59 protein-coding genes and 3 pseudogenes (1 of these 62 cut by a window edge) are annotated in these 57,671 nt (G+C 38.8%); 40 read left to right on the top strand and 22 right to left on the bottom strand.

All coding sequences use genetic code 11. From position 1 onward, the window contains the following. The 5 genes from ACIQYG_RS11975 to sspL all read left to right on the top strand — a co-directional run. Window positions 1-565: the 3' end of a HAMP domain-containing sensor histidine kinase gene (locus tag ACIQYG_RS11975; protein WP_402838237.1), read on the top strand. The gene continues 710 nt to the left of window position 1, outside the view; 565 of the gene's 1,275 nt are visible here — the last part of the coding sequence; the start codon falls outside the window, past its left edge; its stop codon occupies window positions 563-565. After that, window positions 562-1,476 (top strand): response regulator, encoded by a 915-nt coding sequence (locus tag ACIQYG_RS11970; protein ID WP_402838235.1) that lies wholly within the window; start codon window positions 562-564, stop codon window positions 1,474-1,476. Before ACIQYG_RS11975 ends, ACIQYG_RS11970 begins: the two co-directional genes overlap by 4 nt. Before the next feature lie 408 nt (window positions 1,477-1,884). Continuing rightward, window positions 1,885-4,224, top strand: a complete 2,340-nt coding sequence (helD, locus tag ACIQYG_RS11965; RefSeq protein ID WP_402838234.1) for an RNA polymerase recycling motor HelD — start codon at window positions 1,885-1,887, stop codon at window positions 4,222-4,224. Window positions 4,225-4,349: 125 nt separating this feature from the next. Then, on the top strand, window positions 4,350-4,586 hold the full coding sequence (locus tag ACIQYG_RS11960; RefSeq protein ID WP_402838233.1) for a hypothetical protein: 237 nt from the start codon (window positions 4,350-4,352) through the stop codon (window positions 4,584-4,586). A 35-nt stretch (window positions 4,587-4,621) separates the two neighbouring features. Next, window positions 4,622-4,753 carry a small, acid-soluble spore protein L gene (gene sspL / locus ACIQYG_RS11955; RefSeq protein ID WP_034304091.1) on the top strand — a complete coding sequence of 44 codons (132 nt, stop codon included), beginning with the start codon at window positions 4,622-4,624 and terminating at the stop codon, window positions 4,751-4,753. A gap of 80 nt (window positions 4,754-4,833) precedes the next feature. Here sspL and ACIQYG_RS11950 read toward each other — a convergent pair whose 3' ends face one another. Genes ACIQYG_RS11950 through ACIQYG_RS11935 form a run of 4 tightly spaced genes read right to left on the bottom strand, consistent with a single transcriptional unit; the run spans window position 4,834 to window position 6,134 of the window. After that, entirely contained in the window at window positions 4,834-5,175 is a 342-nt protein-coding gene (locus ACIQYG_RS11950; RefSeq protein WP_402838231.1) for an EVE domain-containing protein, read from the bottom strand. After that, window positions 5,156-5,245, bottom strand: coding sequence for a hypothetical protein (locus ACIQYG_RS11945; protein ID WP_402838486.1), 90 nt, complete (start codon window positions 5,243-5,245; stop codon window positions 5,156-5,158). The genes ACIQYG_RS11950 and ACIQYG_RS11945 overlap by 20 nt, the downstream gene beginning before the upstream one ends. A 56-nt stretch (window positions 5,246-5,301) precedes the next feature. After that, window positions 5,302-5,694 carry a rhodanese-like domain-containing protein gene (locus ACIQYG_RS11940; protein WP_402838229.1) on the bottom strand — a complete coding sequence of 131 codons (393 nt, stop codon included), beginning with the start codon at window positions 5,692-5,694 and terminating at the stop codon, window positions 5,302-5,304. A gap of 20 nt (window positions 5,695-5,714) precedes the next feature. Continuing rightward, window positions 5,715-6,134, bottom strand: coding sequence for a MarR family winged helix-turn-helix transcriptional regulator (locus tag ACIQYG_RS11935; protein WP_402838227.1), 420 nt, complete (start codon window positions 6,132-6,134; stop codon window positions 5,715-5,717). A 257-nt stretch (window positions 6,135-6,391) separates the two neighbouring features. Between ACIQYG_RS11935 and ACIQYG_RS11930 the strand changes: the two genes are divergently transcribed. Then, entirely contained in the window at window positions 6,392-9,562 is a 3,171-nt protein-coding gene (locus ACIQYG_RS11930; RefSeq protein WP_402838225.1) for an ATP-binding cassette domain-containing protein, read from the top strand. A 393-nt stretch (window positions 9,563-9,955) separates the two neighbouring features. Here the strand turns inward: ACIQYG_RS11930 and ACIQYG_RS11925 are convergent, their stop codons facing one another. Both ACIQYG_RS11925 and ACIQYG_RS11920 read right to left on the bottom strand, forming a co-directional pair. Continuing rightward, window positions 9,956-11,215 carry an ATP-binding protein gene (locus ACIQYG_RS11925; RefSeq protein WP_402838223.1) on the bottom strand — a complete coding sequence of 420 codons (1,260 nt, stop codon included), beginning with the start codon at window positions 11,213-11,215 and terminating at the stop codon, window positions 9,956-9,958. Between the two features lie 433 nt (window positions 11,216-11,648). Further along, the gene (locus tag ACIQYG_RS11920; protein ID WP_402838222.1) at window positions 11,649-13,178 is read right to left on the bottom strand and encodes a serine hydrolase domain-containing protein; all 1,530 of its coding nucleotides are present in this window, start codon (window positions 13,176-13,178) and stop codon (window positions 11,649-11,651) included. 558 nt (window positions 13,179-13,736) lie between these two features. Here ACIQYG_RS11920 and ACIQYG_RS11915 point away from each other — a divergent pair. From ACIQYG_RS11915 to ACIQYG_RS11905, 3 genes are all read left to right on the top strand, one after another. Then, a complete protein-coding gene (locus ACIQYG_RS11915) occupies window positions 13,737-14,195 on the top strand; it encodes an SRPBCC family protein (protein WP_402838220.1) in 459 nt (152 codons plus the stop codon). 115 nt (window positions 14,196-14,310) lie between these two features. Continuing rightward, window positions 14,311-14,463: a hypothetical protein gene (locus ACIQYG_RS11910; RefSeq protein WP_402838219.1), complete on the top strand. Its 153-nt coding sequence runs from the start codon at window positions 14,311-14,313 to the stop codon at window positions 14,461-14,463. Between the two features lie 485 nt (window positions 14,464-14,948). Then, entirely contained in the window at window positions 14,949-15,293 is a 345-nt protein-coding gene (locus ACIQYG_RS11905; protein WP_402838217.1) for a tRNA-Val4, read from the top strand. Between the two features lie 551 nt (window positions 15,294-15,844). On the opposite strand, the gene ACIQYG_RS11900 is transcribed toward ACIQYG_RS11905, so the two are convergent. Both ACIQYG_RS11900 and ACIQYG_RS11895 read right to left on the bottom strand, forming a co-directional pair. Continuing rightward, window positions 15,845-16,828 (bottom strand): ornithine cyclodeaminase family protein, encoded by a 984-nt coding sequence (locus ACIQYG_RS11900; RefSeq protein WP_402838216.1) that lies wholly within the window; start codon window positions 16,826-16,828, stop codon window positions 15,845-15,847. Window positions 16,829-16,862: 34 nt separating this feature from the next. Next, the gene (locus ACIQYG_RS11895; RefSeq protein ID WP_402838214.1) at window positions 16,863-18,161 is read right to left on the bottom strand and encodes an MFS transporter; all 1,299 of its coding nucleotides are present in this window, start codon (window positions 18,159-18,161) and stop codon (window positions 16,863-16,865) included. A gap of 164 nt (window positions 18,162-18,325) precedes the next feature. On the opposite strand from ACIQYG_RS11895, the gene ACIQYG_RS11890 reads away from it, so the two are divergent. The 9 genes from ACIQYG_RS11890 to ACIQYG_RS11850 all read left to right on the top strand — a co-directional run bounded on the left by ACIQYG_RS11890 (window position 18,326) and on the right by ACIQYG_RS11850 (window position 28,381). Next, window positions 18,326-18,838, top strand: coding sequence for a helix-turn-helix domain-containing protein (locus ACIQYG_RS11890; RefSeq protein ID WP_252278432.1), 513 nt, complete (start codon window positions 18,326-18,328; stop codon window positions 18,836-18,838). 229 nt (window positions 18,839-19,067) lie between these two features. Then, entirely contained in the window at window positions 19,068-19,817 is a 750-nt protein-coding gene (locus ACIQYG_RS11885) for a methionine ABC transporter ATP-binding protein (protein ID WP_402838211.1), read from the top strand. Next, on the top strand, window positions 19,810-20,472 hold the full coding sequence (locus ACIQYG_RS11880; RefSeq protein WP_402838209.1) for a methionine ABC transporter permease: 663 nt from the start codon (window positions 19,810-19,812) through the stop codon (window positions 20,470-20,472). The genes ACIQYG_RS11885 and ACIQYG_RS11880 overlap by 8 nt, the downstream gene beginning before the upstream one ends. An 18-nt stretch (window positions 20,473-20,490) precedes the next feature. After that, the gene (locus ACIQYG_RS11875; RefSeq protein WP_402838207.1) at window positions 20,491-21,318 is read left to right on the top strand and encodes a MetQ/NlpA family ABC transporter substrate-binding protein; all 828 of its coding nucleotides are present in this window, start codon (window positions 20,491-20,493) and stop codon (window positions 21,316-21,318) included. Between the two features lie 242 nt (window positions 21,319-21,560). Continuing rightward, window positions 21,561-23,342: a T7SS effector LXG polymorphic toxin gene (locus ACIQYG_RS11870; RefSeq protein WP_402838205.1), complete on the top strand. Its 1,782-nt coding sequence runs from the start codon at window positions 21,561-21,563 to the stop codon at window positions 23,340-23,342. A gap of 12 nt (window positions 23,343-23,354) precedes the next feature. Next, on the top strand, window positions 23,355-23,810 hold the full coding sequence (locus tag ACIQYG_RS11865; RefSeq protein ID WP_402838202.1) for an SMI1/KNR4 family protein: 456 nt from the start codon (window positions 23,355-23,357) through the stop codon (window positions 23,808-23,810). A 328-nt stretch (window positions 23,811-24,138) separates the two neighbouring features. Then, window positions 24,139-24,588 (top strand): SMI1/KNR4 family protein, encoded by a 450-nt coding sequence (locus ACIQYG_RS11860; RefSeq protein ID WP_402838200.1) that lies wholly within the window; start codon window positions 24,139-24,141, stop codon window positions 24,586-24,588. A gap of 125 nt (window positions 24,589-24,713) precedes the next feature. Next, window positions 24,714-25,268, top strand: a complete 555-nt coding sequence (locus tag ACIQYG_RS11855) for a hypothetical protein (protein WP_402838198.1) — start codon at window positions 24,714-24,716, stop codon at window positions 25,266-25,268. Window positions 25,269-25,570: 302 nt separating this feature from the next. Next, window positions 25,571-28,381 carry a DEAD/DEAH box helicase gene (locus ACIQYG_RS11850; protein ID WP_402838196.1) on the top strand — a complete coding sequence of 937 codons (2,811 nt, stop codon included), beginning with the start codon at window positions 25,571-25,573 and terminating at the stop codon, window positions 28,379-28,381. Window positions 28,382-28,399: 18 nt separating this feature from the next. Here the strand turns inward: ACIQYG_RS11850 and ACIQYG_RS11845 are convergent, their stop codons facing one another. Beyond that, window positions 28,400-28,801 (bottom strand): (deoxy)nucleoside triphosphate pyrophosphohydrolase, encoded by a 402-nt coding sequence (locus tag ACIQYG_RS11845; RefSeq protein WP_402838195.1) that lies wholly within the window; start codon window positions 28,799-28,801, stop codon window positions 28,400-28,402. A gap of 119 nt (window positions 28,802-28,920) precedes the next feature. On the opposite strand from ACIQYG_RS11845, the gene ACIQYG_RS11840 reads away from it, so the two are divergent. Further along, on the top strand, window positions 28,921-29,247 hold the full coding sequence (locus ACIQYG_RS11840; protein WP_402838193.1) for a phosphoribosyl-ATP pyrophosphohydrolase: 327 nt from the start codon (window positions 28,921-28,923) through the stop codon (window positions 29,245-29,247). Continuing rightward, entirely contained in the window at window positions 29,240-31,657 is a 2,418-nt protein-coding gene (locus tag ACIQYG_RS11835; RefSeq protein WP_402838191.1) for a DEAD/DEAH box helicase family protein, read from the top strand. Before ACIQYG_RS11840 ends, ACIQYG_RS11835 begins: the two co-directional genes overlap by 8 nt. A 379-nt stretch (window positions 31,658-32,036) precedes the next feature. Here ACIQYG_RS11835 and ACIQYG_RS11830 read toward each other — a convergent pair whose 3' ends face one another. The 5 genes and pseudogenes from ACIQYG_RS11830 to ACIQYG_RS11810 form a co-directional block, all read right to left on the bottom strand. After that, window positions 32,037-32,555 (bottom strand): ATP-binding protein, encoded by a 519-nt coding sequence (locus ACIQYG_RS11830; RefSeq protein WP_402838189.1) that lies wholly within the window; start codon window positions 32,553-32,555, stop codon window positions 32,037-32,039. 2 nt (window positions 32,556-32,557) lie between these two features. Beyond that, window positions 32,558-32,944, bottom strand: a complete 387-nt coding sequence (locus ACIQYG_RS11825; RefSeq protein WP_402838187.1) for an ASCH domain-containing protein — start codon at window positions 32,942-32,944, stop codon at window positions 32,558-32,560. Then, window positions 32,922-33,968, bottom strand: a complete 1,047-nt coding sequence (locus tag ACIQYG_RS11820) for a GNAT family N-acetyltransferase (protein ID WP_402838185.1) — start codon at window positions 33,966-33,968, stop codon at window positions 32,922-32,924. The genes ACIQYG_RS11825 and ACIQYG_RS11820 overlap by 23 nt, the downstream gene beginning before the upstream one ends. Window positions 33,969-34,234: 266 nt before the next feature. Further along, a pseudogene (locus tag ACIQYG_RS11815) lies at window positions 34,235-34,999 on the bottom strand (aldo/keto reductase). Window positions 35,000-35,146: 147 nt separating this feature from the next. After that, complete coding sequence (locus ACIQYG_RS11810) at window positions 35,147-37,105, bottom strand: oxidoreductase (protein WP_402838184.1); 1,959 nt, start codon at window positions 37,103-37,105, stop codon at window positions 35,147-35,149. A 334-nt stretch (window positions 37,106-37,439) separates the two neighbouring features. On the opposite strand from ACIQYG_RS11810, the gene ACIQYG_RS11805 reads away from it, so the two are divergent. The 4 genes from ACIQYG_RS11805 (at window position 37,440) to ACIQYG_RS11790 (ending at window position 41,374) form a co-directional block, all read left to right on the top strand. Continuing rightward, complete coding sequence (locus ACIQYG_RS11805; RefSeq protein ID WP_402838182.1) at window positions 37,440-39,197, top strand: sigma-54 interaction domain-containing protein; 1,758 nt, start codon at window positions 37,440-37,442, stop codon at window positions 39,195-39,197. A gap of 101 nt (window positions 39,198-39,298) precedes the next feature. After that, window positions 39,299-39,439, top strand: a complete 141-nt coding sequence (locus ACIQYG_RS11800; protein ID WP_214793556.1) for a hypothetical protein — start codon at window positions 39,299-39,301, stop codon at window positions 39,437-39,439. Then, a complete protein-coding gene (locus ACIQYG_RS11795) occupies window positions 39,440-41,041 on the top strand; it encodes a sodium:solute symporter family protein (protein WP_402838181.1) in 1,602 nt (533 codons plus the stop codon). Window positions 41,042-41,170: 129 nt separating this feature from the next. Further along, window positions 41,171-41,374: a hypothetical protein gene (locus ACIQYG_RS11790; protein WP_402838179.1), complete on the top strand. Its 204-nt coding sequence runs from the start codon at window positions 41,171-41,173 to the stop codon at window positions 41,372-41,374. Window positions 41,375-41,428: 54 nt separating this feature from the next. Here ACIQYG_RS11790 and ACIQYG_RS11785 read toward each other — a convergent pair whose 3' ends face one another. Both ACIQYG_RS11785 and ACIQYG_RS11780 read right to left on the bottom strand, forming a co-directional pair. Next, the gene (locus ACIQYG_RS11785; protein WP_402838177.1) at window positions 41,429-41,974 is read right to left on the bottom strand and encodes an SMI1/KNR4 family protein; all 546 of its coding nucleotides are present in this window, start codon (window positions 41,972-41,974) and stop codon (window positions 41,429-41,431) included. Window positions 41,975-42,159: 185 nt separating this feature from the next. Beyond that, window positions 42,160-42,291 (bottom strand): hypothetical protein, encoded by a 132-nt coding sequence (locus ACIQYG_RS11780; protein ID WP_402838175.1) that lies wholly within the window; start codon window positions 42,289-42,291, stop codon window positions 42,160-42,162. A gap of 689 nt (window positions 42,292-42,980) precedes the next feature. On the opposite strand from ACIQYG_RS11780, the gene ACIQYG_RS11775 reads away from it, so the two are divergent. After that, on the top strand, window positions 42,981-44,435 hold the full coding sequence (locus tag ACIQYG_RS11775) for an Msr family ABC-F type ribosomal protection protein (RefSeq protein WP_402838173.1): 1,455 nt from the start codon (window positions 42,981-42,983) through the stop codon (window positions 44,433-44,435). A 74-nt stretch (window positions 44,436-44,509) separates the two neighbouring features. Here the strand turns inward: ACIQYG_RS11775 and ACIQYG_RS11770 are convergent, their stop codons facing one another. Then, complete coding sequence (locus ACIQYG_RS11770) at window positions 44,510-45,004, bottom strand: L,D-transpeptidase family protein (protein ID WP_402838484.1); 495 nt, start codon at window positions 45,002-45,004, stop codon at window positions 44,510-44,512. Between the two features lie 205 nt (window positions 45,005-45,209). Between ACIQYG_RS11770 and ACIQYG_RS11765 the strand changes: the two genes are divergently transcribed. From ACIQYG_RS11765 to ACIQYG_RS11755, 3 genes are all read left to right on the top strand, one after another. Next, on the top strand, window positions 45,210-45,548 hold the full coding sequence (locus tag ACIQYG_RS11765) for a hypothetical protein (RefSeq protein ID WP_048687716.1): 339 nt from the start codon (window positions 45,210-45,212) through the stop codon (window positions 45,546-45,548). A gap of 166 nt (window positions 45,549-45,714) precedes the next feature. Next, window positions 45,715-46,440, top strand: coding sequence for a ZIP family metal transporter (locus tag ACIQYG_RS11760; protein ID WP_402838482.1), 726 nt, complete (start codon window positions 45,715-45,717; stop codon window positions 46,438-46,440). 152 nt (window positions 46,441-46,592) lie between these two features. Further along, on the top strand, window positions 46,593-46,955 hold the full coding sequence (locus ACIQYG_RS11755; protein WP_402838171.1) for a hypothetical protein: 363 nt from the start codon (window positions 46,593-46,595) through the stop codon (window positions 46,953-46,955). 111 nt (window positions 46,956-47,066) lie between these two features. Here ACIQYG_RS11755 and ACIQYG_RS11750 read toward each other — a convergent pair whose 3' ends face one another. Next, on the bottom strand, window positions 47,067-47,990 hold the full coding sequence (locus ACIQYG_RS11750) for an NAD(P)-dependent alcohol dehydrogenase (protein WP_402838169.1): 924 nt from the start codon (window positions 47,988-47,990) through the stop codon (window positions 47,067-47,069). 205 nt (window positions 47,991-48,195) lie between these two features. Between ACIQYG_RS11750 and ACIQYG_RS11745 the strand changes: the two genes are divergently transcribed. From ACIQYG_RS11745 to ACIQYG_RS11730, 4 genes are all read left to right on the top strand, one after another. Further along, on the top strand, window positions 48,196-48,765 hold the full coding sequence (locus ACIQYG_RS11745) for a dihydrofolate reductase family protein (protein WP_402838167.1): 570 nt from the start codon (window positions 48,196-48,198) through the stop codon (window positions 48,763-48,765). Between the two features lie 318 nt (window positions 48,766-49,083). After that, window positions 49,084-49,575, top strand: coding sequence for a DUF6773 family protein (locus ACIQYG_RS11740; RefSeq protein ID WP_402838165.1), 492 nt, complete (start codon window positions 49,084-49,086; stop codon window positions 49,573-49,575). A gap of 28 nt (window positions 49,576-49,603) precedes the next feature. Beyond that, window positions 49,604-49,801 (top strand): helix-turn-helix transcriptional regulator, encoded by a 198-nt coding sequence (locus tag ACIQYG_RS11735; RefSeq protein WP_063235187.1) that lies wholly within the window; start codon window positions 49,604-49,606, stop codon window positions 49,799-49,801. Between the two features lie 112 nt (window positions 49,802-49,913). Further along, window positions 49,914-50,168 carry a sigma-G-dependent sporulation-specific acid-soluble spore protein CsgA gene (locus ACIQYG_RS11730; protein WP_402838163.1) on the top strand — a complete coding sequence of 85 codons (255 nt, stop codon included), beginning with the start codon at window positions 49,914-49,916 and terminating at the stop codon, window positions 50,166-50,168. A gap of 47 nt (window positions 50,169-50,215) precedes the next feature. Here ACIQYG_RS11730 and ACIQYG_RS11725 read toward each other — a convergent pair whose 3' ends face one another. Both ACIQYG_RS11725 and ACIQYG_RS11720 read right to left on the bottom strand, forming a co-directional pair. Next, window positions 50,216-50,866, bottom strand: a complete 651-nt coding sequence (locus ACIQYG_RS11725) for a hypothetical protein (protein ID WP_402838161.1) — start codon at window positions 50,864-50,866, stop codon at window positions 50,216-50,218. 156 nt (window positions 50,867-51,022) lie between these two features. Further along, window positions 51,023-51,886: a LysR family transcriptional regulator gene (locus tag ACIQYG_RS11720; RefSeq protein WP_402838159.1), complete on the bottom strand. Its 864-nt coding sequence runs from the start codon at window positions 51,884-51,886 to the stop codon at window positions 51,023-51,025. A gap of 126 nt (window positions 51,887-52,012) precedes the next feature. On the opposite strand from ACIQYG_RS11720, the gene ACIQYG_RS11715 reads away from it, so the two are divergent. The 7 genes and pseudogenes from ACIQYG_RS11715 (at window position 52,013) to ACIQYG_RS11685 (ending at window position 55,541) form a co-directional block, all read left to right on the top strand. After that, window positions 52,013-52,291: a DUF2798 domain-containing protein gene (locus ACIQYG_RS11715; RefSeq protein ID WP_402838157.1), complete on the top strand. Its 279-nt coding sequence runs from the start codon at window positions 52,013-52,015 to the stop codon at window positions 52,289-52,291. 159 nt (window positions 52,292-52,450) lie between these two features. Continuing rightward, a complete protein-coding gene (locus ACIQYG_RS11710) occupies window positions 52,451-52,669 on the top strand; it encodes a DUF1659 domain-containing protein (RefSeq protein ID WP_402838155.1) in 219 nt (72 codons plus the stop codon). A 42-nt stretch (window positions 52,670-52,711) separates the two neighbouring features. Continuing rightward, entirely contained in the window at window positions 52,712-52,930 is a 219-nt protein-coding gene (locus ACIQYG_RS11705; RefSeq protein WP_402838154.1) for a DUF2922 domain-containing protein, read from the top strand. 42 nt (window positions 52,931-52,972) lie between these two features. Next, window positions 52,973-53,128 (top strand): YvrJ family protein, encoded by a 156-nt coding sequence (locus ACIQYG_RS11700; RefSeq protein ID WP_057913045.1) that lies wholly within the window; start codon window positions 52,973-52,975, stop codon window positions 53,126-53,128. Window positions 53,129-53,284: 156 nt separating this feature from the next. Continuing rightward, window positions 53,285-53,482: pseudogene (locus ACIQYG_RS11695) on the top strand (KGG domain-containing protein); the annotation flags it as partial. Between the two features lie 183 nt (window positions 53,483-53,665). Then, entirely contained in the window at window positions 53,666-54,052 is a 387-nt protein-coding gene (locus ACIQYG_RS11690; RefSeq protein WP_402838152.1) for a KGG domain-containing protein, read from the top strand. Between the two features lie 142 nt (window positions 54,053-54,194). Further along, window positions 54,195-55,541 (top strand): DUF3238 domain-containing protein, encoded by a 1,347-nt coding sequence (locus ACIQYG_RS11685; RefSeq protein ID WP_402838150.1) that lies wholly within the window; start codon window positions 54,195-54,197, stop codon window positions 55,539-55,541. 73 nt (window positions 55,542-55,614) lie between these two features. On the opposite strand, the gene ACIQYG_RS11680 is transcribed toward ACIQYG_RS11685, so the two are convergent. Then, the gene (locus tag ACIQYG_RS11680; RefSeq protein WP_402838148.1) at window positions 55,615-56,007 is read right to left on the bottom strand and encodes a thiol-disulfide oxidoreductase DCC family protein; all 393 of its coding nucleotides are present in this window, start codon (window positions 56,005-56,007) and stop codon (window positions 55,615-55,617) included. 358 nt (window positions 56,008-56,365) lie between these two features. On the opposite strand from ACIQYG_RS11680, the gene ACIQYG_RS11675 reads away from it, so the two are divergent. After that, entirely contained in the window at window positions 56,366-57,337 is a 972-nt protein-coding gene (locus tag ACIQYG_RS11675) for an acyltransferase family protein (RefSeq protein ID WP_402838146.1), read from the top strand. 25 nt (window positions 57,338-57,362) lie between these two features. On the opposite strand, the pseudogene ACIQYG_RS11670 reads toward ACIQYG_RS11675, so the two are convergent. Further along, a pseudogene (locus tag ACIQYG_RS11670) lies at window positions 57,363-57,671 on the bottom strand (hypothetical protein); the annotation flags it as partial.

Genomic DNA, 57,671 nt, shown 5'->3' with positions numbered 1-57,671 from the left:
TGCCGGTCTCGTGCATGAAATCAAAAAAGATAACCAGCGGATTTATGCGGGGTTGTCGAAACTCATGTCATCCGAAAACCTGCAGGAATATATGAAGATCGAAGACCTTGGTAACATCATGATCGTGTCCAATAGACGATATGCAGAGTCCCTTCGCAAAGTTATTACATTTTCCTTGCATATAGATGGTGACCATCCCCCCTATCATGTATTTATGGTATTATCATTAATAAATAATTTATTGGCTAATGCAGTGGAAGCCATTGAAGAAGAAGGATACGTATCACTGCATGTGAAAAGGAAAGATCAATTCGTGGAGTTTTGCATCTGTGATAATGGTCCGGGCATTGCACCGAAGCAGAAGGAAATCATTTTTACCGCAGGATATACAAAGAAATTCGATGCGGCGGGAAACCCTTCGACGGGAATAGGTTTATCGTATGTGAAACAAACTGTTGAAAAATTCGGAGGACATATCAGGCTAATGGATAACTACCATAAAGAAACCGTATTCATCGTAGAACTTCCGATTGATGCTATTATGGGGAAAGGGTTAACGAGATGAATTATTTCATTATAGATGACGATCCTGCCATTCGAGGAATGCTGACAGAGATAATTGAAGACGAAGATTTAGGCAAAGTGGTGGGAGAAGCAGAAGATGGAGCTTTAGTGAATAATGGCTTGCTGTTTTTAAAAAAAGCAGACGTTGTCTTAATCGATTTGCTCATGCCAATAAGGGACGGAATTGAAACGATCAGGTCTCTTGCTGATGGATTTCAAGGAAAGTTTGTGATGATTTCGCAAGTGGAATCGAAAGAACTGATTGGGGAGGCGTATAGATTAGGAGCGGAATACTACATTACAAAACCGCTGAACCAAGTAGAAATTTCATGCATATTAAACAATGTGAACGAGCGAATACTGGTGGATCAATCGATCCAGGGCATTCAAAAGTCGTTGAACGTGTTTACGGGCCGCCCGAAGTCTTCGAAACCCTTTCATACTAAAAATATCATGGAAGCCGGACGTTCCTTAATTTCTGATTTAGGTATGATTGGCGAAGGGGGAAGCGAGGATTTACTAAACATTTTAGGATTCCTCCAAAATGAAAAGCAAAGACTCGGTCCTGCCTACACGTTTCCATATTTAAAGGAGATTTTTGCTGGGATTGCAGCTGAAAAGCTGGGAGATCAAGCGAAAGAGGCCGAAATCCAGAAAGAAATGAAAGCTTCTGAGCAGCGTGTCCGCCGCGCTCTTAACCAGGCACTTATCCATATCGCTTCATTAGGATTGACGGATTATATGAATCCAAAATTCGAAGCCTATTCATCCACATTTTTTGATTTCTCGGAAGTCCGCAAAAAAATGCTGGAGCTAGAAGACAAAAGCAAAAAAGTAAGCAGCCAGAGCCGCAATAATATGAAAAAGTTTATCCAAGTGCTGTTTATGGAAGCAAGGCAGATGATAAAATGATAAACCACGAACACAAGTTGAATAGATTGAAGATTCACAAAAAACTTTTTATATTTTTCAATGGAAGAAACATAAAGACAAATCCGTTCATATGGGATTTGTCTTTATCGCTATTTTCTCAGTATTTTTTATGACTTTGTTTGCTTTCAAATATGTAGTCATAAAAATAACCAGTCAAGCTATTGCTTAACTGGTTACTGACTTTACATGTTAAATCAGAATATAAAATGACGATCCATTATGGCAACTGTTGTGCAATATACATTGATATCATACGGAAATTATGATAAATTAGTATAGAAACACATTTTATAATAATCGAAAACAGTTTACCCCTTAATATAAGTATAAGGTAAAACTCACCTCTAGTCAACCCCCATTTTCTCATTTTTTAAAGGAGTGTCTGATATGAACAATGAAATTCGGCAGGAGCAAGAACGTTTGGATGAGGTGATTGATACAATTGCGAAACAAATCAGCAAAATAGAAGGAGAAACTTCAAAGCGTAAAAAAGAAGTTGTTAATATCCGTAAACACTTTTGGGATGACCTTAAGGTTAATATGGATACTTTCGATGATTACCTCGAGACGATCATTGGCTTAAGGCAGCAAGCTCAAGACTTGTCGGTAAGCGAAGGCGCACATAGATATGCCTTCAAGAGATTGTCGACACTGCGCCGCATGCAGGAAGTGCCTTATTTCGGCCGGATTGATATCACTGAAGAAGGGTCTTCCCTTACGGAACAAATTTATATTGGGACCTCCACCCTTACTGATGCAACAGGAGAAAACTTCATTATCTACGATTGGAGGGCCCCGATTTCGAGTGTTTATTATGACTATCCTCCCGGTCCTGTAGAATACTCCACTCCCGGAGGCGTAATTCGAGGGATGCTGGAGAACAAGTGGCAATACACCATCAAGGGAGGCGTTATCGAATCAATGTTTGATACGAGTCTCACCATTGGGGATGAGATACTGCAGCAGGTACTGGGCAAGGGAACGGATAAGCATATGCACAGTATAGTGTCCACCATTCAACGGGAGCAAAATAGGATCATCCGGAATGATCGCGGACGTCTGCTCATTGTTCAAGGTGCCGCTGGCAGCGGCAAGACATCAGCTGCCCTCCAACGGATCGCTTACTTGCTCTATAAGAATCGCGAAAGGCTAAACGCCGATCAAATCATTCTATTTTCTCCTAACTCCATGTTTAATAACTACGTATCCAATGTTTTACCCGAACTTGGCGAAGAGAATATGCAGCAGGTAACATTCCAGGAATACCTGGATCATCGTCTGACTGACTCGTTTCAAGTTGAGGATCCTTATGAGCAATTAGAATTTTTGCTGACTGCAGCGGATGATCCTTCCTATAGCACCAGGACAGCGAGTATCCAATTTAAGGCATCAATACGCTTCTTTGAGATCATCAAGACATACAGACAATCACTGGAGCAATCTGGAATGATCTTTAGAGGGTTAAAGTTCCGAGGGGAAACGCTCGTCTCCGCCAAACAAATCTCGGAAAGATTTTATAACACGGACACCACACTAAAATTTCACAATAGGATTGAAAAATTGAAAGAGTGGTTATGTGAGTTACTTGATGAAAGGGAAAAGTTTGAGTTGAAACAACCTTGGGTCCAGGAGGAGATCGAGTATCTTAGCAAAGAAGACTACCAAAAGGTATACACTTACTTAGAGAAAAAACGGGGCCATAATGAAGATTCCTTTGACGATTATGAGCTAGAGAATAAAATGCTTGCGCGTATGATTGTTCGAAAGAAATTAAAGACATTACGCAAACGGATAAAAGCACTTCATTTTATCAATATTAAGGGAATATACAAGCAACTTTTTGACGAACAAACACGGATCGAACTGTGGAATGAAGGTGAATCACCTGCCGAAAGGGAAATTTGCTTATCAACGCAAACAATGCTGGACGAAGGTAAACTGTATTACGAAGACGCGACTCCTTTTTTGCTGCTGAAGGAGTTAATTCAAGGGTTTCAGACGAATACTTCAATAAAATACGTGCTTGTTGACGAAGCACAAGATTATTCTCCATTTCAATTCGAGTTTTTGAAACGATTATTTCCTTCTGCAAGGATGACCGTGCTCGGTGACTTTAACCAGGCAATATTCGCTCATGCCAGCGAACGGGTGGATTTCCAGACTCTCACCAGTTTATACGGAATAGGTGAAACCGAGAGCATAACCTTGGATCAAAGCTACAGATCCACAAAGCAGATTATAGAATTCACACGTGAACTAATTCCTGAAGGCCATCGAATTAAGGCATTCAATCGTGAAGGCGATAAGCCTGTACTCACTCAAGTGTCCAGCCGTGATGAACTGCACGACAGAATCATGTCTAAAGTCAAAGACTTTCAAAGCCGTGAGTACAATACAATCGCAATAATCTGTAAATCTGCTGCCGAAAGTGCCGCCGCATACGATGCCCTAAGTGTCCACGGTGAAATTAAACTCGTGCAGAAAGGCACAAATGAATATGAACAGGGTGTAGTTGTCATTCCCGCTTATTTGGCCAAAGGCATCGAATTCGATGCTGTCATCATTTATGATGCATCCATGCAAACATACGGCGATGAGAGCCTGCGCAGATTGTTCTATACGGCATGTACCAGGGCTATGCATGACTTGCAGATTTATACGGTTGGCGAACCCAGCCCCTTCTTGCAAAACGATGCAACGGATCGTTTACTTCCGACCTTGAAATAACATAGGGGGACTGTTCAGGTTTATCTGAATGGGGTAATTATTAGTGCTTCCTTTTTTCTCCTTTCATTTTATTGCTCTTTTATCAAATACTATAAAAGAAAATCTTTAGAAAAGGAGGAGATGAATTGGCTAACGAGAAAGAAAACAAATCCGTAAGAATTGATGGCGTGGAAACGGGAGCAAATCAAGCAACTGGTGAATCAACAACTCAATCAGTTAATGATGGTCATTATCATTATCCAGGACCCATGGAAGAAGGCTATAGTGGGAATACCGGAAGAGCAGTACAGCCTGCCGGGAAAAAAGATCCTGATGTTCCTCAGAACAAAGACACATTTAATTACACCCGTAATTTAAAGTAGATCCGTCCAACATCATATACTTGGAGGTGAAGGAAATGAGCAAAAAGACAGGAAGAGGCCGCATCGCACCAAGTGTTAACCCGCAGGGACATGGAAAAGATGTGGAATTCTCCACAGAGCCAAAAAGCGATCTTGAAAACAAGGCAAAAAAGTCCAATACAAAATAAGCGTATTGGATAAAAATGTGGTCATACTTTATAGGAATGCCCTTCTCTTATCGAGAGGGGCTTTATGCTATATAGCTGTGTCAGGGAAGCACAGGGCTGTTTAGATTAGTGCTTTTAACTTCCACCATTTTTTCTGCAAGTAGTTTAAAATCTTTTTCACTTATCTCAAAATGGCCAAATCGAAAAGGATAACCCCAACGCTTCTTATTTTTAATGAAGGCGAGGTGTGGGATTAATGGTTGAATCGATGTTTCTGTACAATTGATGAAATCTATATTTCTTCGGAATGGCATGAAACCATTTCCCATATCAATCTGAAAAACATCATCATCGATAACCTTACCTAAAGCAGTGAATTTTTGAAGAACAGTACTTTGCTTAAGACTTACCTTAGAAGAGTAATTAAATGATCCAATCTCCATTTTTCATCTTTTTTAAAGGAGCCTCTTTACCGTGACAAAGTTGGGCGAATCCACCATCGATACCCTTCATTACATGGTCGCGAGAAGCAACTCCAATCCAATACCTTGTATTGTTTTGCACTTGAGTCAGCACCCGCAATTATCATTTATGTTTGAATCTTGGGTTGATTTTGAAACAGGAAAGTTCATCTCCTGCCACGCCGCAATACCTCCGGTCAACTCTTTAACGTTATAACCTCGTTCCAATAAAACCTTTGCCACTTTGGCAGCAGTATTGCACCAGACATCCCAGCAATAAACAATGATTTCCTTTTCTTTTGGTATTTCATTTAAACGATCTGGTAATTCTAGTTCAGGGATAACATTAGCATCCTTAATGGTTAAACTTCTTAAATGAATGGGACCGTTTCTTACATCGATTAAGAAGTATTTCTCGGGGTCCATTTGCTTGGATCTCAAATAATCCATAGGGCTTATTGTTGCTTGAAGACGTGCGTTAAAATAATCAAGTGCATTCATATTTTATTACCTCCTGTTTTCTATAGTGACCTCCAAATTTTAACGAGAAAATCTTTAAGCAATTGTCTTTCTTGCTCATTTAAAGGGGTTAAAACTTCTGTTTCTATATTGGTTAAAAATTCCCAGCGCGAATCCAATACATCTTTACCTTTTTCAGTAATCAGAAGGCTATAGGATCTTCTATCAGTCGGATTCTTTGTCCGCTCAACAAATCCTAAAGTTTCCATATGATCAATATGACTCACCATAGTTGTTCGGTCGATTTGCAGGTTTTCAGAAATATCTTTTTGTGATGAGTAAGGGTTTTCCATAATGAATAAAAGCACTCCATATTGTCTTGCGTTAATATTAAATGGGATAAGTCCTTCAGCGAATTTACTTTCCATTTGCTGCAAAACCTTTCCAAGCAAAAAACCATAAGATTGATTCCACTTATTCAATTAAATTTTCACCTCCAATGATAATCAGTTAATAATATAGTCAGTTTAACTGATTAATTTCCAGAAAACAAGTGGTTAAATATTAATCGTGTTTGTATATTTCAGCCGTTTTTATTTTATCGCTGAATAATGGGTTTTTAGATGAGCGGAATGTGAAAGAATGGAAGGGTGGGGTTACCGTTTAAAAAAATACCAAATACATATATCGCTGTGCTAATATGAAAGACTGAGCTTAATAAAATGGAGAGGAGTTACAAATGAAAATAAACCGATTAATAGCGAACAATATAAACCATTTAGATTCATCACTGCCTGACGACCAATCATTAGGAATTGCTGGTTTATCAGGTTCCGGGAAGACGACTTTTTGTCAAACCATTGGTGAAGAATCCAAGAAGCGTCTCGTTTCCTTATTGCCTAAGTCTGAATATCAGTATTTATTTCCTAATATTATGGAAACCAATTTCAGCGCCATCAAGATGGAGGAAATGCCGCTGGTCCTTTTTCTCGGCAAATCATCCATTTCAGCCAATCCCCGTTCGACCATTGGCACACATACTGGTGTGTTTAAAGAGATTCGTGTTTGTCTTGCAGAAAAATTCAATCTTTCTCCGGAAGTTTTTTCATTTAATAATGCCTTAGGCTGGTGCCCCGCTTGTAAAGGACGCGGTACGACGAAAAACGTCGAATGTCCAAAGTGTGAGGGGAAGCGCTACAATCAAGAAGTCGAGCAATATACCATTGAATTATTAGACCGCCCGCATACTATATCCGATATCAACAACTTAAGCATCGAAACGATCCTTTCACTCGCAGAGACCTTACATATAAGTGAAGCTAAACAGCATATTCTCCAAAATATAATCAATATGAATATTGGTTATTTAGGCTTGAACCGTATTATGGGGACAGTGTCAGGGGGAGAATTAACCCGGCTTTATTTGGCCGAATTCATGGCAACAAGTGAAAATACCGTGATCATCATTGATGAAATCTCCGTCGGTCTTGATCACCAAACCCTTTTGAAAATTTTGGAACAGATTAAGCAATTAGGTTATAAAAATCAAATTTGGCTCATTGATCACTCAGACACGGTGCTGGATAGCACAGATGACCAATTGTTCTTTGGACCTGGCAGCGGGAAATATGGCGGGAAAATCGTTGAGGAATCACCGCGTCCCAAACCAATCAGCTGGAAACGAAATGAAGCAGCTCCATCGGAATACTATCAATTTCAGGATCTTTACTGCCGTAATATTCAAATGGAAGAAATCCGGATTCCCAAGAATAGACTCGTTACCTTTACGGGTGAGTCAGGCTGCGGTAAATCTACACTAGTCAATGAATGCATCTCCAAAGATTTTCAGAAGCGGTATCCAAAGGATAAACTGGTCATGGTCGGGCAGGACCGAAACAAATCGATCACCAGCCGGTCAACCGTTGCGACGTTTCTTGATATTAAAAAGAAACTAACCAAATACAGTGATGAAATTGATGATATTTTTCTGCGTTCGATCGAAGATATCATTGAAGAATTGCCAAAAGAAGACATCGCACATAAACGCTTGAGCTTATTGATCAAACTTGGGCTTGGTTATTTGACGTTAGAAAGAAAAACACAAACACTATCGACGGGTGAATTTCAGTGTGTCCACTTAGTTTCCGAGCTGTTTGCGAAGACAAGAAACCCGCACACGCTGTTCATTTTTGACGAGCCTTCAAAAGGGTTATCGCAAAACATTTTAAACCAATTCATTGACAGTGTCAGGGTCATACTAGAGGATGAATCCGTCTCCATCATCATGATTGAACATAATGCCTATATGCTGGAGAGCTCGGATTATATCGTGGATTTTGGTAAAAGGCAGCTAACACCTGTCCAGCATCTTGACGTTGTCAGTCATGATGATTATTACCGTCACAAAGACAGTCACGATCGAGCGGAGCCATTGCATATCTCTTCGAAGCTCCGGTCAAAAACTGGTATCAATTATTTACAGGAAAATCATCTGGACTATTTCAAAAAGGCAGAGAACGTCTATAAGGGCGGCATTTTAAAAAGCTTATCACCAATCGCTCGTGTGATTTATGGGGAGTACGAGTCAGACACGATCGCACCTGTCATCGCCATCGATCTTGAACGGCACTTGTACAGTCAATATACGTTTCTTTATGAACTGGGCGGAATGATCAACCATATAGTGGCTGCACATCCGACCAATAAAGATACAAGAAGCTTCGATTTCTATTCTGCGGAAAATCATTGTCCAAGCTGTTCGGGACGCAGGGTCATTGAAAAATTTGACTTTGATGTAGTCATTCAAGACAAAAACGTGCCATTCTGGGATGGTTTATTACATCCAGACGTGATGGAAGTATTAAAATATTATCAACATTCAAAACTGCAATTCCTGTTTGATGAGATCAAGAATGAACTCGGTCACGACATGAGTAAAAGCTATAATGAGATGACAGATGCCGAAAAGCATACATTCTTATATGGGTATTGGGAAAAGTCCTTTTACGATAAAGCAGGCAAGGCATCGCGAATTTGGGAAGGATTCAATTTCATCATTGGGCGTTATATCTTCGTATCGAAATCAATCATTAAAGAGCAGATGAAAGAAACAAAAGAAATGATCGACTGTCCAGTCTGTCAAGGAACGGTTCTCAAACATCATAAAAAGCTGATGTTTGGTGATACGGACATTCGCGAGATCATCCAACAGCCAATTGATCAAGTCATCAAAATTGTAGGAAAGCTGCCGGAACTGGAAAAACTAAAAGCGATTGTGGGCGGCGATATCGCACTCACTGATGATGTCTCATTCCTTCCTCGGGAAACACAAGCGGCGTTGAAAATGCTCGAACTCGAACTGGCAAGCTTCATCGGCTATGAAGTGGTTCTTCAAAATACCCAACCGTTCTGGGGCAGCATTAAAGGCAATATCGAAGCAATAAGCAGCAAAAATCAGATCACCATCTGTGACTTTGCCAATATTAACGAAACAAGAGAAACCATTATTGATAAATATTTCACCAATGGCAAATACAAAAAACTAACCTATGTCTATGAAGCATTCGGCTACAAAAAAATCGTTACCCAAATCAATAAAATTAAAGCAAGTCATAAATGCCCATTCTGTAATGGAAAGAAAGTCATTTCAGAAGACAACATCCATGACGGTGTGTATAAATTAACGATCCCTTGTGTGAGCTGTCATGCCAGTGGCATCGATGATGAAGGCCGTAAAGAAATCGTCGAAAACATTGACGTCCAGACATGGCTGACAGGGAAAGTAAAAGATGTCGTCCCTGAAAGTGAACGTACCGAGGCCGTTGCCGATATCCCCATTTTCGCCCGGATACGTGAATTGAACAAACGAGACATGATGGCGGTTTATCAATGCCTTGACCAGAAAAAATAAAGTAAAAAGTCCGCCGATAATGGCAAATAACTGGATTAATACTTGGTGTCCCACCTCTTAAAAACATATCTTTCAACAAATCAGAAATGAAAGAGATCAATGAATGCTTCCATTTTCCGAATTAAAAAGTTAAAACAAAGTTGATTGGAACGGAAGGTGCGAGACTCCTGCGGGAAAACGTGTCCAAGGGAGACCCCGCAGGCGCATAGGCGCCGAGGAGGCTCCCGGACCGCCCGCGGAAAGCGAGTGCCTGGAGTGGAAAGCAACGACTACAAAAGAAAGGGAGCGGATTTCTGAAATCAACTGAACATATTAAATAAAAAACTGCAGGCAAACCGAGTTTTCATCAAGTTTGTCTACAGTCTGAAGCCCGCCGATAATGGCGGGCTTTTTTTAATAACCTTCTTGATAAACGGGAAGTGTTATTGAAATCGTTGTTCCCTTATTCAAAGCGCTAGTTATATGAAGTGTACCATTCATCGTTTGGATGGTCTTGACAGCTACCATTGATCCCAACCCTGTCCCTTTTTCTTTGGAACTGTAATAAGGCTCGCCAAAACGATTAATTTGTTCTTTGTTCATTCCCACTCCATTGTCACTGATTTCGATAATGATGTCTAAATTATTAACATAAGAAACAATACTAAGTTCCCCACCGTTTGGCATCGCCTCTATACCATTTTTAATGAGGTTTAGGAAGCATTGCTTGAAATGTTGAATATTCCCCCGGGTAAGGGCTGGAGCCAACTGTTCAGATATCGTAACTAAATTCATGCTGGCCAATGGTTTGATCATTTCAATTACATAACCTATTTCACGGTTAATTGAAATACTATCCACTTTCTCAAGTGCAGGTTTTGCAAATGCTAAGTATTCACTAATAATGGATTCTGCACTATTAAGCTCCCTGACAACATGCTCTATATATTGTTCTTTTACTTCCTGAGTCAGATCAGGAGTCTTTAGCAGTTGAACAAATCCTTTCACAACCGTTAAAGGATTTCTAACTTCATGTGAAATGCTGGCTGCAAGCTGGCTGACTACCTCCATTTTTTCAAGCCTTATCATTTGTGTCCGAATTAAAATGGCATCCTTTAAAATTTCCATGATATAAACAGCTAAACCAATAATGAAAGGAGGGAGGATGATAAAGTAAAATACATACGCCTCCGTTATTTGAAAATAATCAGACATAACGAGTGAAATGAAGCTCGTTAGTATTCCAAGAAATAAAATTAATAGTATCGAGCTATTAAGCTTATTTTTTCTATTAAAAGAATTGAATTTTGAAGAAAATAGAGCCGTTATAATAAATATTACGATATATACAATTACCGTAAGTAAATTGAAACCATAAAAAGCAAACCTAAAAGTTAATATGATGACTAACAGGGCAGCCCCTACAGGCCAACCACCATAAAGTGTCCCGATTATAAAAGGGATTTGCCGGAGATCGTGGACACAATATTCATCGATATAAATAGGAAACTTCATACATAATATAATAGGAATGCTCATGCATGCAGTGATAAGGGTCCTGACATACTGACTCAATCTTTTGCCATGATCTAATAAAATGTAATAAATCAAAATACTTACTAAGATATAAAAAAGATTATCTAATATGTTTTGATTAATATAAATAAAATTCATAGGATTCTCCTGAAAAAGTAACCGTTTGGTTTATTATACAAGAATAACACCAAAAAAGAGAATCATAATAAAGTAATTTTTTTACAGAAAGACATTTGAATTTAAAAGAGTTGGTTAAAACTCCTCTTTAAGAAAATGTATTTATTTAGAAAGTATAGTCGATTAGAGTGACTTATGTGGATTGGTTTGCACATCTAATTTAAAAACCCATCTACATTTACATGAGAAGGTTAGCTGGGTTTCTTATATTTACATCCAATCATTTATAGAGCTATTCGGATCTGCCTAGCAAAAAAGCGGCTGCTCATTGTTCAATAATCACGCTCTTTAATGGGAAAGCGTTCAAAAAGCAGGAATCCTGAGTAAGGACACACTTGTTGGGTGAAGTGAGAGACTTAGGCTGCATTTTTAATACAAATCGATCAACATATTGTTAAAATTGTTTTATCGAGATTTGTTTCTTATTTAATTCAATATTATTTTTTGTAAAAATAAGTAATAGCCCAAACAAATAATAAATGATACTCGTCGCTAGGACACTATAAAATAACACAGTGATCGTAGTTGGGGCCCACACTTTTATAAATGCCCATGGAAATCCATCAAATAAAATTTCCGGGAACATGATTGTGAGAGTCAAAATTGCAGCTGAAATCAACGTATGAAAGGATAATAGTAAGGTTCTCTTTACGTTTAATGATGTCCTAATACGTTGTTTTCTAACTAGCTTCCTCATTACTCTTAAGGATAGTATGATAAAAAATAAACCAAAACAGCCGACTGCAATACAGAGGATGGTCAAGAATCTATCCAACTTTTGATATCTATCTGAATGATTATTAGTAACATTGTTTCCTTCCCATAGATTCATAACACCTTGACCTATGGCTGTCGTAAAGCTCGTATTCATATTGGACAGAATTGCTACCCCCAATTGTTCATCGGGCTGCAAGATGAAATAAGAGGAAAATGTTGGGTTATCTCCGGCATGTAATAGATATTGTTTTTCGTCTTTTTTCATAACTGCCCATCCACTGGCATAGTAGGTGCCCTTATCAAAAGGCTCCACTGACTGATCAGGGATATGCAATTCTTGAATGAGCTGCTTGTCGATCGCATTGCTCCGAGAGTTTCCTAATTGTAGTTTCATCCATTTCGCTATATCATTCGTATTGCTGATAATATATCCAGCTGGTACATTCCCCCGATAAATGGGAGGTGTGTATGGCTGCGCTCTCATAAAACCTATTTTATAGCCGGAAGCCATCTCAGAGGACTGAACTTGTTGTAGCCCAACGAACGAGTCTTTCATACCAATCGGCTCTAATATCTGCTTTTTCATATACATTTCATATGGTTGCTTCGTTACGACCTCGATAACGAGCCCTAGTACATCATAATTGATTGTAGCATATTCAAAAGAGCTGCCTGGCTTTCGATTTAATTGCTGATTCAGCAATGTCCTTACGTTTAACTCAAGAGCGTTATGTGCATTACTTTCAGGAATTTGTGCTATAGAATTAGATGCTATCCCGCTGGTATGATGAAGAAGTTGATTTATAGTAATCGTTTGGGGCTCTCCATTATTTCTTAGCCTCAACCATGGGATATACTTCCGGACATCATCAGATCGCTTTAACATCCCGTCCTTTTCCAATTGCAGAATGGCTAGACCAGTAAAGGCTTTCGTTGTCGATCCAATTTCAAATAATGTATTAGAAATAACGGGTGTTTTCTCCTTTACATCAGCATACCCGAATCCTTTTTGATAAACCGTTTTCCCCTTTTCTACAATAACTATTGATATCCCTGGAATTTTACTGATTTTTTTTTGCTGTTCAACAAACTGTCCGATCTTTCGAATTTTTTCACTTGTGTCGGCGTTAGCTATATCCGGTGTAAAACCACTAGCCGCCAGAATAATTACAATCATTAACAAACACATTTTTACTGATGTTTTCATAACCGATTCCCCTTGGTCAAATTTTGTTTTTTATGTAGCTATTGCTGCCACATGGAAGTAATACGTTTGCATATCATGCTGCTATTAGATTAGACAGTGACAATCCCTTCCATTTAAGTAAATATGTTCTGAATAACGTTTAGTATAGCGGGCAATAATTACCGAAACCATCGATTTATATAACAAAATTACGCGTCGAAATGACAAAGTTGTCACAGTTCGTGCATGTCTTAATCTGCTTTGTTGCCAAGGAGGCGTATCCCATGTGGTTGTAAAGTGATTGTAAACGTCGTACTAAACTCCGACGATACAGACGGTTCATGACCGATGTGACTGCACACTTGTTTCGCTAAATACAGTCCTATTCCCCCAGCACCGCGATTTAATTAGTAGGGTGAGTGAAGCAATGCCTTTTTGAATTATCGCCTTAAGTGACATACTAAGGGCAAGGACATTCCATTCCCTCATATCCTTGATAATTCAAATTAATTAATGATTTGCTTTGAAATTTGGTTTTACATAATAAAGGAAATATAATATAGGTAGAGGTGATTTTCATTGAAAAAATGGACAAGAGACATAGAAATAAACGCACCAATTGAACAGGTATGGAAGTTTCTTGATGGTTCAGTAGAAAATATGCAAAAAATCATGCCTCAAGTAGTTGAACAAAAGCCGGTTAAAATAACGGAAGAAGTGGTTGGAAGCGTATATCGCCAAAAATATAGAGAAGGAAAACGAACAGAAGAGTATGATATAGAAACATTAGAGTATTTGAATGAAACTAATGAGAAAAAATTAAAAGTAGGCTTCATACTTGCAAAAATGTTTGAAATTACAGCTTTTTACGAACTAAATAAAATCAATGACAATAGAACTTCCTTTACATATACAGTCACCAGTCGCCCATTAAAGTGGTTTTTGAAATTACTTTTATTATTTGCTACCGATAAAGTGGTCGTTGAATTTTTAGAACGTGTCAAGAAGGTAGCTGAAGCAGAAACAAGTGGATCATGAATGAATTAAGTCAATCTTCCGCAATCGAAAGAACAACACAGATAGAAAATGATCCATTTTTTTTCAAGATGGATTCTTTTTTATTTGTCGTAAAAGATTGGGGTGTTGGAGATTTTTGGCTGAACTTACAGGTGCTTACCCCAAAAAGGGAGTTGCTTCGGACGTTATTTTTCTAATGGAGCCACTTAACGACGTTTTAAGGAATACGAGAATAATAGGTTATGGTATCGGAGTAGGAGTAAAGGTAGGATTAGAAGAAGATAAGTAATTCTAAAAAACAGTGGTTAAAACAATATAAAAATTAGGTGGTTTTGATATCATTGTCGACAAATAAAGAGAGTTTTAAGAAGGCTTTAAATTTCGGATTATTATTTTATGCGATATTCGTGGGGGTAAGTGGAACAATATCCTTTGCAGTTCTATTATTTTGGGTTGTCCCAAAAGAACAACTATCAACAATATTAGTACCTTTACTTTTCATAGCTTTATTTCTCTATGGTTCTTGTACCATATCTATACTTATTCGTTCAAAAATCAATAAAAAATGAGTGATTATTAGTTAAAACTTTTACCAATATAAAAGGTAATTGATAGTGGCTAAATTTGATTATATAAAAAATAGTAATCATAGTTTTTTTCTTCAATGCATCTGATCTCTCATGAGTATTTGGTTTAATTAATGTTATTGATTTTTTGTTTAAAACCAGATGGTACCATTGTTATTGCCTATCCAATTTGTGAAGGAGGTTGAGTATGAAATATGCATACGAGTTTTATAGAGATCATTTAGATATGCTGAGAATAAAATTACCAGGTGAGATAGAATTGTTCGCTGATTTTATTGAAGACATACCTACTGAGCAAAAAGCAGATGAGTATATTAAAAAGGTTGAAAATGTTTTAAATGGTTTATATCAAGATTTTGATATTCAACTAAACGCCACAAGTGTGCTAATAAAAAAAGATATGACAGTCCTTGAACACCTTTTTACATATGAAGAGCATTATGAAAATGAAATGGAGACAGAACAATTTAAAGAACTCATTTTAATATGGAAAGGTAAAATCCTAGATAGATTCCAGAGAAATAAGAATTGAATATTTGAATATTCGTTGAGATAAAGTAAACCACTAAACCTTAAATAAGCATAATGTGTATAAGTGAAAATGGATGAATTAATAAACGGACACGCTCCGAAATGTTAGTTTTCGGAAGTTTGGGGTTTTTAGAGCTTTCTTTATTAACTTATTCTAATATATTCCTTACTTTGGCAGTAGCTCTTGGAAAAAAAGCTAATAATTCAGGGGGGGGTAAATCAAAGGTTTATTGGGGTTTAATAGGAAATAAACATCTAGAATGAACCATTATCTGATCGGCAATCTCAAATGACTATAATACTCTTATTAGAAGGCTAACTATAATCTAGAATGGGGCACTTCATCTTTACCAGATGGTCTTAGATTAAAGTAGGTGGGTTTATGATGCCAATAAAAAAAGCGACCATGATAAAGACTTGATCGCTTGTGAAAGATAAGGATTATTCAAAAGACCCTTCCGAAAGAAGGATCTCTTAATTTAAAGATGAAATGTTACTGCAAGCTTGAACGTATCTTGTTTCGGCAATGATAGCAAAATGTATGGGCTTTTGTTATACCTCAATCTCCAGCCCGATGTTCCGTTCTTTCGATTGGCGGTAAACACCTTTTGCCACAGCGAGGTCAAAGTAAGCGGCACCGACTGATTTGAAGAAGGTAATTTCCTCTTCATTTTCCCTGCCTGTTTTGGTCCGCATGACAAGTTCAAAAAGTTCCCCGTGTATATCATTAAACGACCAATTTCCCTGATTTGCTGCAGAAATGAGTTCTCCTGCTTCATCCTTCACGCCCGTCAAATCGTCGACGATAACTTTAGCAGCGCGTGAAACCGTGGTATTATCCACTTCTTTCATATCCGGTAAGTAAGACCCGACCCCGTTAATGTGTGTGCCCGGCTTTAAATCCTGTCCATTAAATACAGGCTCGTTCGAGCGGGTTGCACAGCAAATGATATCTGCTTGACGAACAGCTGCTGAAACATCTTCGCAAACTTCAAAAGGAACGGTTACTCCGAATGCCCGCAGCTTTTCACCGAATTTCTGTGCTTTCTCTGGTGTGCGATTTACTAATAAAATACGCTCAATGTCCCTTACGGCCAACACACCAATTGCTTGTTCAAATCCCATAGCCCCTGTACCGATGATCGTGAGAACCCGGGCGTCTTTACGAGCAAGAAAGTCTGTGGCAATGCCGCTCAATGCCCCCGTTCTGAGACGTGTTAAATAGGAGGCATTCAACAGTGCTAAATGTTCGCCATTTTCTGCATCTGACAGCAAGATGACTCCTTGTGTGGTTGCCATCCCCCTTGAAGGATTCTTTGGAAAAATGGTAACGACTTTGACCGCCGAAACCTCTTCAGATAAATCAGCGCTTGGCATGTAAAGTGCCGATGCCTCGTGTTGAGGAAAATCAAGCACTGTGCGATGAGGGTTGTCTATGCTTTGAGCACCATGTGCACGTAATACGGCCTTTACATCCGCAATTGCGTCTTTCATTCCATATGATTGTTGAATTTCCTTCTCACTTATAACCAACATTCAATTGTCCTCCTTGAAGTAAAAGAACCATAGATTACATGGCACTAGTATTATGCGTTTCGTCTAATTTCTGATTGCTGCGATCCGTAACTGCCCATATCGCCGCTAGGGAAAGGACAGATGCAAAAATAATATAAATGGCGACAGGAACATAGGAGTTATTAAACCTATTAAGTAAAGCCGTTGCAACTAGCGGCGCTGTTCCTCCTGCCAGAGCTGCTCCGATTTGATATCCAAGCGTGATGCCGGTATAACGAATCCTTGCATCGAAAATTTCCGAGAACATCGTTCCAAGAACAGCTGTGATGGGGGCCCAAATAACCCCTAAACCTATGACTGTTGCAACGATTAATAGCAGTACCGATTTTTGCTGCAGCAGCCAGAAGTATGGGAATGCAAACAGTGCCATCCCAATCGTTCCGCCTATAAACAGCTTTTTGCGGCCAATCTTATCAGATAACATCCCCATGAATGGTATTAAAATTGTCGTTATAATTGTTGCAATCATGACTGCAGTCAATGTAGCTGTCCGGGAGAAACCGAGATTTGCAGTAGCATATGATACGACAAACGTACTAAAAATATAAAATGGAGCTGTTTCTACCACTTTAGCTCCCACGGCGATAAGGACTTCACGCCAATAATTCTTAAGAGTTTCCACAATCGGCAGCTTTGGAACTTCTCCGGATTCCTTCACTTTTTTGAAAGACGGTGTTTCATCAATTCCTTTACGAATCCATAGGCCGAAAAATACAAGGAAAGCACTAAAAATGAATGGTATACGCCATCCCCAAGTCATGAATGCGTTTTCAGGCAACAGTGTCATAATAGATAAGGCAACGGTTCCAAGCAGCATTCCTATCGTAACACCCATCTGAGGAATGGCTCCGAACAAGCCCCGTTTCTCAGCGGGAGCATATTCAACGGCCAATAATAGCGCGCCACCCCATTCACCGCCAATTCCCAGACCTTGTACTAATCGCAACGTGATTAATAAAATCGGCGCCCAAATCCCAACGGCTTGATACGTGGGAAGAAGTCCCATCCCAAATGTGGCGATCCCCATTAAACTAAGTGTTATAACAAGTGTTTTCTTTCTCCCGATACGATCGCCAATATGGCTGAAGATCACCCCGCCAAAAGGGCGGATGAAGAATGCTAACGCAAAGGATGCATAGGAAAGCAACAGCCCTATTGTCGGATCCTCATTCACGAAGAATAGCTGATTAAACACGAGAGCTGCAACGGTCCCATATAAAAAATAGTCAAACCACTCAATTGAACTTCCGACTAAACTCGCAATTAAAATTCGCCGCATTTGTTTCTTCTCCATCTTGAGTCACCCCGTTAAAATTGAAGTGTCACTTCAATTTATTATTTCCTTTATTGTAAATAATTTAAAATTTTCTGTCAATTATTTTATTAATGACGGAGCATTCATCAAAATTTGTACTGTATAATGTAGCTAGATACTATGTAAAAAAAGGGGGCATCTCCATGCCTTTTGATTCAATCGGGGAAAAAATGAAATCATTGAGGAAAGAGCGAAAACTAACATTAAAGAGCCTTGCTGAACAAACAGGCGTTTCGATCAGCTTTTTATCACAAGTGGAACGGGGTAAATCAAGCGTCACGTTAGAGTCATTAAAAAAAATCGCTGATACATTGGATGTCAGCCCAAGTTTCTTTTTTTCAGAGGACCGCTCCCAAGAAAATTCAGATTATAATCATGAACAATTTCACTATCAGAATTTATCCAGCGGCATTCGTGATGCTGTTTTTTCGCCTATTCTCGTCACCTTAAAGCCAGGTGAAAATAAAGGAAGCGCCTTTTCCCATAGCGGACATGAATTCTTGTTCATTATCGAAGGGAAGTTAACAGTGGAAATAGAGGGAGAAAGAATGGAACTCCATGAACAGCAGTCATTCATGTTCGATGCCAGAAAAGCCCATTACTGGTTTAACTTCTCGGATCAAATTGTCCGGTTTCTGGTGGTGTCGTCGAAATAACGTCACGGTGTTCTGGAATGAAAGTATATCCAGTTAACGAAACATGTCGTACAAAAGGATAGATGTAACAGGTATTCCTCACTGTTCATCTATCCTTTCTAACTGTTAATTTGTGTCTTTGCATTAGATCCTCATTAGTTGATAAAATGATTTATCAGCTGTGTTTCTTTGATAAAACGATAATGATGAGCGCTATGCTTACCTTTCAACAAATAGAAAGTGGGATTTTATGATTAACCTGCATCAAGTGAGTAAAAAATTTTCACAGTTTCAGGCAATTAAGTCTGTTACCTTAAGAATACCTAAAGGTGAAATTCATGGAATAATCGGAGCAAGCGGAGCAGGGAAATCAACGCTGCTGCGGCTAATGAATTTGTTGGAGATCCCAGACGCGGGCGAAGTGGAGGTAAACGGCCAAAGATTGACCACATTGAACAATAAAGCACTTCGTGGGGCACGGAAGTCGATTGGCATGATCTTTCAGCATTTTAATCTTGTGGCAAATAAAACCGTTCATGACAATGTGGCAGCCTCTTTAGAGCTGGCAAATTATCCAAAGAAGGAACGTCGGAGCCGTGTTGCAGAGTGTCTTCAATTTGTCGGGTTGGAGGGTGAGATGGAGAGATATCCTGCACAATTAAGCGGGGGACAAAAGCAACGTGTTGCCATTGCTAGGGCGTTGGCAAATAACCCGCAAGTGTTATTATGTGATGAACCGACCTCTTCCCTTGATCCAAATACAACGGCTGAAATATTAGACGTGCTGGAGAACATAAACAAACGCTTCGGTGTGACGATTGTCATTGTTAGTCATGAACTGGATGTCATTAAAAGTATATGCAATCGTGTATCGATCATGGCAGATGGAGAGATTTATGACACGGTCTTAATCGAACCAACCGGGATTCAAAAAAAGGATAATCGTCCAGAATACTTTATCGAACAATTAGCAGAGAATGGTGGGCTAGGTCATGCCTGAGATTTTAGTTCAATATGAGGCAGAAATTTGGCAGTCAATTGGAGAAACCATTACCATGGTTGGTGTGTCCATTTTAGCTGCGATTTTGATTGGATTGCCTGTCGGGACCTTGCTATTTCTTTGTAGGAAGGGTCATTTGCTTGAAAATCCGTGGGCGTTCTCGATTTTAAATTTACTTGTCAATATTACCCGTTCCTTCCCATTTTTATTATTGGTTGTTTTTTTAATCCCCTTTACAAGGCTCATAATCGGCACAGCCATTGGTACAGCAGCTGCTTGCGTTCCATTAGCGATCATCGCCATTGCCCATTATTCGAGATTGGTCGAGCAATCTTTATTGGATGTGCCAAAGAGTGTGATCGAGGCAGCCATTTCCATGGGGGCTTCCGTTAAGGATGTCATATTTAAATTTCTTTACGTGGAGGCTCGTTCAGGGCTTGTCCTCGGATTAACAACATCGATTATCAGCTTTATTTCCTATTCAACGATCATGGGAGTGGTCGGAGGCGGAGGTATCGGCGACTTTGCCATCAGGTATGGCTATCAGCAGTTTAAAACAGAACTAATGATTTATATGATTATCATTATGATCATTCTAGTACAGCTTATCCAATTCATTGGCACGGCTGTAGCCAGAATGATGGATAAAAGATAAATAATGGAGGGAAACATCATGAAAAAAATACTCTTTCTCATGACAGCAATCATGTTGCTTTTAGTCGGATGTGGAAAGACGAATGAAGTAAAAGAGAAAGAAAATGCGCAGAATCAGGAGAAGGAAGAGGTAACATTGAAAGTGGCCTCACTCATTCCCCCAATGACGGAAATCCTTGAGCTTGTTAAACCAAAGCTGGCAGAGGAGGGCATTAAACTGGAAATGGTTGTATTAAGCGATAATGTGCAGCCTAACACCGCACTAGCGGCAAAAGAAGTGGATGTGAACTTCTTCCAACACGTTCCATATATGGAGGAATTCAATCGAAACAAAAATGCCGAGTTAGTACCCGTGAAACCGATTTATTTTGCCAATTATGGTGTGTATTCCAAAGAATACGATTCAATGGATAAATTGCCAGAGGGTGCCGTTATTGCCATTGCAAATGACGTTTCGAATATCGATCGTTCATTGGCATTGCTGGCACAGCATAAAGTCATTACTTTAAAGGAAAAAAAGGGTCCATACTATACAATGTCTGATATTACTGATAACCCTAAAAACTATAAGTTCAAAGAAGTGGATTTATTAATGCTAGCGAGAACGTACGATGAAGCAGATGCGATCGTGATAACACCTGCTTACGCTGCACCGCTTGGTTTGACACCAAAAAATGACGCCCTTCTCACAGAAGGTGTTGAAAATGACTTTGCGATTACATTAGTGGCACGCAAGGATAACGTGGATTCTGAGCCAGTCCAAAAGTTGGCCAAGGCCATGACAAGCCCGGAGGTACGCAAATTTTTAGAAGAGAAATATAGTGAAACGGCCATACCGGCATTTTAATTTTGATACAAAGAAAGGGCTATTCCTTCAAACAGGAATAGCCCTTATTTACTTGTCTGTTTAACTTTGTGATCGTCCATCGTCCAGCTACTATTAAAAATACTGTCCAATTCCCCTTCTATTCTTGAATAAATATAGAAACTCTTCTAAAATATATTTAGTCCATAATTTTACAGTGAATAAAAATATTACATACAAATGAAATCTAGTTATAAGAAAAGAAGTTGAAAGGACTTTCCATTATGTCGATGATTTACGAATCTCAAACACTAGTTTCTGCCATGCAAACGCGTGTCGGACAATATAAGGACCTGAAAGAACAGCTCACGGAATTAAAAAAAGGATTTGAGAGTATCGTTCATTTGGATGATGAGCTGCAAGGGCAAGGTGCAGAGGCAATCAAAGGATTTTACAAAGCACAGATCGATGTCGTGGATTCTTGGCTGCGTCTGATCAATCGGCATGTTGCCTTTTTAAGCGGAATTCAAGGAGATACAATCGAAGCGAACCTTAGTGAAACCGTGGTTACGGTCCCTTTTTTAGAGGAAGAGCTGGAAAGCGCCAGTCGAAATTCCAAGGAAATGGTCATAGCCCAAAAAAATGATCTGAAAAAAATATTGGCTGGAATTGATGATATCATTCAGTTAGAACCCTTCTCCGATGATGCGTTCTTTGAGAATATGGAGAAAGCTGAAAGGAAACGGACTGAAACGATAGACAAAGTAAACGAAATCGATCATAAGTGGACGGCTGAATATGCCAAATCCGAAGCGGATCAAGCGGCAGTGACGGCACTCATGGAGCAATTGAAAGTATCCAGTACAAGGGGAGGAGTAGTATCCCCGCTCTATTTTAATGCAACAGCTTATAAAAATAGTGAAGCCTATAAAAACCTAGAAGTAAGGAAAAAAGAAACCGCGCAATATCTGAAGGTTAAGAAAGAAGAAGCGGAGAATCGCCGGATCAAAGACTTGAAGGCACAACTCGATCATGTAACAGATCCAGATGAGTTCCTCAAAATCGCCAAGCAGATCGGGTACGAAAACTTAGCGCCCACCCAGCAGCAATATGTTATGCAGCTAGAAGCGGCTAAGCAAACGGCAGACATTGCAAAAGGAATCGGCGTAGGCCTTTATGATGTCGGTAAAGACTTCGTAACAGGTGTTTGGGACTTTGTCACAGATCCCGGGGAAACGGTTGAAGGTGTGGCAAACTCGATCATGCACCCGATACAAACCTATAAATATATATCCAAGTCCATCTCCGACTCATATGAAAGAGATATGGTAAATGGTGATGCCTATTCGCGGTCTCATTGGGTAACCTATGCCCTCGGAACAGTCGTCACATCAGTAGTAGGAACAAAAGGTGCGGGTGCTGTAGCGAAGACTGGGGTAGCCACAACAAAAGCCGCTGCAGTAAAAGGCGTTACGAAAGCAAAAGAACTGGTCACTATCCCTAACCTATTGCCATACAATCCTAAAAACCAACTGTCGTTGGCAGGTGGAGTACCTTATAATGTGGTTAATGGTACTGGATTGAGAGATCAGCTTATATCTAAGGCTCAAAAAGTTTCAGATCCAACAAGAAAACCATTTACAGGGAAAAATATATCACTACCTTGGTTGAATAATGAAAAATATAATGCTGTTGAAGTACAAGGAAAAGTTAAAGCAAAAGGTAAGATAAAAGATATAGACCGAAGAGTGTATCAGATCAAGGATTTAGATATTAATAGAGTAGATCCATTAAAAAATATAACTAATTTACAGCTGATGAAAGAAGGGAAGGCACCATATGCCAATGATGGTACTAAAATCAATTTACATCATTTAATCCAAGAAGAACCTGGCACTATGTTAGAGATACCAGAGAGTCTACATAGACAGTATAGTAAAGTAATACATGGATTGAAAAATAAGGGAGAAAGCTTTAGGCAATCTCGTGAGCTTCAAAGTCAATATGATGCATTTCGTAAAAAGTATTGGAAATGGAGAGCCAAGCAATACGAAACTAAGGATTAGAAGGTGATTTAGATGAATTATTCAGGTCTACAGGAATTCATTAAGAACTATGGCAAAGTTGATGATTTTACGGGAGGGATAAGTGAAGACAAAGTTGAAGAAACTGAAAATAAATTACAAGTCCCATTACCGGAAAGCTACAAATGGTTCTTAAAAAACTATGGCTCAGGTGGAAGTTTTGGTATTGATATAATTGGATATGATTTAGTAGGTGCATCAGTAGTGACTGCTACCAAAGATCATCAAAAGTATTATGGTTTAATCGATGGACTTGTGGTTATAGAGGATATTGATGAATTTGCCTATTGCCTCGATACTAATAAAATGATAAATGGAGAATGCCCAGTTATTACGTGGGATAATCAGGAGGGGTATGGTGTTAAACTAGCCGATAATTTTTTAGACTATTTTATCGAACGCCTTGAGGAGGCTAAAGAAAACTGGGATGAAGATGAAGAAGATTGGTAAAAGCTGAGGGGAATAGTTATTTATCTCGCTTTGTTATAAAGTAAGAAATATTTTATATAAAGAAGAAGTGGATAGAGCCTTTCGAAAATTAAAGGGACTATCCATTTTTTTATTCATTTAGATTTATCGTATACCAAAAAGGAACAAAACAGCTTATATAGGTAAGGACTTTGTGACAGGAGTTTGGGATTTTGTCATAAACTCCTGGGGTAGTCACTATAAAGCGGCTGCAGTAAAAGGCGTTATGAAGGCAAAAGAATTAGTCTCAACTTTAAGCACTTGCCTTACAATCTTAAAAACCAACTGTTGTTGGCAGGGGGAGTACTGAATGAATAAAGAGAAATTAACAAATTTTATCAATGAACATAAGGAATCAGATGACTTTACAGGTGGTGTAGATGAAAGTCAAATCAATGTTGTTCAAAATGAGCTAGGGGTGGAATTACCAGATAGTTATAAGTGGTTTTTAACTACCTATGGTTCGGGAGGGTCATTTGGTGTTGATATTTTAGGAGTGGCTAAGTCAAATAGAGTTCCAGTTGTTGTTAATACGAAGAGTTATCGAGAGTTAGATTTGGATAAGGATTTAGTAGTTATAGAAAATGCTGGAGAATATGTTTATTGTTTATATACAAACAAAATGGAGAATAATGAGTGCCCGGTAATAGCGTGGAATAGACACGGGGGACTTGATGACTACAATACAGCAAAGAATTTTTATGAGTTTTTATCACAAAGGTTATTGGATGCAAAAGAAGCATGGGAAGAAGATTTTTAATATAGATAACTAGTAGCAAATTATAAATGGGACATGCCTTTTAGGTTTATATGGAAATTAATTGGGAAGTTAAATATATAAGAAAACTTAGTTTCGAAAATTTGCATAAAAGGATGTGGTTATAAATGAATAATGATATACCTCTTAAATCAGAAACCCCAATATTAGGAACAGACCATACTATTTTAGATTTCTGGCAATGGGGATTTTCAAAAATATTAACAAACAACCTAAGGGGGATTTTTGCTGAGTTTTTAATTGGAACTGCTCTGGGCTGTTTAAACCAATTACGAGTTGAATGGGACGCATTTGATTTAGTTTATAAAGACTTGAAAATTGAGGTGAAATCTTCTGCGTATATCCAAGCATGGCATAAAGAAAAATATTCAAACATCAGTTTTAGTATTGGGGCAAAAAAAGAATATGATTATGAAACAAATACATATAGCCCTACCATAAAACGGCATGCAGATATATATGTCTTTTGTTTACTAAAAGAAAAAAACTTAGAATTAATTGAACCATTAAATATGAAACAATGGGAATTTTACGTTGCATTAACTAAAGACTTAGATTTGCATTTTCCCCATCAAAAAACAATATCTTTAAATTCACTAAAAAAAATAGCACAGCCAAGTACATATGAAGGATTAAAACAGACAATAGATGGTCTATTGTAAGAGTTTTTTTTACGTCTCTTGGTGTTTTGGAATAATAACAATTAGGGATAATTAAGATAAATAATATAACAGAAAAAATGGTCTTTTAAGAAATATGTAATATAAAAAAAGATAAAGACTTACTAAAACTACTTGATGAAGTAAGAATAGAATATATTTTCCTATCTGATAAAATAGTTGAAGAGAAACCATCGCTTTTAGAAACAAGTTAGAATACTGTATTATTGTTCCATGAGTTATTGAATATTTAATTTAGATCTAAAAAGTTCTCTTATTTATATAACCACAGTCAGGAGCCAATCATGAGCATCGAGAAAAAGCTAATTGTCAATTCGGACAAGGGTAATTTATTAAATGAATTAATTTCTTCTATAAATGAGTGTGAAAAGTTTTATTTCAGCGTGGCCTTTATTAATTATAGTGGTCTTCAGCTGCTGTTGGATACTTTTAAGAACGCGGAGAAAAGGGGAGTAAAGGGGAAGATTATTACTTCTACTTATCTTAATTTTACTGAAGCGAAGGCTTTAAAGAAAATAAATGAGTTTAGTAATATCCATTTGAAGATTTTTGAAACAGATAAGGCGATTGGTTTTCATACGAAAGCGTATATTTTTGAATTTAAGGATAGTTATAAGGTGATTATTGGTTCTTCTAATATTACTCAAAGCGCCCTTAAGAGTAATATTGAGTGGAATGTTGAGATTATTGCTAAAGAGAATGCTCAATTTCTTAAAGATGTATTAAAGGAATATGATGGATTATGGAATAGTAGTGTTGTTGCAGATGACAATTTCATTAGTAAGTATGAAGAGTTTTTGAGTAAATTAAAGGGCTATACGAATACACAGCAATTTATTTATGAAAGCTCTGAATATATCATTCCCAATAACATGCAAAAACGTGCGGTTGAAAACCTTGAGAGAATTAGATCGTTTGGGGAAAAGATGGCCTTAGTTATAGCAGCAACAGGTACGGGTAAAACGTATATGTCTGCTTTTGACGTAAAGGGATTCAAGCCTAAAAGATTACTGTTCATTGTACATAGAGAAGAAATATTAAAAAAAGCAAAAGAGACCTTTGAAAAGCTCCTTCCTAATGAAAAACTGACATTTGGATTACTGACTGGGAATCAAAAGCAAAAAAATGCCGATTATATTTTTTCTACCATACAAACTTTGTCTAAATGCTATGAGGAATTTAAACGAGACGAATTTGATTATATTATTTTTGACGAGGCCCACCATGCAACAAGCCCAAGCTATCAAGCAGTGCTAGAATATTTCGACCCACAGTTCACATTAGGGATGACAGCTACTCCAGAGAGAAGCGATCAACAAAATGTTTTTGACCTATTTGATAATAATGTTGCATTAGAAGTTCGTTTACATGAGGCTTTAGAGGATGAACTGGTTATTCCCTTTCATTATTTTGGTATTACCGACATTGAGGGGATTGATTTAAGTGATGTAGATATTGACGATGTAGCGGAGATAACGAAGAGATTAAAGGTTAACGAGAGAGTCGACTTTATTATTAAGAATATGAATTTCTATGGCCATGACGGTGAAAAAAGAAAAGGTCTAGGTTTTTGCGGAACAGTTGAACATGCACAATATATGGCACAAGAATTTAATAGTAGGGGTATTCAAAGTGTCTGTTTATCTGGAAATGACTCAGTTGAGCTGAGATCACGTTATATAAATAGATTAGAAGATGACCATGATGACTTAGAATTTATTTTCACCGTTGATATTTTTAATGAAGGTGTTGATATTCCTTCTGTAAATACCGTATTAATGTTAAGACCTACTAATTCTCCGATCGTTTTTATTCAACAACTAGGACGAGGACTTCGTAAACATAAAGACAAGAGTTTCCTAACAGTCCTTGATTTTATCGGGAATCATAGTAAAACGTTCTTAATTGCCATCGCATTAAATGGAAGTCGTTATTATGATAAAGAAAGCTTGAAGGTTGCTATTGCGACTGGCTTTGCAAATATTCCAGGTTGTACACATATTCAAATGGATAAAATCTCAGAAGAACGGATATTAGCGCAGATTGATAAGGAAAACTTTAATTCTTTGAAGTATTTGAAGGAAGAGTACTTTGAATTTAAGAAAATGAATCAAGGAAAAATTCCTTTATTATTAATGGATTATATGAAATTTGATGGAGCTCCAGATCCGATAAAGTTTATTAATCGCGAAAAAACATATTTGCAATTTGTAGCAAAAGTAGAAAAAGAAGATTCCTTGAAAAGGCTATTACTAGACGAAGCTTTTGAAGGAGTATTAAGGGAATTATCGAGCAAATTACCTTTAAAGCGAGTGTATGAATTTGCTATTGCTAAATATCTATTGGACTATGATGAGATTTCTTTAGAAACCGCAAAACGCGAGATATTGAAGTTGGTTAAAGAGGTAGATGAAGATAGCGTTTTGCATGCCTTGCAGTGTCTAAATCAGGATTTTTATGATCCTGGTCAGAAAAAGAGGAACTTTAAGTTATTTGCTCTTGAAAATGGTCATTTAACTAAGACATCTTCTTATCAAAAGGTTCTACAGAATGAAGAATATAGAACGTATATCGAAGATCTTATTATTTATGGAATCTTTAGATATGAAAAGGAATTTAAAGAAGACTACTATGGTGTGCCACATTTGAAGCTTTATGAACAATATCAAATGGCTGATGCTGCATTACTATCAAATTATCGCAAAAGCCACAGTGCTTTTAGGGGTTCTGGTCTACTTTCAAATGGAAATGACTATTTCTTATTTATTGATTTACACAAGGAAGAAGATATTAAAGAGAGCATTAATTACCACGATGAATTTATAAACGAACGCATTTTTCAATGGCAGACTCCAAATAGTACAGCCCCAAGTTCTGAGAGAGGAAAGAATATTGTATTTAATCAGGATAGAGGGATACATTTACATTTATTTATTAGAAAGTATAAAGAAATAGATGGAAAGACAGAACCGTATATTTATATTGGTAAGGGTAACACGGTGGAATATGAAGGGGAAAAGCCAATTACCGTTACAATGGCATTAGAGAATGAAGTCCCAGCTAGTTTATATACGGAGTTCACTAAAAAAGTATAGTCTTCTCATTTGAGAAGACTATTTTTTTTCATTTATTAATTGTTCCACAGCTGGAATGTCTGCAGGGGCCCATTTTAGAGAACTTAAATTCTCTCGCTTTAACCATATCAGTTTAGAATGCTCATTGGCAGTTGGGGTACCTCCAATGATTCTACATTTTATTGACAGTAGGTTAATGATGAAGGTTTCATATTCATGCGTATTATCATTAAAGATTGAAGCCTCTGTTTCAACCTGGCATTGTAATTCCTCATCAATCTCTCTTTTTAAAGCAGTAAAAATATCTTCTCCCTTTTCTACTTTTCCACCTGGGAATTCCCACATGTTCGGGATGCTCATATCTGGAGAGCGTAACGCACATAGTATTTCATCTTTTTCATTTTCAATAATGGCTGCAACTACTTTAACTTGCTTTTTCATGTTATCCTCCTATAGGTTTTCTATGATTAAATAATATCATGATTAAGAAAGGTTTGTGTTAAATACAAAATTTGGGTAAGTGATATAATTGTATTATAAACTTTGAAGGAGGCCCATTTATGCCAGTTCACAATAAATTAGTCCGTGATCGTATTCCAGAAGTGATTGAAGCTACAGGTAAGAAGTTTACAACAAGAGTGTTAGATGAGAAGGAATACATAGAAGAATTGAAAAAGAAGAGCTTTGAAGAGTTACAGGAATATGTAGAGACAGAAAGTAAAGAGGATGCGATTGAAGAGTTGGCAGATGTGTTAGAAATCCTTCATGCTCTGGCTGATTATCATGGGGCTTCTATCGAGGAAGTGGAGAAAGTAAGGAAGATCAAAGCAGATAAGCGCGGAGGATTTAAGGAGAAGATTTATCTGATTGAGGTTGAAGATGAGTAAGGTCCAATTAATTACCAGTCAATTAGGGACACACCTATTGAAGCAGATTGATTCTGCTTCTTCTATTTGTATTTTGACCTCATTTGTGATGAAATCTGGTGTTCAATACTTGAGAGAAGCACTAAAAGCAGCTGCTGAACGTGGAGCGGAAATTAAAGTGTGTACAGGCGATTATTTGTTTGTGACCCAGCCAGAAGCATTAAGGATGTTGTTAGAGATTGATTCAAGGATTGAGGTCAGATTATGGAGGAGTAATGGGGTGTCGTTTCATCCTAAAGCTTATCTATTCCAAAAAGAAAACCAAGATAGCCTGTTTGTTGGCTCGTCCAATCTTTCACGTTCTGCTTTAAGTAATGGAGTGGAATGGAGTCTTTCTGTTAGTGATGATGAAGAAGTATTTTCTCAAGGTCTCCATCTATTTTTAGAAACGTTTTATAGTGACCATACGATTTCTTTAAATCAAGAAACGTTGAAGTATTATGAAGAAAGCTATGAGAAGTTTCATATAACTAATCCAAATCTTCCTCAAAAGTGGACAGAAACAGAGGAAATGGATTTAATGCTTCCAAATGAAGGTGACGAGTCTGTTCCAACAACGGAGATCATTCATGAATCATCTGCATCATATGGGGAAATCTATCCTCGCTTTGCACAAATTGAAGCATTAGAAGAGTTAAATAAAACAATGGAAGAAGATTATGATAAGGCGTTAGTTGTGATGGCTACCGGATTAGGAAAGACGTATTTAGCTGGGTTCTTTGCCCGCAATTTCAAACGGGTGCTGTTTATTGCTCATCTTGAAGAAATTTTATATCAGGCTAAGAAGTCTTTCCAAACGGTTATGCCGGCAGAGAGCTTTTCTATTTATAATGGCAAGGTGAAGGAGAGGCATGGACATACCATTTTTGCTTCGATTTACACGTTAAGCATGCAGCGGCATTTGCAAGCTTTTGATCCTGAAGAATTTGACTTGATTATCGTCGATGAGTTTCATCATGCTGCGGCTGAATCTTATCAACGAGTACTAGATTACTTTAAACCGAAATTTTTGCTTGGAATCACGGCAACACCGGATCGGAATGATAACAAGGATGTATATGCTATCTGTGGTGGAAATGTAGCATTCAGGATAGATTTCCTTGAGGCAATTCAACGGAACTGGTTAGCGCCTTTTAAATATTTTGGTGTGTATGATAATACAGATTATAGTCAGATTACTTGGCTCGGAAATCGATATGATGAGAAGGAGTTACTACAGCTTCAATTACGGGATGAGATGGCTGAAAAGGTATTGAATGCCTGGAAGGACAAAAGGAAGACTCGTACAATTGGTTTCTGTTCATCCATTAGGCAAGCAGATTTTCTTTCTACCTTTTTTAATCAAAAGGGATTTAGAGCAATTAGTCTGCATTCAAAGCAAAAAGAAATGAATAGAGATGAAGCAATAAGCCAGCTTGCAGATGGAGCCCTCGATATTATCTTTACGGTCAATCTATTCAATGAGGGAGTCGATATCCCGGCTGTTGATACGCTTTTATTTGTTAGACCAACAGAATCTTTAACGGTTTTTACCCAGCAGATTGGCCGAGGGCTACGGCTACATGACTCCAAGGATCATTGCGTTATTATAGATTTGATTGGTAATTATCGAAATGCAGATGTTAAATTAAGTTTGTTTGATACAAGTTCGACCAATAATAAAACGAAAACTATTGAGCCTGTTGTTCCTGAATTATGTGACATAGAATTAGATATCCAGGTTATTAATCTCTTAAAGGAAATGGCGAAAAAGAAGCAACCTAAACGAGATAAATTAGTGAATGATTATCTCATATTAAAGCAGGAATTAGGAAGAAGACCTTCCTATTTAGAATTACATCTAAAAGGTGCCTCTGATTCCCCGCAGTATCGTCAGGAATTCTCTTCATATTATGGATTCTTGGATTATGCTAAAGAGCTTTCAGAAAATGAATCAGAAATCTTTCATCGATATGAACAATGGCTAGTTGAAGTAGAGAAAACAGGTATGGCGAAGAGCTATAAAATGGTCGTTCTGCTAGCCATGCTAAAGCGTGGAGATGATAGTTGGTTCAAGTCAATCACCTCTGAGGGAGCAGCACCATTCTTTCATAGCTATTTAACAGAAACAGAGTATCGAAAACAAATTGACTTTGCTGACAAATCCTCAAAAAAGCTATGGCATTATGATAAAGATGGGGTTAGCAAGTTGATTGCAACTATGCCTATGGCTAAGTGGAGTGGCAGCTCTAAAGGGTTAATTTCTTACGAAGACGATATTTTTAAGCTGAACTTTGATGTCAGACCAGAAGACCAGAGGGTTTTGTTTGATATGACCAAGGATATTTGTGAATATAGACTTCATTATCACTTTGAGCGGAAGGCTAAATAAAAGAACCATGCTCAAATTGTAGACCTTTATAAAAAGGTGCTTAATGCTCATAAAGAAAAGCTACCTGAAACAAAAAAGTATCTAAAATCTTAGGTTAAAATACCAAGTTTATTTTATAAATGTTATTTAATATCGGTGTACTAGAAAGAAAAAGACAACTTGGAAAGTTGTCTTTTTCTTATCTCTATTTAAATTCACTTTTTGCTCATAGTTTAAGTATTTATCTCATCCCATTCATTTAAATAAATCCATATCGAAAAATTACGATCATTATTTCTAATTTCTCGAAAGTCTTTATCTGATTAATAACTGGGATGAAAAAATCTGTATTTATCATCCCGGTTATGTCACATAGGGAAAATCACCTCAAACTAAAGCATTAAGTAGTAATAAAATCCGCTAATTTAGATATGGATTCATCTTGATCGAATATAAACAGATTAACTTTTTTCTCTGTAGAATAATTAATTGCTTGCTGTACCTCACATTGCTGAAATTTATCTATTAGGTCAATTGAATACTCTTTTTTATCTCTACTTAATAGGCGGTCTCTAATAATATAGGGGTTATTTTTCATTAAAACAATTTTAGTCATATTAGTGTCATAAAAAGTTGAGAATGGCAAACGAGTGATATTTTCATCAATATCTAAAAGGCAAAAATGACCATCTAATAATAACTTGGAATCACCAATATCTATGTTATTTAATTCTTTTTTCCATAAATCTTGATTTTTTGAAATCCCATCAATATTTTTCTTAGTATTATCTAATTTTTTACCCGCTTTTCTAATCAAATCACTTACAGACATAGATTTAATATTTATTATATTTTTTAATCTGTTGGCTAAAGTAGTTTTTCCAACTCCATGTATACCTGATAAAAATATATATTCCATTCTTAAAAACCTCCATTTGTGTAACAAAATGATTGAGGTGGAGCTTTTAATGTATTATCAAATTCAAATAAGTCTAAGGGTATTTCATATTTCTTGAATTCTTTGATTTGAATTGCAAATCCTGTATTCCTACCCTCAAAGTAACTATTAAAAAAGCTTTTAGTTATACCTGAATGCTCTTTAGTCTGTTGCCATAAGTTATTAGGTTTATCGATTATTATATTCTCTATCTCAAATTCACCAACAACTTTTCCAAATGGTTTTGTTGCATAGACAACAATTGAAGAAATGTCATTTCTTTTAAAAATATTCTTTCTGTACTCAAATTTCTTTTTTCCTTGTACTATTTCTTCAACAAATTCTGGTTTAATTGATAATAAAACTTTCATTTACTTCACCTAATTCTATAATCTTTTTGAAGTGTGTGTCTTCTAATGGAACAAAACCTGGATAATCTCCACGGTTAATTACGCCTTCTTCAATTAATTTATGTCTAACAACTCGTTTTGGGAGTGAAATATTGTATAGCATTTTTATTATATGAGGATACTTTTTTGTCTTCCAAAATAGTGCTAATTCCCCTTTTGAGAAGACAGTACCTTTCCCGCAGTATCTAATTAAATCTTCAAGGTCCCTGAACTCATTAATATTTTTGGTATCTAGAACTGAACAAATAGATGTTGCAACAGAACTCCATTCTGCTGATTTTCCCTTTTCGGCTGTTCTATAAATAACAATTATATCTCCCGACTTAATATTTTGCATTCCCTTCATTCCTGCTAAATAGACCTTTTCTATGGTATTTGTAAAAGATAAATCTTCAATTATATGGTCTTTTTCTGTTTGCAGTTTGGAATAAGGATATAACTTTGTATGAAATTTTGGATAAATTGAGAGTAAATATTTGTTGTTATTTTGAGTTTGAATTCTTGGGAAGTCCATACATAGATCGTTATTTACTTCTAACGTCTTAATATAAACGAACTCACCATTTTCTTTTTCCCCCCATTTTGTAAAGCCGAACTTTTCAAATAGCTTTATTAACGGTTTTTGTTTATCAAATATAGTTACATAGCATTCCTTAAAATTTTCTTCAACCATCTTTTTAAGAATTATCCCGACAAATCTTTCACCGAGGACAGTACCATGGGCATCAATTTTAAATGTGCCAACTTTAAGACGCCTTTTCTTTTCAAATTCGGGAGTAATAGAATTGTCAGCTTCAATTTCTTCTTTAAGATAAAGAAATCCAAGCATTTTTTCTTCTTTTAAGATATAAACTTTCTCTCCCTGTATAGATTTATTGTTAAACCATTTCTCAAATCCAACATAATCAGTGATTAGACTGGAAAAGAAAGGATCCTTAACATCTAATTCAGCAAACTTAACATATTCAATGACATCATTATTCATAAAATTCTTCCTCCTATACTAGCACTGATAAATTTAAAATTCAAACAAGTGTTCCTGTTTGGGGAACTAGTTATTTCTAATTATATCAAAAATAGGAAAAACGAGAAAATTTATATAAATCTATATTTCATACTGCTTTGTAGAAAGAGAGGTGTGTTAATAAAAAATTCATGGTGATTTACCCTCATGACTAGGTTTGTGGAAATTTCAAAAAAGACGCCCATCTAAAAACTATGCTTTTAGATGGGCGCTTCCTGATGCGATTACTAAAGTCGCAAACCTAGCTGGTAGATTTTATCATTGCTTGCCTTACAACACTTCTTAACCGGTCTTATTTGATCGTACCGATGACTGGTTGCAAGTAACCGGATGGCGTAAAAGTCATGCGATGACGATAGTCGTGTTGTTAACTACATATTTGTCCGCGATTTCATTAATCTTTTGATTCAATTCAGGGAACTTGTTTTTTCCTAGGAAAACTTGCTCAAAGAATCCGTATTGGAAAGGTGACCAAGGCTGGATAGTGATATCGTTCAGTCGGCAATAATCAAGCACTCTATCGACCAGGTTCACAGCGTGATCATTTTCCATATTAAATCCATTGGAGATCACGTTAGCGTTGGTAATGCTTTATTGCAGTTGGTTTGCAACAATCGTTTGCTTCACCGACTACTTCAGCAACTGGGTCTGGATCGGATTCTAATTGGAAACGACAAAATGGCGCATTTTCCTGGACTTTCAAGAATATTGAAGGCGTACGCTACCTATTCCGGCGCTACCAAAGTATCTATACGGTGTAGAAGCAGAATATCCAAATACCCAAATACCCCGAGCAGGGTCAAGCATACGTCCATCGTTTTTAGGATATGTTCTCTGGAAAAGTCAAACAACCCCTTCTGAATGCCGAACTTGGATTGCAGGATGATCTTTTCACGAACCCGCATTCATACAGATTGCATACGCTAATATTTCCTCGCATTCTCCACTGCCATAAATATAGAATGGTTGAAGAAATTAGCACCATCTTCCATCGCTGTTTGGACACCGGCATTCAGCGTATGGACGAAAGCCCAAATGTTCCCCAAGTCGACGCTGGTAGTCCTGTGATTATTGAGAGCAAGGCTAAGTAAAAGAACAAAAAAGAGACATCCCCCCACCAAAGGATGTCTCTTCTCTTTTTATAAACCTAACACACTCATCATCCCCTCATGCGTCGCTTCCTCAATAGTACGCGGTCCCAGACAATCCCCTATCTGCTTCACAACCGGAGCATGGCCTTTCATTTCTTCAAATAGCTCTGTATTGGGAATGCGGCCAAGGGAGAGGACGATGGAGTCCCAATTGGTTAGTTCTTGTTTTTGTTGGGTGAATAGGTTCCGGATGATGACGTGATCTTCTTTGATTGCCCCGATGTCGTAATGGGGAAGGAGTTTGACGTTTAGGTTGTATAGTTTTTTTAGGTATTCATTCCTGAGATATTGGTGGACGGTTTCGCCGATGTGCAGTCGTGATGATATGAGTGTGACGTGGTGGCCTTTTTCGGCTAGGTAGATGGCTGCTTCCATGCCGGGCCAGTCACCGCCAAAGTCGAATACGAGTACGTTTTCCCCGACTTTTTTAGTTGAGCTGAAGAGGTCATCACTCATGATGATCCGTGGGTCATCGATTCCTTCGATGGCTGGTGTATAGGGCCGTGATCCGGTTGCACAGATGATGGCGTCCGGTTTCGATTCGGATATTTCCTGGGCGGTTGCTGTTTTGCCTAATTGCACATTTATATTGCTTCTCATTAGCTTACGGGAATAGTTATCGAGCATCGATTCTGCGAGTTCATGCCGCATCGGTGCTTTGCGCATGGTGCGAAGCAGGCCGCCGATTGATTTACTTTGATCGATCAGTGTTACGGAATGACCTAGGTAGTCCGCTGTTATCGCTGCCTGTAATCCGCCAGGTCCGGCGCCGATGACGAGTACATTTTGTTTGCTTCTTTTTTTCTTTAATTCTGGTAATATCCATGCTTCTTTACCTGTTGTCGGATTTTGGACACAGCCGATTGGCAGTCCTTTATGATAGTGGCCGATACAGGCTTGTAAACAGCCTATGCATGCATCGATTGCTTGCAGGTCGCCTTTTTTTGCTTTGTTGGGCATGTCAGGGTCGACGATTAAGGCCCTGGTCATTCCGACGACATCAGCTTTTCCGGTCGATACGATCTGTTCCGCTTCAACGGGGTCGACGATTCGATTGCCGACAAAGACCGGAACCGCTCCTGCCATCCTGATTTTGAATCCATGTGGAGATAGGTATGCGTGCTTTATCGGTGATGGCGGCACGATATGGGTTGATCCTTCGAAGGTACTTGAATCCCCGGCTGTGACATTAATGAAATCCAATCGGACTTTTTCCGCGAGATATTCGACGATTTGTACGGAATCCTTCATCGTGGTCCCGTCCATCGTCAGTTCATCCGAACTCATGCGAATGCCGACGGTAAAGTCTTCTCCGACTCTGTCCCATACTTTCTCCAATATTTCCACGATGAATCGCATCCGATTTTCGAATGATCCGCCATAGTGATCGGTGCGCTTATTTGTATGCAGTGACCAAAACTGGGCAGGAAGATATCCGTGTGAACAGCAAATTTCAACTCCATCAAGTCCGCCTTCCTTTGCCAGCTGTGCTGAATGGGCGAACCCTTCAATCACTCCTTCAATATCTTCCAAGCTCATTGGTTTTGGCATGACACCGAAGCGCAGGCTGGGAACGGCGGATGGCGCCCATGCTGCATTTCGGTAGTCGCTCGATACGACTTCCCGTCCGCCATGGAATAGCTGGGAGAAAACCTTCGTTCCATACGTATGGAGCGTTTCGGAAATCTCTTTGTAGGCATCGACAATTCTTGGGTCATATCCTGCGATCGTTTTGGACGTAAGCATGCCGGATGGGTGTACGGATGCCGCTTCAAGGATGATCAATCCGACGCCCCCTTTAGCACGGGTTTCATGATAGGCCACCATATCCGGAGTGGGGATTCCGTCCGTGACATGATTTGTTTGATGTGCTGTACTTAAGATCCGGTTTTTTAATTCAGTAGAACCGATCGTTAATTGGGTAAACAGTTTCTTGAATTGAGCCATGATCATGACCACTCCCTAATGTTAGATAGAATGAAAGTATAGAGGGCAACCGCCTCTACCTATCCCTATACAGGTTCAATATGCAATAACCATGCCGTTCCGGGTAATGTGGTTTCAGATTCGTTTTTTACTTTCATAAAGAGGGTATGGCTCATGGATATAGTATTTTATATATAGATAACTGAACCTTTTTTGAAAAGTGGTGATTCATAATAGGTTCAGTTTAAAATTGGTTGGTATAGAGACATTCGTTGCTTATGAAAATGACACTTATTTCTTTTCGTTTCAAAAAGTGTAACAAAATCGGTTCGCAATCAAAATATGGGGTGATGTGATGGAAGTAAAAAAGGAATCACTAATTGTCTTTTCCGATATTTCTATTTTGGATGTAAAATCCTTGCTGAAAATACATTCCTCGCCTTTTATTGTCATGAAAAATCACTTGGAAATCCTCGGCATATTGGATGAAGGTTTCTTTTTGAAGAGATTGGATAATGAGGGTCAGAATCAGGAAATCTTGGCTTATCTTAATACATCGTTTGTCGTCGTTGATGATTTAGATAAGCTAAGTGAAGAGGATATGAGCATCTATGATTTTGTGATTCAACATGGTGATAACCAATATAGCTGCTATCCGATTCATGAAGTCAGGGAAATGCTGCTTAACAAGAAGGTGAAGAGCTTAATAAGTCTGAATGAATCACTAAAGAAAGAGCTGGAGGTGACAAGAAAGAAGGTAAAGGAGCTCACGCAAATCCTGGATTCCAGCTATGATGAAATTTTCGTGACGGATGCGAACGGGGACACGTTATTCGTGAGTGAAGCGTGCAAGAAGCTTACAGGGCTGCCGCCGGAGGCCTTTATTAATAAGAACATTAAAGAGTTGGTTGAAAAGGGTTTGATCGTCAATTCGGTTACATTAAAAACGATGAAAACGAAAGCGATCCATTCGGCGGAACAAACCTATCCGCATGGATTGACTGTATTCAGCACAGCGAAGCCGATTTTTGATGAAGAGGGGAACTTATATAGAATTGTTTCGAATTCCAGGGATATCACGGAATTGGTTGAGATGAAGAGCCAATTGAACAGAGTGAACCTTAGGAACCAGCGGGCCCAGCATGAGAAAACGAGAACCGTTTCGTTCAATAACTTCATTACAAATTCGGATAAGATGATAAAGGTTTTGGAATTAGCTGAAAAAGTCGCCCCGATGGATTCATCGATCTTCATTCATGGTGAAACCGGAGTCGGAAAAGGGGTTTTAGCAAGGATCATTCATGATTTCAGCAGCAGAAAGGATAAAAATTTCATTCAAGTGAATTGCGGCGCGATTCCATCGGCTTTAATTGAGTCCGAGCTGTTTGGCTACGAAAGCGGTGCCTTCACGGGAGCTAATAAGCACGGGAAAAAGGGGCTTGTTGAGAGTGCTGATGGCGGCACGTTGTTTCTTGATGAAATCGGGGAAATGCCGCTCGACATTCAAGTGAAAATCCTGCATTTGGTCCAGGATCGAACATTCATGAAGGTGGGAGGAACGAAGGAGAAAAAGGTGAATATTCGCATCATCACCGCCACGAATAAAGACTTGAAGCAAATGATCAAGAATAATCAGTTTCGCGAAGATCTATATTATCGCCTGCATGTCGTTCCAATGGAAATACCGCAGCTGCGTGAGCGGAAGGAAGATATCTTATTATTAACCGATTATTTTCTGAAGAAATTCAATGAAAAATACGGTCAATCCATCACGATCGATGATCATTCCAAGTTAATTCTGCAGCTACAGGATTACCCGGGCAATGTTCGGGAATTGGAAAATGTAATTGAACAAATCGTCGTGACGGCTAGAAAACCTATCGTGACGATAGAGGATTTGCCATCCGATTTAACCTACAAAGATACGGCACTAGTCAATTTAACAGGAATCATTCCCTTGAAAAAAGCATTAGAGGAAACGGAAAAGCAATTATTGGCACAGGCCCTTTCCACCTATAAATCAACCAGAAAAATGGCCAAGGCCCTGGAGGTCAGTCAAACGACGATCATGCGCAAACTGGGCAAATACCAATTTAGCTATCAGGACGATTAATAATAAATTAACCTTCATTAAAATCTGAATATTCAAAAACTTGGTATGGATATTGCATATTTAATGATTGATTATTTCTATTTTGATAAGGGGGTCAAGAAATGGGCGAGCTGATTTTCTCTTTAAGCTATGGGGGTTCCTTAATTGTCATGGGGTGGATCACAAAGGTTTTCCTAGTAAAAATGAAAAAAAATCAAGAAGAAATAAAAGCAAAAGATCCGATTGAAAAGGTGGGGATGTAAGTGGCCTTTCTCCTTGGTATTATCATATCCTTTTGTGTGTATGTCTCGATCGGCATCTTTTTATTCAGGAAAGTGAAGAGCTCAGAGGAGTATTATGTTTCTGGACGAAGCGGAAACACATTGATGATAACGGGTACGCTTGTTGCTTCTTTCCTAAGTACGGTATCATTCATGGGAGAAGCGGGATTTTCCTATGAAGGGTATCCGATCCTGCTGCTTATCCTCGTGATTTTTAATGCAAGTGGCTATATATTCGGAGTGTTCCTGTTTGGCAGGTATTTAAGAAGAAGCAAATCATTGACGGTTCCTGAATTCTTTGGTAACCGCTTTCATTCAAAGAAGGTAAGGCTGGCAGCTGCCATCACGACGATTCTCGGTATCGCTGCATACTTGGTTGCCGTTACTCAAGGGGCAGCCGTTTTATTGGCCGAGGTTTCTGGTGTTTCCTATCCAATGGCCCTGGTGATCATGTGGGTCGTGTATTCATCCTTCACCATTCTCTCAGGAGCGAAGGGGGTCATGGTCAATGATACGGTGATGTTCTTTTTATTCTCGATCGCAACGTATCTGAGCTTTCCTTATATCATTAAATCCGCAGGCGGGTTTCCCGATGCCGTTACGAAGGCGGCAAACCTGGCCGAACGGCCTGATTTATTAAGCTGGCATGGCATTACCGGACCTGCCGCAACGATGGGCACGCCTTGGGAAGCATTGGCATGGGCCGTCATCATGGGCTTGGTCTGGGGCATTGTCATTGCAGTGAGTCCATGGCAAAGCAGCCGATATTTAATGGCAAGAAACGAACACGTAGCCATCCGGGCCGGCGTTTGGGCAACGATATCCATTTTAACCGTCTATTTGTTTCTCCATATCAGCATATCGACAATCACCACCATTAAAGCGGATATCGCCCCGACGGAAAAGGTATTCATTTGGGCAGCGATGAATATTGTCCCGACATGGCTTGGAGTCATCATCGTCAGCGGCATCATGGCTGCGGCCTTATCTTCCTGTTCGAGCTTCCTTCAGATAATAGGAAGCAGCATAACACGGGATATCATGGAACAATCACGGAAAAAGGAATACACCGATCATCATCTATTACGGGCCAGCCGCATTTCCATGGTTGTGATCAGCTTGATCATCTTATTGATTGGATTGTTCCAGCCGCCTGCCGTCATGTGGATCGGCTACTTTGCGGCTACACTATTTGCGGCATCATGGGGACCGATTGCCATATCAAGCGTATTTTCAAAGAAGGTAACGAAAGAAGGCGCCTTTTGGAGCATCGTATTCGGCTTCGTTGGCGTGATACTCGGAGAAAGCCTCGGCATGTTCGGAATAAGCCTTCCCGTTTACCTCAATCCTGTCATCATTGGTTTACTCTTAAGCATAGGCGCACTTATCATTGGCTCCAAGTATGGAACGATCACCATCGAAGAAAGGGAGTTTCAGGCAAATATCCTTCAAACCCCGATTGAAATAGACGAGCAAAAGGAAATGAACATCACCCGCAGATACCCAGCCTATTTAATGATCAGCGGCGTCATGATCATCATGGTTACACTGGTGTTTTATTATTGGCCGATTAATATGAATTGATTGAGATGGCAGGGGAGATCCCTGCCTTTTTTTTCTGTAACTATCACTATGATTATTTTCCGAAATGCTACACAAAAAGTTATATATTTCCATGCTATACTTTGAGTAAACAAATAAGGAGCTGCATACATGATTAGAATATATGCTGTCATTTTACTTGCTGGATTAATGCTAATTGGTTGTTCGTCTCAATCGAATGTAAAGGCATCTAAAGAAAAAACATCCAAAGAAGAATCAGAACTAAACGATCCCGCCGACGTTATTTACGAAACAGACAAAACTAAAAATCCTAAACATAAACAAACAGTGATACTTGAATTCGAATCGAAATAATATTCAAAAAGAGCGACTGCAGTTAATTAGCAATCGCTCTTTTATTTATTTTTTTTACCTAGTTCTATAGTAGTTTTCAGCTGTGTAAATAGGCCAGCTCCAAAACGCTTCACCTTGTGAAATAATGTAGCGGTCTAAAAAGATTTCAAAATTAAGACTTAGAGATGAAAGTTCTGTAAACTCCATAATATTAAGGTAGTTTGGATCCCCACTCTTTAGTTTTTCTGTATCTAATATTAGATAACAATCATTTAACAGATGTGCAATCGGAATCCCGTGTTCACTTATATATTCAATTTCTTGATGTTCTTTTATTTCTTCTAAACTAAATATCTCAAGACCATCGCCTAGTGTTTCACCGTCTTCATCGATTGACTCATATATTCTTGCCCCATTATGGAGGGTTAAGAACGCCTTATAGTCTTCAGGAAGTTTGCTATTTTCATTTTCAAACTTTTCAATTTCAGCTGTAATGGCTTCGGTATTAAAAGAACAAGTTACCTCTCTAACTTCCCCTTCGTATGATATTATTTTCATTTGGTTAGTGTTTTTCAACAATTTTTTAAGTCCAGATAGGGTGTTATGTACAAAATGACTCAATTCGCTTGTCCCTCCAAATCAAATTAATATGAAGCCCGCCAGAGTTACTGTTTGTTGATGGATTCTCTTGGCAATGGAAATAAATTAGACATCGAATTTGTTCCGCCATATTTTAATGGCAATTCTTGATGTATATCGTTTCGATTTGGAACATGGTTTTATTGGAACAGAAACCATAAATAAAATCATTCAAAGGTTTCGGTAGTTGTTTTTCCTTCAGTTGCTGGAGCGAATTTATAGAATGTCATTCCCGCTGACCCAAGAAGAATGATGGCTACTAGAACACCAGTAACCCACATGATGATTTTCTTTTTCATATTTTTCACTCATTAGATGTTATCTTTTCATTGCTCTTGCCTACTTAATTATTAATAATATCATGTAAAACTTAATTTGTAAGATAATTACTTTTTAGGGAGTGGAGCTTTGAAATTAAACCAAAAAAGAACAGCCGACGTCAGGCTGTCCTCTTCAGTCTCCGCGTTACCTTCATGATACGTGCCTACCAACCTCTGATAAAAACCTCCAGAGTTATTAATCATCCATTATATAAAACAAAAGATCATTGACTATTGGAAATATCCTGGTTAGAATAAGGGCAAGATTTGAAAGGAGCGATAAACGTGGCATTTTTACAACTATACTGATATACACACATATTATGGAAAAAACCGCTTTGTATAAGGGGTTATTTGCTGTGTGTATAGGATGGATATGTTGTAGAGGTTTTGTCGTTCTGCCGGATATCTATGCCGATTTTTTTCGTACACAGAGCCCTTCTGTGTACTTTTTTGTTTTGGAGGGATTTAACTTGATGATGTTACTTTTCTATTGATGAGAGTTTAGGAATTTAAACTCATATCGATTAGATGATCATTCAGCGGTGACTTGAAATAGGGGGAATGTACATTGCAATTTCTATTATTCTTTTGATGCGGGCTTGAAATAGAAGCTCGTATCGATCCAAGCTATCGATACGAAATCACAAATTTCGGAGGTAGCGAATATGGAACAAATATGTTTTGAATTAGAAAATGTCAAAGTGACGTATTTAGATAAAGAGTTATTGAAGATTGATCGATTGGCTGTACATCAATTTGACCGCATCGGCATCGTCGGGAAAAATGGTACTGGGAAAAGTACGTTATTGAAGTTACTTGCTGGAGAAATTCAACCGACAAGCGGAAAAGTAAGGGGTTACGTTGATCGTGGCTATTTTGAGCAAGTTGAAGCGCCTGTTGTTGCAGAAGCTGATCCAGCGTTACTGGGAAGATTGGCAGTTCCGCGAAATTCAGGGTCGTTAAGCGGCGGTGAGCAAACGAGGCTGAAGCTTGCCCAATTGTTTACCCATTATAATGAAGCGTTGCTTATCGATGAGCCCACAACCCACTTGGACCAAGACGGCATTTCGTTTTTACTTGATGAGTTACGCTATTACTATGGTGCGCTTGTCTTGATTAGTCATGACAGGGCTGTACTGGATGAACTCGTCACAACGATCTGGGAAGTGAATGAAGGCGAGGTGCATGTATATTCAGGGAATTACAGCGAGTACATGGCACAGAAGCAGTTAAAACGTGAACAACAGAGGCAAGCTCATGAACAATTCATTAAAGAAAAGAGCCGGCTTGAAAAAGCGGCGCAGGAAAAAATGAAAAAAGCTGAAAAAATCGCTCAAGCTGGAAGATTGTCAAAAAAAGAGGCGAATGCAAAACCGAATAAGTCGTTTATGACGAAATCGAAAGGCACAAGCCAAAAATCCGCACAACGTGCAGCGAAGGCAATGGAACATCGAGTGGAAAAACTTCAGGAAGTGGAAGCTGTACAAGAGGAAAGGCAAATCGTATTTCGCCAGTCAAAGCAATTGGAATTGCATAATAAGTTCCCGATAATGGCGGACCGGTTGACTCTTCAAGTGAAGGAGAAAGTATTATTGGATGAAGTGAGTTTCCAGCTGCCGCTCGGTAAAAAAATAGCCATCACAGGCAGCAACGGCAGCGGTAAAAGTACTTTACTTCACCATATTGCGAATAATGGTGCAGGTTTAACGCTTTCTCCAAAAGCGAAAATCGGTTACTTCCGTCAAATGAGCTATCGATTTGAAAGTGTTGAAAATGTTCTGCAATTCTTGGGGAACCGCTCTGAATATGATGAAGGATTTTTAAGAAGCGTCCTGCATTCGATGCAGTTTGCCGGGACGGATATCCTGAAAAGCGTTCGGTCATTAAGTGGCGGCGAAGCGATTCGCCTCCAGCTTTGTTCGTTGTTTCTAGGAGAATACAACATTCTTCTATTAGATGAACCGACCAATTTTTTAGATATTACTGCCATTGAAGCTTTGGAACGATTCATGGCTGGATATGAAGGGACGATCATATTTGTATCTCATGATCAAGCGTTCATAAAGCATGTAGCAGATCTTCAGTATAAAATTCAGGGGAAAAAATTGGTTCAAGTGTGATTTTTAAGTTTATAGCAAAATAAGCCGATGGGAAATTCCATCGGCTTATTTATATAGGAGAGTAACTAGACACATTAAGGATGGATCAAAACCAATGTCCCGATTGGAACAATCCTTGATAATTCCTCCACGTCCCGATTATGCATGCGAATACAGCCTTTTGAGACGGCTTTACCAATCGAGCTGGGATCATTCGTTCCATGAATGCCATAATGTTCTTTTGATAAACTCATCCACATCGTCCCGAATGGGCCTCCGGGGTTGGGGGCTTTATTGATAATGATGAATTGCCCTACTGGTGTACCGGAAAGCATTCTTCCAACGGCAATCGGATATTGTTTTTGCAGTGCGCCATTTTTTAGCAGCCTAAGCCTGCGATTGTTAACGGACACATCGATCTGAAATGGAATGGTATCAGGAGGAGGAAAACCAGGGATAACAATGGGCTGGCCAGGATAAATGACATTCGGGTTTATGGTCGGGTTAGCAGCGATGATATCAGATAGCGGTGTACGATAGTCCCTGGATATCTGTGTCAGTGTTTCACCTGGTTTAACTGTATGAATCAGTCTGAACACCTCCATAGGTTATAGTTGTCATGTTCCATTCTATGTGATTTTTCAAAAGTGTTTCATAACTCGTTGTAAGCTGTTATCTGTTTTTAATGAAATTTATATGTTAAGTAATTAAGCCGAAAAGAAACCGAAATGAACTTTTGATAAAATAAGTTTTTATCGAGATGGATTTTTTGTTAGTTAAAGAGGGGGAATAAGGGTGGAGGAACATGTGAAAAAGGCTTTAGTAGAATGGAATGAAGAAATCAGTGATGTGTTAAATGGGATAGAAAAAGAGTATGAAGAAGTTAAGCGTGAACTTCAGGTTTATTCCTATAAATTCAATATTACCAAACAGGTTGTACAATCCACTATAAATGATGAAATTATTCGAAACATCCGCGAGCTCTATCATAAACCTTTTGAACAAAAATTGAATGAATTGAAAGAATCGATAAAAGAGCTGGAAGAAAAGAGAAAGGTTTTTCAAATGTTTGTCGATAAAATTGAAAAGGTCAGTGAAAGGGAAGAAGGAAAACCGCAAATATCAGTCATATAAGGCAGCGAAGAGTAGTGTGCTAAGAACAACTCTACCATTCTATACACAAAAACCATGGCAGCGAATATAACTGCTTTTTTTTGCTGGAATAGCAATAGGCGGCCCATTGTTTACCCCAACATCAACCCGGGTACACTATCCTATAAAAAGGGAATGGGGGAATTCTATGTGGAATGCGGTCTTTTGGGGAGGGGTTTCGGGTTCTGCCGTCCTGCTTGGCGCACTTGCCGCCATCTTCATACCGATAAAGAAAAACATCATTGGCTATATTATGGCTTTTGGTACGGGTGTGTTGATTGGTGCCGCGGCATATGAGCTGCTTGCTGATTCGGTGAGTGATGGAGGAATCTGGGCGACGGCGATCGGATTCATTGCAGGGGCCGCCGTGTTTACCGCCTTGGATTTTCTTATTTCCAAGAAAGGTGCGGATAAAAGGAAACGATCCAATAATAGCTCCTCGAAGGAAGCGGGCCTAGCCATTTTCATCGGGACGGTGATGGATGCCATTCCGGAGTCGATCATGATTGGCGCAAGCTTAATAAGCGGCGGCTCGGTAAGCTGGCTATTGGTCATCGCCATCTTCATCAGTAATATTCCGGAGGGGCTCTCAAGTACAACGGGTCTGCTCAAAAGTGACTATTCCAAGAAGAAAATCATGCTGCTGTGGTTTTCCGTCCTGATCATTTCGGCACTCTCCTCGATGTCGGGCTATCTATTCCTCGATCATGCCCCGGACTATGTCCTGGCAGCGATGGCAGCCTTTGCAGGCGGCGGGATCATCGCCATGATCGCCTCAACGATGATGCCTGAAGCATTTGAAGACGGAGGGCCGATCACGGGCATATTCACCGCTGCCGGCCTGCTGATCTCTTTGGTTCTGGATTCGATGTGAGATTGTCCCCTTGGAAGGAAGGGGGCAATTTTTTTGTTATAAATTCTATCATAGAAGGAAATCTATCTCGAAAAAAGAATTGTAGGTGTTAAAATACCATTTCAAATCATACACTCATCATATAGATTTTAGACATTGAGGAGCTGTTGGAAATGAACTTCGAGATGCAAATAGCGAATATGTTGGCTGATAATATAAATGGTTTCATTACATTCGTCCGGGAAAATCATGAAAATGAAAACAATTGCTTTTGTTTAAATAGAGATAAATTATATCAATTGAAGCTTCTTGTTGAGGAGTTTAAGTTTCAAGTATTGGCCGATGAACTTAAACGAATCAACCGGTTTACCTGGGATGAAAACTACACGCATTTATTAGTTGATAGATTCAGAAAAGGGATGGTGATCATTGAAGAGTACGTTGAAAATAACTACAGTGATTTATTCATTTTCACCGCTAGAATTTACACGTTGAATAACCTCAGTTTGACCTTTTACAAGGAGGAATGTCTGTGATGAAAGTGGACCCCAATTATATAAGTATTAAGACGTCATACCCCTTCAGATCCAATTGTCTAAGGGGTATTTCCTTGTCCAGAGGCTAGTTAGAACATGTGCAAGGTTTTGTCAGGGTTTATCATGATGAACAGTTATGACGACATTTCCCTTTTTATGTCCTAGCTCTACGTATCTATGAGCCTCGGGAATCTGTTCCAGCGGGTAGCGTTTATCAATGACCGATTTTAATTTTTCAGTTTCGATTAGCTCCTTGAGAAATACTAAATCTTCCGTACGTTCCTTTGCTATTCCCTGTCCTTCAACTGACACGTATCGCCCGTTCGGGCTCAGCGCCTTCTTGCATATGACTTTTGAGCTTTTCCCGACTGCATCAAAGATGATGTCATATCGCTCTTGTCTTTCGGTGAAGTCTTCTTCCGTATAATCAATTACCTTATCGGCTCCCAATGATTTCACCAATTCAAAATTAGCGGCACTGCATACACCGGTAACTTCTGTTCCAAAGTATTTGGCCAGCTGCACCGCGGAAGTCCCTACAGAACCGGATGCACCATAGATGAGGACTTTTTGCCCGTCCTGGATATTGGCTTTTCTGAAAAAATGCAGAGCTGTCGTTCCCCCAAAAGAAACGGCGGCGGCTTCCTCATAGGTCATATTGGCAGGCTTCATTGCGATTGGCCCGCCTTCAGGTATGCATGTGTATTCGGCATGTGCCCCAAAATTCATTCCAGTCATGGCAAAAATCTGGTCGCCTTTTTTGAATTTTGTCACATTCCTCCCGGTATCTTCTATCTCCCCGGACAACTCCACTCCGAGTATCGGTTTTCGCGGTTTACTAAGACCCAGGAAGATTCGCATCGGCAGCCATAATAAGAAAGGGCTCTTGAAACTCCGGACTCTTATGTCCCCAGAAGCCACTGTTGCCGCGTGAACCTTTACCAGTATTTCATTGTCCTTAGGGGTTGGTTTTGCTACCTCTTTGAGTTCCAGTACATCGGGCGGACCGTATTTCGTGCATACCATTGCTTTCATCGCAAGTCTCCTTAGTTTTTGATTCAATCTTTTAATACTATGTTGGAAGCTGTAAGATAAAACTAACGTAACTGAAGCTTCTGATGAAATGTTGAAAAGCAGTGAGATTCATGGGGATTTCCCTGAGGTACTCCAAGAGTACGTTCAATTCGGATAATGCGCGAAGATTTGGCTTTGCTGATACACGACAAAAGGAGATTAAAGAATGGCCAGTAACGAAAGACCAAGAAGAATAATTTTAGATTTAGCAGTTACATTAGATGGATTTATTGAAGGGCCGAAAGGGGAAGTGGACTGGTGCATTATGGACTCTGAAATGGGGTTCATTGATTTCTTGAATCAAATTGATACTATATTTTATGGAAGAAAAAGCTATGATTTATGGGGACAATATACGCCAGAAAATGAGGTATCCGATACTGAAAAAGAAATGTGGAAAATCGTTCATGGCAAAGAAAAGTTCATGTTTTCCAAAACGAAAAAAAGCACTGATGATAAAGTCACGATCATAAATGATGATATTGTTGAAGAAGTAAATAAAATAAAGAATAAGCCTGGTAAAGACATCTGGCTTTATGGAGGGGCAAGTCTTATTACATCTTTTATAAGACTGGGGCTGGTTGATGAATTCAGGTTATCTGTTCACCCTGTTATTTTAGGGGAAGGAAAACCTTTGTTTGTTGACATAAAGGAGAGATTGAATCTAACACTTGTTGATACAAAAAGCTTTTCCTCTGGCGTTGTTCAACTTTGCTATCATCTTAATGAAGAGTGATCGATAAGCATAATGATATCCTTTATCCAAGGTGAAATTAAATTTCTTCTTCTAATGGGGGAGTTTTTTTAAAATCTTGAATTCACGAGTAAAAGCTTAGAATTCACGAGTAAAAGCCTAGAATTCACGAGTAAATCCCCAAAACTTACGAGTAAAGCCCTAAATAAGGCTAGTAAGGTATCCATACTTGATGTATGGGTACCTTTTTTTATACATTTTGCAATTTATAAATTATAAAATGTAATATATATATTGCAAAAAGTTAAATAAATCATATAATAAGGGTAAGCGATGGAATTTAATGGAGGTCGATCGAAGATGAATTTATTTAGACGAACGAAAAAGATCACGGATGAGCGGATTGAGAATGTAAGAAATAAAATTTATAAAGAAATGTATTACGTCATTTTGGTCATTTGCCTGGTGAGTGCACTTTTCAAACTATATAAATATGGTGCAGGCAGCGGGGAGTTATATCTGGAATTCGCGATCCTTGTTGCAGGGGGGCTGTATTACTTAGCTCGTTCCATTTTCTTAGGTGTATTCTGGGATGAAGTGGAGATGCATGACCGCACCAGCAAAACACCGATGAGCAGGAAGACGATTTTTGGGACGGTTGCTTTAGCACTCATCATCTCTTTATTCATGGGGGTGAATAGTGCTGTATCCTATGCTGATGGCAGTTCCCAGGGCGTAAGGTATTTTGTATTGGTATCGTTTGTATCCGTTATGATCTATTTGCCGATTTTACTTCTGTTTTTTGGTGGTATATACTTGCTGGCGAAGAAAATCGGAATGAAAAATAGCTAAGATAATAAGAAATAGTAGGTGCTTTCCCTTGAAAAATATAAAACTGAAGCTTGCGCGAGTAGAAAAGGACTTGTCACAAGATGAACTGGCCAAGATTGTCGGCGTATCCAGGCAAACAATAGGATTGATTGAATCCGGAAAGTATAATCCCTCATTAAGTTTATGTGTCGGTATTTGTAAAGCATTATCCCGTACATTGGATGATTTGTTTTGGGAGGAAGACTGAATAAGGGGTATCCATTGACTTGGATATCTTTTTTTTTCAGGAATTTATCATCAAAAAATGGGGGAAGGTATAGCATGTAAGCAAAAATCTAACATTCGAGAGGGATGGTTTGATGGATCGTACGATTGGTTACTTGCGTGAGATATTGTCTAACTATACGGACCAATATCCTGAAGCGCAGGAAATTTATAATAAAATCAAAAGCGGACACTTTCATTCTGAAGAAGAACTCGTCAATAAGCTATCCGGTAAAGAAGCCAGTCTCCTTAACCATATTCTTCCTAAGGAAATCAAGCATGCAAAGGAAGCGAGTGATACGGAACGGGTCACTCAATTATCAGAGGTATATGAACTGATTATTATTTAATAAAACCTTGTCCATGATGATCATGGACAAGGTTTTTTATGCTTTTTTTATTCCATTTCACTAAGTGAATCCATATGACTGGCTATCATGGCGATGATCGTGCTTGCTTCTTCCTTGCTGAAAATGAAATTCGTTTCATCCTTTATCAGGTCATCATCCGCTGTCCGAATCCGATTGATCCGTTTCAGCACACCATCACCCGTCTCCTGAACGATCCCGAATTGATAGGTGACCTCCACTTCATTATCCTGGATATAGGCGGTCACTTCAGGCGTTTCCCAGTCTACATCGATTTCGTATATATCGGAATCTTCGCTGTCAGGATCATACAAATCATCATTTTCATCATCCATATCCAATTCATATGCATAATCATCATCATCATCCGCTTCCAAATAGTTATGGAAGCTCTCATGGACAGCATCGACGATATCTTCAATATCCGAAAGGATGACCTTGCTGATCTGCCCTAAATCCGGATCGAACGATTCCATATAAAATTCTTCATTATACGGATCAAAAAACAGCGAGGAAAAATAATCCCGCTCATCGTCTTCCAGCTCTGTATAAAACTCGATGCGTGGATGCTTAGACCCGCGCTCCACGATCATACTGCCATTGCGGTCGTATTTCTCACAAATTGATTTAAGATGATCCTGCAATTCCCCGCTTACTCTGTCAAACCATTCTAATGACATCAACATCCACTTCCTTTCGTGATTATTATTTCCCAGAAAGAGCGAACATGACGTGCCATTTATCGCCAAATGCAATTTAACTTCGCATCAAGAATGTCAGTCATAAAAAAATAATTTAAAGGGAAAATAAAAGGAAAATGATAATGAAAATAGTGATTAGAGTTCCCTATACCTTTCAATGATAAAGTCAATAAAATACCTGGTTGCTATTGGCAATACCTTTTTATCCTTATACGCCAACGTAATTGTTCGGATAATGGAAGGAGAGATGGTTTTCGTCATAATATGATAGGGACACTTATTTAAGAGCAGTTTCGGTAAAATCGAAATGCCAAGCCCATGTTCAATCATGGACATAATCGCATAAGGATCATATACACGGTATTGTGTATCAGGTTCAAGATGGCACTTTTTAAAAATTAATAATGGTTCATGTATAACTCCCTCATCCAAAAGGATATAAGGATCTTTTAGCAATTCCTCCAAGGAGACTTCTGTGGATGATGCTAAAGGGTGATCTAGTGGCATTACAGCCACCATTTCATCTTCTTGCAAGGGAATCGCAGTTAAATCCGTAACATTTGAATTCACAAAGCCAAAGCCTACGCTGCCTTCTTTAATCCAGTTTGTGATTTCCGAATAATTTCCTTGATGTAATTCGAAATGAACAGTTGGGTAAAGTTCCTTGAATTCTTTGATCAATCCTGGTAGCCAATGACATGTAACACTGGAAAAGGTGCCAATTCGAATAAGGCCGCTTTGCAGTCCCTCCATCTCTTTATGCTTTTCAGTCAGTTCCCTGTGTGAATTACAAATCTTCCTGATATATGGCAAAAATTCCTCGCCATCTGGTGTCAGGGTAATACCCTTTCGAGAACGTATAATAAGAGTTGTGGAAAGCTCTTCCTCTAATGAATGCACCATTTGGCTAATGGCGGACTGCGTATAGCCAAGTTCTTCAGCAGCTTTTGTAAAACTGCCTGTTTCTATGGTTTTGATAAAAGCATAATACGAATTCAACCTTACTAACCCCTTTGCATTAGCGTTTCTAATAGATCTATTATAAAAATTGGTTTTACTAATGTAAATGGAAGAAATAAAATATAGTTGGGAACAGAACAACAAAGGAGTTGAAGCAGAAAAATAATGAATATTAACGTTAAATACAGAAATATTATTTATGCATTTTTAATGGCTTTTTGTATGTCCTTTTTTATTTCATTTATATTAGTCTCAATAAATAGGGGTTATGATCATGGATTCTTATCTGCATGGTTAAAAACTTGGTCACAGGCTTTTATCTGTGCTTTCTTTGGAGCTTACTTTTTTCCGAGAGTAGTACAACAAATAATGAGAAGAATTAGTTTTGTAGAAAAACCACTCATGATTGAGATAGATTCATTAGTGAGAGAAGAAGACAATTGATGATGCCGGTAGAAAAGTAAAATTTGTTTAAAAGGATCTCCTGATTTTAGAGCTGCCCAAATGATGGGGAGCTTTTTATGCGTTTCCCTGGAAAATTTCAAGACCATGCTACTTTCTTCCTGTAAAAGTTTATATAGAGTGTGAAAGGGGGTGAATGGCATGGCAAACCAGATTCCAGTTTCAAGTACGTTGCGGATCGATTTTGAGACGGGGCTAAATGAAAAAGGGGCTCTCGTTTTCAAGCGGAGGACATTTTCGAACATCAAGGTCGAGGCGACGGCGGATCAGTTGTTTTCGACGGCTGTTGCAATCACAAGTGTGCAGAATTATCCAATGGGTGAAGTGAACCGGGTGGATACGTATTCATTGATTGGCTAATCGGTATTTGGAAAGATGCTGAAGCGGGGGAGGTGAGTTGAAATGGCTAAAGTACTGGAATTGATTTTCGTTACGGAGGAAGGAAAGTCAGCGACGATTTCCGTTGATAATCCGAAGGAGCCGGTCGAAGTGAATACGGTTAAACTGGCAATGGAAAAAATCATTGCGGAGAACGTGTTCGTTACATCTTCAGGGGATTTCGTCGATTTGAAAGCGGCACGCCTTGTCGAGCGGAATGTCGAGGAAGTGGAACTCATCTAACGAACGGGTCTTGTTGGTCACCCTGGAAGAGAGGTGAAATAAGTGGATCAAATCCTGCCATTTGTCAGTGATATTGGGTTCCCGATCATTGTTACCCTTTATTTGCTTCATAGGATTGAAACGAAATTGGATACTTTGAATGAAACCCTTGTGGAGCTGCCAGATCGCCTGCGAGAAGGGATTCCCAAGTCAGGTTAAGGATAAGCGGTGAGCCTCATGGGTGATATCATCCATGAGGCTTTTCCTTTTGAAATGGAAAAGATTTAATAGATTCTAGTTTTATATCAAAACTATCGGGTATACATAAGACTGTAGCTAGTTCATCAAAAACCCTAACAATAAGGAGGAGTTTTAATGACTAACAACAATGAAAAAATGAGCAGGGAAGAAGCTGGCCGCAAAGGCGGGGAAGCGACAGCAAAAAATCATGATAAGGAATTTTTCCAAGAGATTGGTCAAAAAGGCGGAGAGGCCACTTCCGAAAATCATGATAAGGAATTCTATCAGGAAATTGGCAAAAAAGGCGGAGAGGCTAGAGCCGATCAACGTGATGGTTCCGATGATTGAAAAATGAGCATGGTAGAGGCAGGACGCTAGGGCGGGGAAAAAAGCTGCCGCTAAATAAAAGAAGCGACCTGAAGTATTTAGCTGAATCTAGTTTTATGGCTGTTCAAACGGGTACATGACATATGTAGCTAGTACATGAAAAATCCAAATAATAAGGAGGAATTTTTAATGGCTAACAACAATGAAAAAATGAGTCGTGAAGAAGCAGGACGTAAGGGTGGAGAAACAACAGCGAAAAATCATGATAAGGAATTTTATCAAGAGATTGGCCAAAAAGGCGGAGAAGCAACATCCGAAAATCATGATAAGGAATTCTATCAAGAGATTGGCCAAAAAGGCGGAGAAGCAACATCCGAAAATCATGATAAGGAATTCTATCAAGAGATTGGTAAAAAAGGCGGAGAAGCGACATCCGACAGTCATGGCAAGGAATTCTATCAGGAAATCGGCGAAAAAGGCGGAGAGGCACGGGGAAATCAACGTGATGATTCCGATGATGGAAAAATGAGCCGTGAAGAAGCAGGACGCAAAGGCGGGGAAAAAAGCCGCCGTTAAAATATAATGAAACTTATAGATGACCGGGGGAGTACCATTCCCTCGGTTTTTTTATGCCAGCAAGTTGTCTTTCACAGTACATTGCAAAGTGTGCTTAGGGATTAATGTGGGTAAAGAATAACATCTAGAAAAGGAAGAGGTGATGAAGAAATTGATTGCCCGTTATTCATTTCCCCGTTTAAAAGCAGGCGGAGTTACATTCACTGCACGGCATTCATTGCTTGCTCTTGGTCTTGCGGGAATCGCTTATCTGGTTTCCAATAAGAGGAAGCATCAGGCGGTATTCAAAACGGCTTCATTGATGTGCAAGATCGAACGGAAAGAAGATTCCATAAAGCTTATTTGGCCTGATGAAGGCGGTTACTATCGGGTATTCAGGGGGCGAGAGCTGATTTACAGCGGCACGGAGCCAAAGATTGCAGATCGTGGTCTGACTCCAGGAACCATCTATACGTACACGATAGATAGCTTGAATGAAAAAGAACAGGCAGTGAACAGGATGAAAATACAGACATCAACGACCGCCGAGAATAAAAAAGAGGATAATATCCTTTTGGATTTGGTATTCACTACAATTGTCGCAAAAGGCCAAGCCAGCCTGGAATGGGAGCCCATCAAGGGAATAAAAGAGTATACGATTTACCGAAACGGCGTGGATATTGGGAAAGTGCGTGGATGTGCTTTTAGTGATCGGAGTATTAGTGAAGATCAGGAATACACATATACCATTAAAGCAAAGCGGCCCCTTCCGCGTTCAGAGCAGGAGTCCTATGCCGTGAAATCACTTGTAGCGAGTATTGTCGGAGCCGTAAAAAAAGGTTCCTCCCAAGCACAGGCAGCGATTGAGGAAATAACGAATACAAAAAAGATAGGACCTGTAAAACAGCTTTTGCAGTCAGTTGAAAACGATGTTGATGGTAAAAGGAAAAGAAATTGGCAGCTGCGCTATTCCACCTTTTTACCGGAAGAGTGGCTGAAAAACCCCAATCTTGCCTCAAAGGTTCCCTATTTTAAAGGAGACAACCGCGGGTTTGATCCTGAATCCTCCCGTTTCCGGACCAGGGTCGATGTGTACATTCACGAAAAGGAAAGTGAAGCCGAGATTGAATTTTCCAAAGCGGTCGGGAAAAGTGAGGCCTACAACCATGATGGGGATTTCCTTGAGGAGGGAGTGGCCTCGGATGAAGACATTTTAGTGAAGCGCGTATTATCCAATCATGAGAAAACGACAATTCAGCTGACACACTCTGTAGGAAACCCAATCATCATTTCACCTGCCGTGGATTATAAAGTGATCGGGACCTTTTACCGAAATGGCGAAATCAATATCGCCGGCTATCATGATCAGGCACCGCATCACGAAGTCTACCTAAAGGAGGCAGATGACCAAAACTGGGAACCGCTGCACCTAGCGGAAAACAAAGGACTCGAAATGATGGCGCACCCTACGGCCAATCATTTATGGAGATACTCCACATTCACACAATGAAAAGGACGAAAAGCCAAGACAGCTTATCGTCCTTTTTTTGTTGAGACCATTTCCAACCCAACAAATACATTTTTTATAAAAACCGCTTTCGAACACTTGGCGACGGCAGCATACAGCTTTCTTCTTTCTTTCCGAACCATTTGTAACGGTTCCTGGCAATGAAATCATAAACGAAGTTACGGATGAAGCTTGGAACGATGATGAAACCGTAAAGCAATTTCCATGAACCTTGTAAGCGGCGGCAAATCCTCAAGGCTGCAGACGATTTATAGTAGGCCTTATCCTTTTCGATCAGCACCATGCTATCTATATCTGCAGGAACATCATACTTCTTCAGCAACTCTTGTCCTGCCTCACTTTGAAGCGAAGCGTAATGAAAAAGCCCCTGCGGATCCCGCTTTATAATGAACTGGACACTCGAATCGCAAAAGTTGCATTCACCATCAAACAAAATGACCGGATTCATGAACATTCCTCCTATAGAGAGACGTTATCATACTCATGCTTCTATAATACACTACCCGTTTTGGAAAGGCGAAAACGTCTGGAACTGCATGGAGTTTTGATTATGGAAGTGATTGTTCGTTCCGGCAAGTCACTAGCGGGTGAGTGTGTTGATATAGGCAGTTTTTTGACTGTTATCAAACTGTTATTTTCCATTAACTAAACTGTAAACAAGCTATGATATGGTAGATACTCCAATGAAGTTCCTTAAGTAAAAAGCCGGCAATCCTATATTTAGAGGAACGCCGGCTTTTTCATTCAAACCATAAATGAGGATCAGAAGATATAACTAGTAGTTTCTTTATAGGGGGTAAGATTTCATGAAACGTGATCCGTATTTTGATAATGCGAAAGCTGTTTTAATCGTACTAGTTGTTTTGGGACACACATTAGCTAGAATGGTGGAAGAAAACGAATGGATTTTAACTAGTTATTTGTTTATTTTTTCATTCCATATGCCAGCTTTCATTTTAGTATCCGGTTATTTTTCAAGAAAGATAAAAAGCAAAAAGGACCTCTGGGGGCTGATTAAGAAAATATTAATTCCATATTTAATATTCCAGGTGATTTATACCTTCTATTATCAGAAGATATTTGATGAACCAATTGAATTCACAATTTTGACTCCAAGATGGGCTTTATGGTTCTTAATAAGCTTATTCTGCTGGAATATATTATTGTTTATATTTTCCTCCAGGAAATATGGAATCGTTTTTTCAATAATTGTCTCTCTAATAATCGGTTACTTCGGTGAAGTGAATGAATGGTTAAGTTTGTCGAGAACGTTCTTTTTCTTTCCTTTCTTTTTAATTGGACATTTTTTAGAAAAACATCATTTTGAATGGGTTAAAAAGAAAAGTAATGCCCTAATAGGCTGGGCTGTACTAGGGTTAATCTTTACCGGTATCTATTTCTATGGGGAAACCACTTGGAGGGAATGGTTTTATGGCCGTTTAGGTTATAAGGAATTAATGGAAGGCTCCATTGCCCTCGGTTTTATATATAAGTTACTCGTTTATTTAATTATGGGAGCAGCAACTTATTGTTTTTTATGTATTGTTCCTAGAAAGCATACTTTTTTTACTGAAATAGGATCAATTACATTAGCTATTTATCTTTTTCATATGTTTTTTCTGGAATATGTTTATAACTCATTTATTTATGATTGGATCAAGGAAAGTGACCAATACTATGTTTTATTAGTCATACCTGTAACCATTATATTTATATTATCAAGAAAACCGATTGTGAAAGTGGAATGTGTGTTAACGGGAATGAAAATGAAAGCATAACAGAATCTTAACACCTATAAAGTAACTAACCCTTCAGTTTGAAGGGGTGAGACAGCAGATAAACTCGATGAAAATCAAGTTTGTCTGCTGTTTTTATGAGGGTTTGTAAAACTACCTCAAACGTCGATTTCCACTCCAGGCACTCGCTTTCCGCGGGCGGTCGGGGAGTCTCCTCGTCGCTTTGCGCCTGCGGGGTCTCCCCTTGACGCGCTTTTCCCGCAGGAGTCTCGCACCTTCCGTTCCAATCAAGTTTGTTTTGAAATATAGGTAAAACCTTTTTTCTACAGTGTTTATTAGGGTGTGTAAAACCTGGAACGTCGATTTCCACTCCAGT

It is taken from the genome of Peribacillus sp. NPDC096622 (assembly GCF_044762665.1).
GTDB classification, from domain to species: Bacteria; Bacillota; Bacilli; order Bacillales; family DSM-1321; genus Peribacillus; species Peribacillus frigoritolerans_B.
This window is presented reverse-complemented; position numbering and strand designations above follow the sequence as displayed.

Bases quoted from the DNA above. Each gene is read 5' to 3' on its own strand.
- ACIQYG_RS11835 (WP_402838191.1), top strand. From the start codon at position 29,240: ATGAGTAAGGTCCAATTAATTACCAGTCAATTAGGGACACACCTATTG.
- ACIQYG_RS11725 (WP_402838161.1), bottom strand. From the start codon at position 50,866: ATGTCATTAGAATGGTTTGACAGAGTAAGCGGGGAATTGCAGGATCAT.
- ACIQYG_RS11950 (WP_402838231.1), bottom strand. From the start codon at position 5,175: ATGGAGATTGGATCATTTAATTACTCTTCTAAGGTAAGTCTTAAGCAA.
- ACIQYG_RS11855 (WP_402838198.1), top strand. From the start codon at position 24,714: ATGAATAATGATATACCTCTTAAATCAGAAACCCCAATATTAGGAACA.
- ACIQYG_RS11830 (WP_402838189.1), bottom strand. From the start codon at position 32,555: ATGGAATATATATTTTTATCAGGTATACATGGAGTTGGAAAAACTACT.
- ACIQYG_RS11745 (WP_402838167.1), top strand. From the start codon at position 48,196: ATGGCCAGTAACGAAAGACCAAGAAGAATAATTTTAGATTTAGCAGTT.
- ACIQYG_RS11805 (WP_402838182.1), top strand. From the start codon at position 37,440: ATGGAAGTAAAAAAGGAATCACTAATTGTCTTTTCCGATATTTCTATT.
- ACIQYG_RS11820 (WP_402838185.1), bottom strand. From the start codon at position 33,968: ATGAATAATGATGTCATTGAATATGTTAAGTTTGCTGAATTAGATGTT.
- ACIQYG_RS11690 (WP_402838152.1), top strand. From the start codon at position 53,666: ATGGCTAACAACAATGAAAAAATGAGTCGTGAAGAAGCAGGACGTAAG.
- ACIQYG_RS11750 (WP_402838169.1), bottom strand. From the start codon at position 47,990: ATGAAAGCAATGGTATGCACGAAATACGGTCCGCCCGATGTACTGGAA.
- ACIQYG_RS11885 (WP_402838211.1), top strand. From the start codon at position 19,068: ATGATTAACCTGCATCAAGTGAGTAAAAAATTTTCACAGTTTCAGGCA.
- ACIQYG_RS11705 (WP_402838154.1), top strand. From the start codon at position 52,712: ATGGCTAAAGTACTGGAATTGATTTTCGTTACGGAGGAAGGAAAGTCA.
- ACIQYG_RS11930 (WP_402838225.1), top strand. From the start codon at position 6,392: ATGAAAATAAACCGATTAATAGCGAACAATATAAACCATTTAGATTCA.
- ACIQYG_RS11925 (WP_402838223.1), bottom strand. From the start codon at position 11,215: ATGAATTTTATTTATATTAATCAAAACATATTAGATAATCTTTTTTAT.
- ACIQYG_RS11710 (WP_402838155.1), top strand. From the start codon at position 52,451: ATGGCAAACCAGATTCCAGTTTCAAGTACGTTGCGGATCGATTTTGAG.
- ACIQYG_RS11780 (WP_402838175.1), bottom strand. From the start codon at position 42,291: ATGAAAAAGAAAATCATCATGTGGGTTACTGGTGTTCTAGTAGCCATC.
- sspL (WP_034304091.1), top strand. From the start codon at position 4,622: ATGAGCAAAAAGACAGGAAGAGGCCGCATCGCACCAAGTGTTAACCCG.
- ACIQYG_RS11730 (WP_402838163.1), top strand. From the start codon at position 49,914: ATGGATCGTACGATTGGTTACTTGCGTGAGATATTGTCTAACTATACG.
- ACIQYG_RS11880 (WP_402838209.1), top strand. From the start codon at position 19,810: ATGCCTGAGATTTTAGTTCAATATGAGGCAGAAATTTGGCAGTCAATT.
- ACIQYG_RS11790 (WP_402838179.1), top strand. From the start codon at position 41,171: ATGATTAGAATATATGCTGTCATTTTACTTGCTGGATTAATGCTAATT.
- ACIQYG_RS11800 (WP_214793556.1), top strand. From the start codon at position 39,299: ATGGGCGAGCTGATTTTCTCTTTAAGCTATGGGGGTTCCTTAATTGTC.
- ACIQYG_RS11760 (WP_402838482.1), top strand. From the start codon at position 45,715: ATGTGGAATGCGGTCTTTTGGGGAGGGGTTTCGGGTTCTGCCGTCCTG.
- ACIQYG_RS11740 (WP_402838165.1), top strand. From the start codon at position 49,084: ATGAATTTATTTAGACGAACGAAAAAGATCACGGATGAGCGGATTGAG.
- ACIQYG_RS11825 (WP_402838187.1), bottom strand. From the start codon at position 32,944: ATGAAAGTTTTATTATCAATTAAACCAGAATTTGTTGAAGAAATAGTA.
- ACIQYG_RS11970 (WP_402838235.1), top strand. From the start codon at position 562: ATGAATTATTTCATTATAGATGACGATCCTGCCATTCGAGGAATGCTG.
- helD (WP_402838234.1), top strand. From the start codon at position 1,885: ATGAACAATGAAATTCGGCAGGAGCAAGAACGTTTGGATGAGGTGATT.
- ACIQYG_RS11685 (WP_402838150.1), top strand. From the start codon at position 54,195: ATGAAGAAATTGATTGCCCGTTATTCATTTCCCCGTTTAAAAGCAGGC.
- ACIQYG_RS11900 (WP_402838216.1), bottom strand. From the start codon at position 16,828: ATGTTGGTTATAAGTGAGAAGGAAATTCAACAATCATATGGAATGAAA.
- ACIQYG_RS11845 (WP_402838195.1), bottom strand. From the start codon at position 28,801: ATGAAAAAGCAAGTTAAAGTAGTTGCAGCCATTATTGAAAATGAAAAA.
- ACIQYG_RS11865 (WP_402838202.1), top strand. From the start codon at position 23,355: ATGAATTATTCAGGTCTACAGGAATTCATTAAGAACTATGGCAAAGTT.
- ACIQYG_RS11870 (WP_402838205.1), top strand. From the start codon at position 21,561: ATGTCGATGATTTACGAATCTCAAACACTAGTTTCTGCCATGCAAACG.
- ACIQYG_RS11920 (WP_402838222.1), bottom strand. From the start codon at position 13,178: ATGAAAACATCAGTAAAAATGTGTTTGTTAATGATTGTAATTATTCTG.
- ACIQYG_RS11675 (WP_402838146.1), top strand. From the start codon at position 56,366: ATGAAACGTGATCCGTATTTTGATAATGCGAAAGCTGTTTTAATCGTA.
- ACIQYG_RS11940 (WP_402838229.1), bottom strand. From the start codon at position 5,694: ATGAATGCACTTGATTATTTTAACGCACGTCTTCAAGCAACAATAAGC.
- ACIQYG_RS11715 (WP_402838157.1), top strand. From the start codon at position 52,013: ATGAATATTAACGTTAAATACAGAAATATTATTTATGCATTTTTAATG.
- ACIQYG_RS11895 (WP_402838214.1), bottom strand. From the start codon at position 18,161: ATGGAGAAGAAACAAATGCGGCGAATTTTAATTGCGAGTTTAGTCGGA.
- ACIQYG_RS11890 (WP_252278432.1), top strand. From the start codon at position 18,326: ATGCCTTTTGATTCAATCGGGGAAAAAATGAAATCATTGAGGAAAGAG.
- ACIQYG_RS11875 (WP_402838207.1), top strand. From the start codon at position 20,491: ATGAAAAAAATACTCTTTCTCATGACAGCAATCATGTTGCTTTTAGTC.
- ACIQYG_RS11850 (WP_402838196.1), top strand. From the start codon at position 25,571: ATGAGCATCGAGAAAAAGCTAATTGTCAATTCGGACAAGGGTAATTTA.
- ACIQYG_RS11840 (WP_402838193.1), top strand. From the start codon at position 28,921: ATGCCAGTTCACAATAAATTAGTCCGTGATCGTATTCCAGAAGTGATT.
- ACIQYG_RS11905 (WP_402838217.1), top strand. From the start codon at position 14,949: ATGAAATATGCATACGAGTTTTATAGAGATCATTTAGATATGCTGAGA.
- ACIQYG_RS11860 (WP_402838200.1), top strand. From the start codon at position 24,139: ATGAATAAAGAGAAATTAACAAATTTTATCAATGAACATAAGGAATCA.
- ACIQYG_RS11810 (WP_402838184.1), bottom strand. From the start codon at position 37,105: ATGGCTCAATTCAAGAAACTGTTTACCCAATTAACGATCGGTTCTACT.
- ACIQYG_RS11775 (WP_402838173.1), top strand. From the start codon at position 42,981: ATGGAACAAATATGTTTTGAATTAGAAAATGTCAAAGTGACGTATTTA.
- ACIQYG_RS11680 (WP_402838148.1), bottom strand. From the start codon at position 56,007: ATGAATCCGGTCATTTTGTTTGATGGTGAATGCAACTTTTGCGATTCG.
- ACIQYG_RS11755 (WP_402838171.1), top strand. From the start codon at position 46,593: ATGAACTTCGAGATGCAAATAGCGAATATGTTGGCTGATAATATAAAT.
- ACIQYG_RS11945 (WP_402838486.1), bottom strand. From the start codon at position 5,245: ATGAAGGGTATCGATGGTGGATTCGCCCAACTTTGTCACGGTAAAGAG.